This is a genomic window from Ensifer sp. (assembly GCF_035999135.1).
GTDB lineage: Bacteria > Pseudomonadota > Alphaproteobacteria > Rhizobiales > Rhizobiaceae > Ensifer.
In genome coordinates, this window is record NZ_DASYGZ010000192.1 from 1 (window position 1) to 51,638 (window position 51,638).

General features: G+C 63.4%; 50 protein-coding genes and 1 pseudogene. 25 read left to right on the forward strand and 26 right to left on the reverse strand.

The window, feature by feature from the left end:
* The 5 genes and pseudogenes from VGO12_RS25055 to VGO12_RS25075 form a co-directional block, all read right to left on the reverse strand.
* A pseudogene (locus tag VGO12_RS25055) lies at positions 1-123 on the reverse strand (ArsR family transcriptional regulator); the annotation flags it as partial.
* Between the two features lie 119 nt (positions 124-242).
* On the reverse strand, positions 243-986 hold the full coding sequence (locus tag VGO12_RS25060) for a HugZ family protein (RefSeq protein WP_327515434.1): 744 nt from the start codon (positions 984-986) through the stop codon (positions 243-245).
* 96 nt (positions 987-1,082) lie between these two features.
* Positions 1,083-2,132 (reverse strand): choline ABC transporter ATP-binding protein, encoded by a 1,050-nt coding sequence (gene choV, locus VGO12_RS25065; RefSeq protein WP_327515435.1) that lies wholly within the window; start codon positions 2,130-2,132, stop codon positions 1,083-1,085.
* Entirely contained in the window at positions 2,129-2,974 is an 846-nt protein-coding gene (choW, locus tag VGO12_RS25070; RefSeq protein WP_192446943.1) for a choline ABC transporter permease subunit, read from the reverse strand. Before choW ends, choV begins: the two co-directional genes overlap by 4 nt.
* A gap of 82 nt (positions 2,975-3,056) precedes the next feature.
* Positions 3,057-4,013, reverse strand: coding sequence for a choline ABC transporter substrate-binding protein (locus tag VGO12_RS25075; RefSeq protein WP_327515436.1), 957 nt, complete (start codon positions 4,011-4,013; stop codon positions 3,057-3,059).
* A 247-nt stretch (positions 4,014-4,260) separates the two neighbouring features.
* Between VGO12_RS25075 and VGO12_RS25080 the strand changes: the two genes are divergently transcribed.
* The 8 genes from VGO12_RS25080 (at position 4,261) to VGO12_RS25115 (ending at position 14,116) form a co-directional block, all read left to right on the forward strand.
* Positions 4,261-4,848 (forward strand): thymidine kinase, encoded by a 588-nt coding sequence (locus VGO12_RS25080; RefSeq protein WP_327515437.1) that lies wholly within the window; start codon positions 4,261-4,263, stop codon positions 4,846-4,848.
* 83 nt (positions 4,849-4,931) lie between these two features.
* On the forward strand, positions 4,932-5,318 hold the full coding sequence (locus tag VGO12_RS25085; RefSeq protein WP_327515438.1) for a cytochrome c family protein: 387 nt from the start codon (positions 4,932-4,934) through the stop codon (positions 5,316-5,318).
* Between the two features lie 205 nt (positions 5,319-5,523).
* Positions 5,524-6,612, forward strand: coding sequence for a hypothetical protein (locus tag VGO12_RS25090; RefSeq protein WP_327515439.1), 1,089 nt, complete (start codon positions 5,524-5,526; stop codon positions 6,610-6,612).
* 58 nt (positions 6,613-6,670) lie between these two features.
* On the forward strand, positions 6,671-7,819 hold the full coding sequence (locus VGO12_RS25095) for a hypothetical protein (RefSeq protein ID WP_327515440.1): 1,149 nt from the start codon (positions 6,671-6,673) through the stop codon (positions 7,817-7,819).
* A 2-nt stretch (positions 7,820-7,821) separates the two neighbouring features.
* Complete coding sequence (locus VGO12_RS25100) at positions 7,822-9,738, forward strand: AAA family ATPase (RefSeq protein ID WP_327515441.1); 1,917 nt, start codon at positions 7,822-7,824, stop codon at positions 9,736-9,738.
* Between the two features lie 16 nt (positions 9,739-9,754).
* Positions 9,755-11,044: a DUF6638 family protein gene (locus tag VGO12_RS25105; RefSeq protein WP_327515442.1), complete on the forward strand. Its 1,290-nt coding sequence runs from the start codon at positions 9,755-9,757 to the stop codon at positions 11,042-11,044.
* A 3-nt stretch (positions 11,045-11,047) separates the two neighbouring features.
* On the forward strand, positions 11,048-12,274 hold the full coding sequence (locus VGO12_RS25110) for a DUF2333 family protein (protein ID WP_327515443.1): 1,227 nt from the start codon (positions 11,048-11,050) through the stop codon (positions 12,272-12,274).
* Positions 12,275-12,436: 162 nt separating this feature from the next.
* The gene (locus tag VGO12_RS25115) at positions 12,437-14,116 is read left to right on the forward strand and encodes a formate--tetrahydrofolate ligase (protein WP_327515444.1); all 1,680 of its coding nucleotides are present in this window, start codon (positions 12,437-12,439) and stop codon (positions 14,114-14,116) included.
* Positions 14,117-14,199: 83 nt separating this feature from the next.
* Here VGO12_RS25115 and VGO12_RS25120 read toward each other — a convergent pair whose 3' ends face one another.
* Entirely contained in the window at positions 14,200-14,706 is a 507-nt protein-coding gene (locus VGO12_RS25120; protein WP_327515445.1) for a DUF1993 domain-containing protein, read from the reverse strand.
* A gap of 312 nt (positions 14,707-15,018) precedes the next feature.
* Here VGO12_RS25120 and VGO12_RS25125 point away from each other — a divergent pair, with 312 nt between their 5' ends.
* A complete protein-coding gene (locus VGO12_RS25125; RefSeq protein ID WP_327515446.1) occupies positions 15,019-15,471 on the forward strand; it encodes a YiiD C-terminal domain-containing protein in 453 nt (150 codons plus the stop codon).
* 12 nt (positions 15,472-15,483) lie between these two features.
* On the opposite strand, the gene VGO12_RS25130 is transcribed toward VGO12_RS25125, so the two are convergent.
* Positions 15,484-16,401 (reverse strand): extensin family protein, encoded by a 918-nt coding sequence (locus tag VGO12_RS25130; RefSeq protein WP_327515447.1) that lies wholly within the window; start codon positions 16,399-16,401, stop codon positions 15,484-15,486.
* 295 nt (positions 16,402-16,696) lie between these two features.
* On the opposite strand from VGO12_RS25130, the gene VGO12_RS25135 reads away from it, so the two are divergent.
* From VGO12_RS25135 to VGO12_RS25145, 3 genes are all read left to right on the forward strand, one after another.
* A complete protein-coding gene (locus VGO12_RS25135; RefSeq protein ID WP_327515448.1) occupies positions 16,697-18,802 on the forward strand; it encodes a TonB-dependent receptor domain-containing protein in 2,106 nt (701 codons plus the stop codon).
* A 119-nt stretch (positions 18,803-18,921) separates the two neighbouring features.
* The gene (trpLE, locus tag VGO12_RS25140) at positions 18,922-18,966 is read left to right on the forward strand and encodes a trpE operon leader peptide TrpLE (RefSeq protein WP_178385070.1); all 45 of its coding nucleotides are present in this window, start codon (positions 18,922-18,924) and stop codon (positions 18,964-18,966) included.
* A 112-nt stretch (positions 18,967-19,078) separates the two neighbouring features.
* Complete coding sequence (locus VGO12_RS25145; RefSeq protein ID WP_327515449.1) at positions 19,079-21,268, forward strand: anthranilate synthase; 2,190 nt, start codon at positions 19,079-19,081, stop codon at positions 21,266-21,268.
* Positions 21,269-21,356: 88 nt separating this feature from the next.
* Here VGO12_RS25145 and VGO12_RS25150 read toward each other — a convergent pair whose 3' ends face one another.
* A complete protein-coding gene (locus tag VGO12_RS25150) occupies positions 21,357-22,283 on the reverse strand; it encodes a LysR substrate-binding domain-containing protein (protein WP_327515451.1) in 927 nt (308 codons plus the stop codon).
* 178 nt (positions 22,284-22,461) lie between these two features.
* Between VGO12_RS25150 and VGO12_RS25155 the strand changes: the two genes are divergently transcribed.
* The 3 genes from VGO12_RS25155 (at position 22,462) to queF (ending at position 25,680) form a co-directional block, all read left to right on the forward strand.
* Positions 22,462-24,036, forward strand: a complete 1,575-nt coding sequence (locus VGO12_RS25155) for an MFS transporter (RefSeq protein ID WP_327515452.1) — start codon at positions 22,462-22,464, stop codon at positions 24,034-24,036.
* Between the two features lie 125 nt (positions 24,037-24,161).
* Positions 24,162-25,079, forward strand: a complete 918-nt coding sequence (locus VGO12_RS25160; protein WP_327515453.1) for a cation diffusion facilitator family transporter — start codon at positions 24,162-24,164, stop codon at positions 25,077-25,079.
* A gap of 136 nt (positions 25,080-25,215) precedes the next feature.
* Positions 25,216-25,680, forward strand: coding sequence for a preQ(1) synthase (gene queF, locus VGO12_RS25165; RefSeq protein WP_327515454.1), 465 nt, complete (start codon positions 25,216-25,218; stop codon positions 25,678-25,680).
* Positions 25,681-25,694: 14 nt separating this feature from the next.
* On the opposite strand, the gene VGO12_RS25170 is transcribed toward queF, so the two are convergent.
* Positions 25,695-26,216, reverse strand: a complete 522-nt coding sequence (locus VGO12_RS25170) for a chloramphenicol phosphotransferase CPT family protein (RefSeq protein ID WP_327515455.1) — start codon at positions 26,214-26,216, stop codon at positions 25,695-25,697.
* An 11-nt stretch (positions 26,217-26,227) separates the two neighbouring features.
* Positions 26,228-26,806 (reverse strand): HupE/UreJ family protein, encoded by a 579-nt coding sequence (locus VGO12_RS25175; protein WP_327515456.1) that lies wholly within the window; start codon positions 26,804-26,806, stop codon positions 26,228-26,230.
* Positions 26,807-27,045: 239 nt separating this feature from the next.
* Here VGO12_RS25175 and VGO12_RS25180 point away from each other — a divergent pair, with 239 nt between their 5' ends.
* Positions 27,046-27,633 (forward strand): ATP-dependent Clp protease proteolytic subunit, encoded by a 588-nt coding sequence (locus VGO12_RS25180; protein ID WP_327515457.1) that lies wholly within the window; start codon positions 27,046-27,048, stop codon positions 27,631-27,633.
* A 430-nt stretch (positions 27,634-28,063) separates the two neighbouring features.
* Positions 28,064-29,770 (forward strand): 2-isopropylmalate synthase, encoded by a 1,707-nt coding sequence (gene leuA, locus VGO12_RS25185; protein ID WP_327515458.1) that lies wholly within the window; start codon positions 28,064-28,066, stop codon positions 29,768-29,770.
* A gap of 79 nt (positions 29,771-29,849) precedes the next feature.
* Here the strand turns inward: leuA and VGO12_RS25190 are convergent, their stop codons facing one another.
* Together VGO12_RS25190 and VGO12_RS25195 are read right to left on the reverse strand one after the other, a co-directional pair.
* Positions 29,850-30,677 carry an anti-sigma factor gene (locus VGO12_RS25190; RefSeq protein ID WP_327515459.1) on the reverse strand — a complete coding sequence of 276 codons (828 nt, stop codon included), beginning with the start codon at positions 30,675-30,677 and terminating at the stop codon, positions 29,850-29,852.
* Between the two features lie 3 nt (positions 30,678-30,680).
* Positions 30,681-31,199 carry an RNA polymerase sigma factor gene (locus VGO12_RS25195; protein ID WP_327515481.1) on the reverse strand — a complete coding sequence of 173 codons (519 nt, stop codon included), beginning with the start codon at positions 31,197-31,199 and terminating at the stop codon, positions 30,681-30,683.
* Positions 31,200-31,515: 316 nt separating this feature from the next.
* On the opposite strand from VGO12_RS25195, the gene VGO12_RS25200 reads away from it, so the two are divergent.
* Positions 31,516-32,436 (forward strand): DUF3313 domain-containing protein, encoded by a 921-nt coding sequence (locus tag VGO12_RS25200; protein WP_327515460.1) that lies wholly within the window; start codon positions 31,516-31,518, stop codon positions 32,434-32,436.
* A gap of 82 nt (positions 32,437-32,518) precedes the next feature.
* On the opposite strand, the gene VGO12_RS25205 is transcribed toward VGO12_RS25200, so the two are convergent.
* Both VGO12_RS25205 and VGO12_RS25210 read right to left on the reverse strand, forming a co-directional pair.
* Entirely contained in the window at positions 32,519-33,067 is a 549-nt protein-coding gene (locus VGO12_RS25205; RefSeq protein WP_414650773.1) for a tetratricopeptide repeat protein, read from the reverse strand.
* A 210-nt stretch (positions 33,068-33,277) separates the two neighbouring features.
* The gene (locus tag VGO12_RS25210) at positions 33,278-34,180 is read right to left on the reverse strand and encodes a metallophosphoesterase (RefSeq protein ID WP_327515461.1); all 903 of its coding nucleotides are present in this window, start codon (positions 34,178-34,180) and stop codon (positions 33,278-33,280) included.
* Positions 34,181-34,259: 79 nt separating this feature from the next.
* Between VGO12_RS25210 and VGO12_RS25215 the strand changes: the two genes are divergently transcribed.
* The gene (locus VGO12_RS25215; protein ID WP_327515462.1) at positions 34,260-34,760 is read left to right on the forward strand and encodes an NUDIX domain-containing protein; all 501 of its coding nucleotides are present in this window, start codon (positions 34,260-34,262) and stop codon (positions 34,758-34,760) included.
* A gap of 29 nt (positions 34,761-34,789) precedes the next feature.
* On the opposite strand, the gene VGO12_RS25220 is transcribed toward VGO12_RS25215, so the two are convergent.
* Positions 34,790-35,779 (reverse strand): glutathione S-transferase family protein, encoded by a 990-nt coding sequence (locus VGO12_RS25220; protein ID WP_327515463.1) that lies wholly within the window; start codon positions 35,777-35,779, stop codon positions 34,790-34,792.
* Positions 35,780-36,038: 259 nt separating this feature from the next.
* Here VGO12_RS25220 and VGO12_RS25225 point away from each other — a divergent pair, with 259 nt between their 5' ends.
* On the forward strand, positions 36,039-36,584 hold the full coding sequence (locus VGO12_RS25225; RefSeq protein WP_327515464.1) for an N-acetyltransferase: 546 nt from the start codon (positions 36,039-36,041) through the stop codon (positions 36,582-36,584).
* Between the two features lie 45 nt (positions 36,585-36,629).
* Here VGO12_RS25225 and VGO12_RS25230 read toward each other — a convergent pair whose 3' ends face one another.
* From VGO12_RS25230 to VGO12_RS25255, 6 genes are read right to left on the reverse strand one after another with little or no spacing between them, the layout of a single operon-like run.
* Positions 36,630-37,064, reverse strand: coding sequence for a GNAT family N-acetyltransferase (locus tag VGO12_RS25230; RefSeq protein ID WP_327515465.1), 435 nt, complete (start codon positions 37,062-37,064; stop codon positions 36,630-36,632).
* On the reverse strand, positions 37,061-37,534 hold the full coding sequence (locus tag VGO12_RS25235; protein WP_327515466.1) for a GNAT family N-acetyltransferase: 474 nt from the start codon (positions 37,532-37,534) through the stop codon (positions 37,061-37,063). Before VGO12_RS25235 ends, VGO12_RS25230 begins: the two co-directional genes overlap by 4 nt.
* Positions 37,531-39,600: a hypothetical protein gene (locus VGO12_RS25240; RefSeq protein ID WP_327515467.1), complete on the reverse strand. Its 2,070-nt coding sequence runs from the start codon at positions 39,598-39,600 to the stop codon at positions 37,531-37,533. The genes VGO12_RS25235 and VGO12_RS25240 overlap by 4 nt, the downstream gene beginning before the upstream one ends.
* Before the next feature lie 10 nt (positions 39,601-39,610).
* The gene (locus VGO12_RS25245) at positions 39,611-42,439 is read right to left on the reverse strand and encodes a DUF4159 domain-containing protein (RefSeq protein WP_327515468.1); all 2,829 of its coding nucleotides are present in this window, start codon (positions 42,437-42,439) and stop codon (positions 39,611-39,613) included.
* Entirely contained in the window at positions 42,436-43,356 is a 921-nt protein-coding gene (locus VGO12_RS25250; RefSeq protein WP_327515469.1) for a DUF58 domain-containing protein, read from the reverse strand. The genes VGO12_RS25245 and VGO12_RS25250 overlap by 4 nt, the downstream gene beginning before the upstream one ends.
* A 3-nt stretch (positions 43,357-43,359) precedes the next feature.
* Positions 43,360-44,373: a MoxR family ATPase gene (locus tag VGO12_RS25255; RefSeq protein ID WP_327515470.1), complete on the reverse strand. Its 1,014-nt coding sequence runs from the start codon at positions 44,371-44,373 to the stop codon at positions 43,360-43,362.
* A gap of 170 nt (positions 44,374-44,543) precedes the next feature.
* On the opposite strand from VGO12_RS25255, the gene VGO12_RS25260 reads away from it, so the two are divergent.
* The 3 genes from VGO12_RS25260 to VGO12_RS25270 are packed head-to-tail and all read left to right on the forward strand — an operon-like array spanning position 44,544 to position 47,049.
* A complete protein-coding gene (locus tag VGO12_RS25260) occupies positions 44,544-45,167 on the forward strand; it encodes a DUF1285 domain-containing protein (RefSeq protein ID WP_327515471.1) in 624 nt (207 codons plus the stop codon).
* Positions 45,164-45,796 (forward strand): CoA pyrophosphatase, encoded by a 633-nt coding sequence (locus VGO12_RS25265; RefSeq protein ID WP_327515472.1) that lies wholly within the window; start codon positions 45,164-45,166, stop codon positions 45,794-45,796. The genes VGO12_RS25260 and VGO12_RS25265 overlap by 4 nt, the downstream gene beginning before the upstream one ends.
* A complete protein-coding gene (locus tag VGO12_RS25270; RefSeq protein WP_327515473.1) occupies positions 45,793-47,049 on the forward strand; it encodes a CCA tRNA nucleotidyltransferase in 1,257 nt (418 codons plus the stop codon). The genes VGO12_RS25265 and VGO12_RS25270 overlap by 4 nt, the downstream gene beginning before the upstream one ends.
* Positions 47,050-47,082: 33 nt before the next feature.
* Here the strand turns inward: VGO12_RS25270 and VGO12_RS25275 are convergent, their stop codons facing one another.
* Positions 47,083-47,268 carry a DUF1059 domain-containing protein gene (locus VGO12_RS25275; protein WP_327515474.1) on the reverse strand — a complete coding sequence of 62 codons (186 nt, stop codon included), beginning with the start codon at positions 47,266-47,268 and terminating at the stop codon, positions 47,083-47,085.
* 193 nt (positions 47,269-47,461) lie between these two features.
* On the opposite strand from VGO12_RS25275, the gene VGO12_RS25280 reads away from it, so the two are divergent.
* Positions 47,462-48,004 carry an adenine phosphoribosyltransferase gene (locus VGO12_RS25280; protein WP_327515475.1) on the forward strand — a complete coding sequence of 181 codons (543 nt, stop codon included), beginning with the start codon at positions 47,462-47,464 and terminating at the stop codon, positions 48,002-48,004.
* A gap of 55 nt (positions 48,005-48,059) precedes the next feature.
* On the opposite strand, the gene VGO12_RS25285 is transcribed toward VGO12_RS25280, so the two are convergent.
* The 3 genes from VGO12_RS25285 to VGO12_RS25295 all read right to left on the reverse strand — a co-directional run bounded on the left by VGO12_RS25285 (position 48,060) and on the right by VGO12_RS25295 (position 49,334).
* On the reverse strand, positions 48,060-48,272 hold the full coding sequence (locus VGO12_RS25285) for a hypothetical protein (protein ID WP_327515476.1): 213 nt from the start codon (positions 48,270-48,272) through the stop codon (positions 48,060-48,062).
* Positions 48,273-48,411: 139 nt separating this feature from the next.
* On the reverse strand, positions 48,412-48,882 hold the full coding sequence (locus VGO12_RS25290; protein ID WP_327515477.1) for a MaoC family dehydratase: 471 nt from the start codon (positions 48,880-48,882) through the stop codon (positions 48,412-48,414).
* A complete protein-coding gene (locus tag VGO12_RS25295) occupies positions 48,882-49,334 on the reverse strand; it encodes a MaoC family dehydratase (protein ID WP_327515478.1) in 453 nt (150 codons plus the stop codon). The genes VGO12_RS25290 and VGO12_RS25295 overlap by 1 nt, the downstream gene beginning before the upstream one ends.
* 186 nt (positions 49,335-49,520) lie before the next feature.
* Here VGO12_RS25295 and VGO12_RS25300 point away from each other — a divergent pair, with 186 nt between their 5' ends.
* Positions 49,521-50,627, forward strand: coding sequence for a hypothetical protein (locus tag VGO12_RS25300; RefSeq protein WP_327515479.1), 1,107 nt, complete (start codon positions 49,521-49,523; stop codon positions 50,625-50,627).
* A 59-nt stretch (positions 50,628-50,686) separates the two neighbouring features.
* Here VGO12_RS25300 and ychF read toward each other — a convergent pair.
* Positions 50,687-51,638 (reverse strand): redox-regulated ATPase YchF (ychF, locus tag VGO12_RS25305; RefSeq protein WP_327515480.1); only part of this gene is annotated, 952 nt, incomplete at its 5' end.

The following is a 51,638-nucleotide window of genomic DNA, read 5'->3' on the forward strand; positions in this document are numbered from 1 at the left end:
GACTGCCATCTCTTCCTTGACAAGGGAATCGAGGATGAGGAGGCGCTTAGGATTTGCCATGGCCGAGAGGAAACCGGCTGCTACCTCGGCTTCATCGTGTTTTTCAGGCGAAAGTGGCTGCATTGCGTGCTCCATGCGAAAATTACATCACACGTAGTTATGGTTGACGAAGCAAGATAATTAGTCGTGATGCATAAAAGGGCAACTACCTACTGCAAGAAATGGGGGTATCTCTCCAGCGATTAACCGTTAAGTTCACGCAAAATTGCCCGTAAACTGGAACTATCTTCGATAGGTGCCGGGAATTCCAAGCGTTTCAGGCGATCGCCATCGGCAAGATCGAGGCCGGCAGCGTCGATGCCGACGATCTTCCAGTTGCCCTCCGGCGCATTCAGGAGCTTGACCGCATAGCGCTGGACTGCCTCGGAATGATCCATGTTCATGTGTTCGATCGCACTTGCCTCGGTGGCGGCCAGCGAAGCGATCGCGGGCGTGTCGATCAGGAGATCGGCAGCCGTCAGAACATAGGCGCGGCCGAAGCCGCCATTGAGGCTCGCGCGTACGGGCGTCAGCCGGAAAAAGCCGAAATCGGGGAAATCGACGTAAAGTTTCGACTTGGGGTGGCGGCGAACGAATCGCTCGCGGATACGGATATGCGCTTCGCTGTCGCGGGCGACCTGTTCGGCGGTGCATTGCACGGTAAGGCGCGGATGGGCCAGCGGATCGCCCTTGCCGGGCTCGCCAGTCAGCAGCGAAGCGCGGTTATCGGCAACGAGCGCCTGGGTGTGGGTCGACAGTTTCGAAATCAGAATGACAGGCACGCCGTCGACATCCATGCCGACGAGCACGCGGCTGACGAAGGGAAAGCCGCCGCTGTCCGGTTCGATCGCCCCGAGCGAGGCGCTGCGGGCGCCGCGCAAGAGCGTGCGGGCGAGCGTGCGGGCCTCGTCGTCGGTGTCGCGCAATACGTTCGGCTTGTCGCTCATGTCCTTGAAACCTTTCCTGCCATGCTATCACCACTCCGAAACGAAAAAAGCCCGGAGCGTTCCTCCGGGCTTTTATTGGCTTGTTGAGCGGTTTCGTCAACTTTTGTTGCGGTGGCGGGTCAGTCCTTGCACGATATCCTGCGCGTCGATCGTGCCGACGACCGAACCATTGTCGACGACGCCGATGCTGCCCGGCTGGCGCGACATGGCGTCGAGAATGTCGACGAGCGGTGTCGTCGGCTTTGCCGTTGCGGTCACGCCGGCAACGGTGACGCCGCGCTGAACGCCGGTCTGCATCACGTCTTTCGCCGTCAGCATGGTGATCGGGTTCATGTGCTGGACGAAGTCGGCGACATACTGGTTGGCCGGATTCTTGACGATATCCTGCGGCGTACCGCACTGGATGATGCGCCCGCCCTCCATGATGGCGATGCGGTTGCCGATGCGGAAGGCCTCGTCGAGATCGTGGCTGACGAAGATGATCGTCTTCTTCAACCGCCGCTGGAACTCGAGCAGTTCGTCCTGAAGACGGGTGCGGATCAGCGGATCGAGCGCCGAGAACGGCTCGTCCATCAGCAGGATCGGCGCACCGGTCGCAAAGGCGCGGGCAAGGCCGACGCGCTGCTGCATGCCGCCCGACAGCTCGTTGACCTTGCGGCCCGCCCATTTCGACAGGTTCACGAGTTCGAGCTGCTCGCCGACCCGCGCCTTGCGCTCGGCGTCCGGCATGCCGGCAAGCTCGAGCCCGAAGCCGACGTTGTCGGCGACGGTGCGCCACGGCAGAAGCGCGAACTGCTGGAACACCATCGATACCGTATGCATGCGGAAGTCGCGCAGCGACTTGGCATTGGTGCGGTAGGGATTGAGCGCGCCGTTTGCGGTCTTGACCTCGACGTCGCCGCGCACGACGGGTGCAAGACCGTTGACGGCGCGAAGCAGGGTAGATTTGCCGGAGCCCGAGAGGCCCATCAGCACAAGGATTTCGCCCTCGGTGATTTCGAGCGAGGCGCCGGCGACGCCGAGCACCAGGCCGGTTTCGGCGCCGATCTCGTCGCGGGTCTTGCCCTGGTCGACCATCTGCAGCGCGACCTGCGGATTGTTGCCGAAGATGATGTCGACGTTCTTGAATACGACGGCGTTGGTCATGCGCCTTCTCCTTCGTCGGACGAGCGGAAAAGGCGGTCGAGGATAATCGCCAGGATGACGATGCACAGGCCCGCTTCGAAGCCCTTGGCGACGTTGACGGAGTTCAGCGCGCGCAGCACCGGAACGCCGAGGCCGTTGGCGCCGACCAGCGCTGCGATCACCACCATCGACAAGGACAGCATGATCGTCTGGGTGAGGCCGGCCATGATCTGTGGCATGGCGAAGGGAAGCTCGACCTTGCGCAGCACCTGGCCGGGCGTGGCGCCGAAGGCCTGGGCGGCCTCGACCAGCGATGGCGGCGTCGAGATGATGCCAAGACGGGTGAGCCGGATCGGCGCGGGAATGGCGAAGATCACGGTTGCGATCAGGCCCGGAACCATGCCGAGGCCGAAGAGGATCAGCGCCGGGATCAGGTAGACGAAAGTCGGGATCGTCTGCATCAGGTCGAGGATCGGCCGCATGATGGCGTAGACCCAGGCTCGACGTGCGGCGGCAATGCCGAGCGGCACGCCAACGGCCATGCTAACGAAGCTGGCAGCGAGCACCAGCGCCAGCGTTTCCGTCGTTTCCTTCCAGTAGCCCTGGTTGATGATCAGAAGCAGACCGAGGCCGGTGAAAAGCGTGACGCCGAGCGAGCGGCGGAACCACCAGGCGGCCGCCGTGATCACGGCGACGACGATCAGCGGGTGAGGGGTCTGCAGGATCCACAGGAGGACGGCCACGACGCCGGAGAGGAAGCGGGCGAGCTGGTCGAAGAACAGCTCGAAATTCGTCGTCAGCCAGTCGACGAACGCCTTGGCCCAGCCCCCGATAGGGATGCGGTTCTCGGTCAGATATTCCACGAAGGTAATCCGTCTCGTCAGGTCAAAAAGGAGCGCATGACGCGGTGAAAAAAGGCGGGGTCATTCCCCGCCTTGATGCCGATCAGAGGCCGAGCGCGGCCTTGACCGCGGCCGGGCCATCGCCGCCATCCTTGGCGGTGACACCGGCAAGCCACGGATCGACAGCCGTCGGGTTGGCCTTCAGCCATTCCGTCGCGGCGGCATCCGGTTCCTTGCCGTCGTTCAGGATCTTGCCCATGATCTCGTTTTCCATCTGCAGCGAAAACTTCAGATTGGTGAGCAGCTTGCCGACGTTCGGGCACTCGGTGGTGTAGCCGGCGCGCACGTTGGTGAAGACTTCCGCGCCGCCGAAGTTGGCGCCGAAGATGTCGTCGCCACCCGACAGATAGGTGAGCTTGAAGTTGGCGTTCATCGGATGCGGTTCCCAGCCGAGGAAGACGACCGGCGTACCATCCTTTTCGGCGCGGGCGACCTGCGCCAGCATGCCCTGTTCGGAGGATTCGACCACTTCGAAGCCCTTGAGGCCGAAAGTGTCCTTGTCGACCATGTCGATGATCAGGCGATTGCCGTCATTGCCGGGCTCGATGCCGTAGATCTTGTTTTGAAGCTCGTCCTTCTTGGTGGCGATGTCCTTGAAGTCCTTGATGCCAAGTTCAGCGCCCTTGGCATTGGTGGCGAGCGTATACTTGGCGCCGACCAGATTGGGGCCGAACGATTCGACCGACTTGTCGTCGAGGTAGGGGCGCACGTCGTTTTCCTGGGTCGGCATCCAGTTGCCGAGGAAGACGTCGATGTCCTTGTTCTTGAGCGAGGTGTAGGTCACCGGAACCGAGAGGACCTTGATGTCCGTCTCGTAGCCGAGGCCCTTCAGCACCGTCGAGATCGTCGCCGTGGTTGCAGTGATGTCCGTCCATCCGACGTCGGAGAAGCGGACGGTGCCACAGCTTTCCGGCTCGGCAGCTGCAGCCTGCCCGGCCGACATCGCAAGCACCGAAACCGCGCCTGCCAACATCAGTTTGAGAGAGAGTCCTTTTTTCATCGTTGTCGTTCCCCTGCCTCTATTATTGTTTTAGCCAAACACCATTGGATAGCGAATTCAAGCGCTTTGATGTCGAAGGAAGTGTATTGCGTCAATACGCTGACGGGGTGCACGATGCGACGCTGAATGTCGCATTGTCCACGAAATGGTCTAGTCCGGCGAAAATCTGTGGGCGCCGCAAACGCGCTCTGGCCTTCCGGCGCAAGGCTCGTCATTACCCGGAAAGGCAAATGCGGACGTGGTAAAGATGGCCAAACTCTATTTCAGCTATGCGACGATGAACGCGGGCAAGAGCACGATGCTGCTGCAGGCCTCCTACAACTACGAGGAGCGCGGCATGCGCGTGGTGATGCTGATCGCCGCCCATGACGACCGGGGCGGGGTTGGCCGCATCTCGTCACGCATCGGCCTTGCGGCAGACGCCATACCGTTTCATGGCGACGACGATCTCTACACGCTGGTCGAAACCCTCCATTCCGACGGCGCAGGCGCGATCGCCTGTGTTTTCGTCGACGAGGCGCAGTTCCTCAACGAGGCACAGGTCTGGCAGCTTGCCCGCGTCGCCGACCGCATCGGCATTCCGGTGATGGCCTACGGCCTGCGCACGGATTTCCAGGGCAAGCTTTTCCCGGGTTCGATGGCGCTGCTGGCCATTGCCGACGAACTGCGCGAAGTGCGCACGATCTGCGACTGTGGCCGCAAGGCGACGATGGTGGTCCGGCTCGACGGCAGGGGCAATGTCGTGCGCGAAGGGGCCCAGGTCGAGGTCGGCGGCAACGAGAAATATGTTTCCTATTGCCGGCGCCATTGGGAAGACAAGATGCGCTGCGAGTGAGTGCGCCTGCGACCGACTGACCGCTTGCGAGCAGGCTGGTCGCGATGCCAATCTGGTTCGATCCAGTCACGAAGAGGTCCTCGATGCGGCGCCTGCTTTCCAGTCTTCTTCTCTCGCTTTGTCTTGGTGCGCCGGCAGCCCATGCCGGTGGCGACGCGACGGCCGGCGCTCAGGTGTTCCGTAAATGCGCCGCCTGTCATACGGCGAGCGAACCGGTCAACAGGGTCGGGCCGAGCCTCCTGGGGGTCGTCGGCCGTCCGGCCGCGTCCGTCGCCGACTACAGCTATTCCGATGCGATGAAGGCCTTCGGCGCTGCCGGCCACGTCTGGGACGAGGCGACGCTCGCTGAATATCTCTTGAGCCCCAAGGCCATGGTCGGTGCGACCAAGATGACCTTTGCCGGATTGAAGAAGCCCCAGGATATCGCCGACGTGATCGCCTACCTGAAGGCGCCGCCGACGGCCAAGTAGGGTCGGCGCAATTCCGGACTGAATGCGGTTTCGCGCGTTGGTCGCAATTGCGCCCGCCAATCCGCGTCGGGGAAGGGTAGCTCGTCAAAAAGCTGCCGGGAAAGGCTTGTTCTCTTTCGATAAACACCCTTTATATAACTGCAATCGAAGGCTGAATAATTCGGCCGTGCTGGCAGATCCTGCCGCGGTGGATCGAGGGGATGAGATGGCGACTCTTCAGAATTTTGATGCTGAGATCGAGAAGACCAGAAGCGTTGTCGAGCAGATGCGCGGCAAGCTCGAACAGTCAGGCGTCGTGCTGGAGCAGTTCGCAAAGTCCGAGACCAAGCTCGGCGACGTCAATTTCGACATCGAGAACGCCCGGATCCAGGACGTTCTCAATCAGCAGAAGGTGATGGAGGCCAACATCGCCGACCTGATCATCGGGCTCGAGGATGCGACCAATGTCTTCGGCTCCGAGTTCGAGAGCATGAAGAACTATACCGGCTACGAGAAGTTCATCGGCATGTTCTCCAAGCAGAAGATGCAGCGCATGCGCACCGACCGCGTGCGCAACATGTCGCTGGCCGGCAACCTGCAGGAACTGTTGTCGAAGTCCGACATGATCGTCGGCATCCTCAAGGAACAGAAGGCGATCCTCGACCAGCGCTACAAGACCTCGGAGCAGAGCCTGATCCAGGTGATCGAGCGCCGCAAGGGTACGATGGCGAACCTCGAAACGGTGCAGAAGCGGATCGAAGAGCTGAACCCGCTGTTGCTCGACATCGAAAACCGCATCGCCGCCTCGACCGAGCAGAAGGTGCGCACGGAGCTCGAAGGCGGGCGCTCGGCGCTTGCAACGGAGTACAACGAGAAGCAGGCGAAAGAGCAGGAGTTGCTGGCCGAGAGCCAGACGCTCGAGCGCTACACCTCGATGTTCCAGACCTTCGTCGATTCGCTCAACAACCAGATCGCCGCGCAGAACACGCTGATCAACAAGCTGACGATCGATACCGAGCAGCGCATCGTGCTCTACAAGGCACTGGAGGACTCGCTGAAGACGGCTGCCCAGCAGGACGTCGCCCATAAGATCAACACGCTCGGCAGCCAGGTCGACACGGCAGCCGAGGAGACCATGGCCGGCATCGGTGCCGCCGCCCAGCGCCATATCGGCGATCTCCTCGAAATGCATGAAAAGAACATGCTTTCGACCCAGGATATCCAGCGCCGCAAGAAGCTCGCAGACGATGCCTTTGCCCGCCGCTTCCAGTCGGTGATGGATAAACACAACACTGCCAACTACGTGAAGCAGTGATCGGCCGGCGCATGGTCCGATCCGAGTCTGCCTTTCGGCGCGCGCCACGGGGATTTGCATGAAGGTCGCAGCTTCATCCGCTGTCGCACAGTATTTCGCGTCGATCCACGCCGCACTCGCCGGGCTCGAACTGTTTCTCGGTGACCGCAATTCACCGCTCTATCGCAACACCGTCGTCGGCGAAGTGATCGTTCCCTATCTCGGTCGGCTTAAAGCGTCGATCGACTGCTGGGAAAACCGGATCGGGTTCGTCGACCAGTTCCGGATTTCCAGGGCGGAGAGCGGCTTTCCCGTGTTCCAGAACGTGCTGGAACTGGAGAACGATCGCCAGACGGCGGACAAACGGCTGGCCGACATTCCCTCGGCCGATGCCTTGCGGGATGAAATGGTCGATTTCATCCTGAGGCAGAAGGCGTTTCCCGAGGCGTTGCAGGCGCGCATGGCCGAAAGGCTCTATCTGGAGCAGATCGGCAAGGGCGAGATCTTCTCGCCGTTCATCCTGCCCGAGACGATCCGCGTCGCCGTCAATTCCAAGACGATGCGGCCCTATTACGTGGTCAGCTGGGGTGCCTTTGACGGCACCAGCACGCTTCCCATGGTCTACATGGCGACGATCGAGGATTCGTCCGAAAAGATCGTCGAGATGCTGGTGACCGAGGACGGCAAGCTCAACCCGCAGGTCGAGATTCCCTTGCCTGTGGGCGGCCTGCTCAATCCCGAGCTTGCCAGTCGCTTCGACGACTTTGCCGCCAAGAACAGCAGCTATTCGCTGACGCCGGTGACGATCGCCGGCAATCTCGACAAGGATTTCGAGGAGCTGCACCCGAAGCAGTTGCGCCGCATCGTGCTCGGCCCCTTCTATTCGGCCGGGATTACCGAGAACAATGCGCGCATCAACGACATCCTCTCCAAGGTGCGCAAGACCGAGAACGCCTGGCTGTTGACCTGGACGGTGCAGGAGGTGTTTTCCAAGGCGGAGCGGCCGGCCAAGCGCGGCTTCTGGTCGACGACGCCGGCGCAGGAAGAGTTCCACATCGACACTGCCAATCTGGAGGCAACGCGCATGGGTGTCTCCTCCTACGAGAAGCATGCGCTGGTGCCGCACGACGCCTATCAGGCGCTCTATGCCGCCGGCGAAGCGGAACAGGTGTTCGGCGACTACAAGGTCCATGTCATTTCGGGCAATCAGGTCGTGAGCGAGGTTTGACGATGACACTCAACACAGGCCTGACGACGCTGCACGAGGACGAGATCGCCAAACATCAGGCGGTTGCGCAGGGCTTCGTGACCAAGCTCATCATCCTGGAGCGGGACGAGGCCACCGCCGGCGCGCCGATCGCCGGCACCGGCCGCCGCTTCGTCTCCACCGTCTCGACCGGCGGGCAGCGCCGCACGCGCGAAGTCGAACTCGTCAGGACGATCCAGGCCGTACGCCAGGGCGATCCGATGCTCTCGCCGGCCCAGCACGCGGTGCTCTATCGCACCCGCCGCGGCATCCAGGTCGCGCTTGCCGTTTCGGACGTCTTTGCCCGCCAGACGAACCTTGAGCAGCTGCAGGCGAAGAACACGACGTCGCCGCTTGCCGGCGACGAGGCGACCCAGTTCAAGGCGCTGCTTTCGGCGTCGGCCTACGTCGCCGCGTTCACGCTTGCTGCCTATCTCGGCGCGACGCTTGCAGGCGAAGGCGAGCCGGTCGACGATGCGGTCGAGCCCGACTTCCTGTTCGACACGCCGCAGGATGCGCTGAAGAGCCTGGTCGCCGCGCTCGACCGCAGCCTTTCAGGCGCGCCTGACGATCTGGGGCTGACCGCCCGGGCGCGGGCGTTTTCGCGCGTGGCGATCGAAGGGCTGATCGCCCGCAAGGGCCGCTTCACCGGGCTGCAGAGTCTCGAAAACATCCATATCCGTCTCGACCAGGACGATTTTACCCTCAACGGTTTCGACGTGGCGCCGGGCCAGAAGCGCAAGCCTCTGGTGATGACCTTCAAGAAGCCCGAGGAAATCATCGGCAACCATATCGCCAAGTATCAGGCGCTGAAGCTTGCCAAGATGCTGATGGCCTATGACTTCGACCGGCAGATGAACCCCTTCGTCGAGCTCGGCGGTTTCCTGTTTACCTTCATCGGCGACGGCATGCCGGGCACCGGCAAGACGATCCTGATCCAGATGCTGGCCGGCATGCTCAACGATTATTGCGAGATCGCCGGCTACGCCTTCCACTACGAGAATTTCGGCGTCGACCAGATCTCCTCCTACCAGGGCAAGTCCGGCCAGAACTGCAAGGAGTTCGTCAACAACGTCATCAATCCGCGGGCGATCGGCTTCGGCACGATCGACGATGTCGACCAGGTGGCCGCCAAGCGCTCCGACGACCGCGCGTCGGCCGGCCAGCACGAGGTGACGGCGGTGCTGATGGAAAGCTTCGCCGGCGCTTCGACGGTGGTACGCGGCAATTGCACCTTCGGCATGTTCTCCAACTACCCTGAAAATGTCGACGATGCGCTGCGCCAGCGCGCCGGCGCCCGCTGGCTGGTCGACGGGCCACAGACGGAAGACGACTACATCGACATCTTCGCGCTGCTCGTCGGCAAGAACCACAAGATCCCGCTCGGCGAGCATCAGCTGTTCGAGGGCCAGGAGATCAAGCGCGCGGTCGCCCAATCCTATGCCGAGCATGCGCGGCCGAAGGAAGAGGGTCTCGTTGCCGTCTGGGAACGCTATGAGAAGGAAAAGGGCGCGATCGCCTCGCTCGCCGATGTCGGCGCCTATCTGCACATGATCAAGGAGGCGGAACCGCGCTTTACCGGCCGGGCGATCAAGAACATCACCGACGCGATCAAGCTGCGTGCCATGGATGTCGAGCTGCCGGATGACTGGTTCAAGGATGCCGGCTCGTTCATGCACAAGGGCTACGACGAGAAGAAAGCAATGATCGAGGCACTGCGCGGCCCGATCACCATCGACATGGTGCTGCAGGAGATCAACCGCTACGCCGACAGCGAGTTCCGCTACACCGACAAGTCGGACGACGCCGCTGTCACCGACATCATCCGCCGCGAACGCCAGCGCGAAAAGGCGATCCGCGAGATCGAGGCGATGAAACGCGACGGCCGGTGGCAGGGGTGATGGAAAGAACTGACCGATGAAACGCTTGCTTGAAGCGGAACTGATCTATGGGCGGCTGCTCGAAATTTCCGAGCCGCATCTGATCGCGCGCTACAACAAGGCGCTCGAAGGCTTCGGGCTCAGGCCGACGGCGCTGACCCAGTTCAGCATCGACATGACCGGATTTTCGCCCGAGATCGCTGAAGAGCTCGGAGACCGGGACTATCTCGACCCGAACCGGGTCAACCGTCGCTTCATCATCATGACGCCGGACCAGGCGGAACTGCCCTGCGTGCACACGAGCTTTTCCAACACCGCGGCGCTGATGCACGAGTTCTTCAACGCCAACAGCCGTGCGATCAACGCGGTGACGATCAAGGATGCGCTCTACGGCGAGATCGAGGATTCGGTTGCCGTGGTCGACGACATCGACGATTTGCTGTCAATCAACGAAGTGCGCTTCCGGGTCCTGTCGGCCGAAGACATGCTCGGCAAGGCGGCCGAACTGCGCGGCCTGATCGACCGGTTGAAGAAGGTGCCGACCGCCTGGGCCGATGATGGGATGCTCAACCGCATGGTCGAGCTCGCCAAGCTGACCGGCGACATCCGCCAGAACGCGCTGGTGCCGGATCAGCTCGTCTTTCGCCACGAGGCCTTTTGGGCCAATCACTTCGGCGGCGTCTACGTCTTCCTCGACGGCAAGACGACGACGGTCATCTGCGACCCGTCCGTTCCCGGGTTCCGCCGTTCGCGCCCCTGGCAGGTGAGCTACATCGCCATCAACGACCATTCACGCATCTACGACTTTCTTGCGTCGACCAAGCGGCTGCAATTGCCGCAGGCCTCCTGGGTCGAGGAGTCGGGGCTTTATCAGCACCGTGCCGACATGATGGTGCGCGGCCTGATCCACGAGACCGACCCTCAGGCCGACCTCGCCAAGGCCGACCGGATCTGGCTGCAGACCTGGATGCACCGCAATGCGGCTGCCGTCGCCAAGGACGGGGCTTATCCGTTCCTGCAGGAGATGATCCGCACGATTGCCGCGACCGGCACGATCAAGATGCAGGACGTGGCGCCCGCCAACCGCTTCATGCTGGTGCGCGCGGCACCCGCGCATCCCGACCAATGGCTGGTCAACAGGCTGATATCGCAGCTTGTTCCCCGCGATTTCGTCTCGCGCTTCGTCTTCGACAAGCAGGGATTTTATGACGCATACGAGCGCTACAGCGAAAGCTACAAGGAATATGTTGTGGCGACGCTGACCGGCACATATCTGAAAGACAAGGCGGCCTTCCGCCACAAGCTCTATGGGCTCAGAGAGGAATAGGACATGTTCGACCCGATCGTTGCGTTTTTCCAACGCGTCTTTACCGCGATCGGCCGGGGCATCGGGCTCGTCGTCGCCTGGCTGCTCTGGCCCTTCGTCGCGGCGGGCAACTGGTACCGGCAGCGCAGCTGGATCATCAAGGGACCGATCGGCATCATTCTGCTCGGCCTGATCCTGTTTTACGGCTACTTCATCTGGCAGACCCAGGCCTGGACGAACTTCAACGAAGACTATGTCGATCGCTACAAGCTGGCCGAGCGCAAGGTGCCTGCCGGCTCGCCGATGAACGCGCCCGGTGCAACGTCGACAGGTCAGTCGACGACGGGCGGCACGGCCAACAACCTCGCGGGCGTGGCGACGCAGCCGATGGAATCGACGCCGGAGGCGCTGGCGGCCGTTCAGCTGCCAGCCGGCACGGTCTGCCAGACCTCGGCGATCGTCGACGTCACCGCCGATCTCATCGATTTCAACGTCAACGAGAACGCCTGGATCTCGTCGATGCTGCTCTACAAGCTGGGCTTCTTCGGCCTCGACTGGGATGACACGCCCTGGCTCGACAACAAGGCGTCGTTCCAGCGCGGGGTCAACCAGGCGATCCGCCGCACCTCGGTGGAGCTCGTCGATTCGCTCGGCCGCATGCGCGGTACCTCGGGCATCAACAACGCGCTCCAGAGCGCGCGCGGCAACATGCAGTTCGACGAGGAGACCTGGTATTTCGGCATCAATCCGTTCGGCCCGAAGACGCCGACACCGAGCTTTTATCGGGCGGCGATGAAGGACCTGAGGTCCTTCAACACCACGCTCAGCAAGTGCGAGGCGATCTTCGACGGCCGCTCGGACAACCTGGTCGAGTTCCTCGACCGTGTCGCCAACGACCTCGGCAATACCTCGGCGATCCTGCGCGAGCGCTCCGAAAACCACAATGGCGGCTGGTTCGACACGCGCGCCGACGACCGATTCTGGTTCGCCTATGGCCAGCTCTATGGCTATTACGGCATCCTGTCGGCGGCCGGCGCAGACTTCGACAATGTCGTTGCCCAGCGCGGTCTGCTGCCGATCTGGACGGAAACGATCAAGCAGCTGCGCGCAGCGCTGCGCATCCAGCCGTGGATCATTTCCAATGGCGAGGAGGCCGGCTGGATCATGCCGACGCATCTCGCAACCATGGGCTTCTATACGCTGCGGGTGCGCTCCAACATTGTGGAAATGCGCGACATTCTCGCCCGTTAAGGCAGACGACGAGGTGCCGGCCGCCAATGCGCGGCCGCCGCCGATCTTGAGTTAGCGGGATGTGGCGGAAGCCGCAGACACGTCTTCTCCTCCCGCTTCGGCATTGCGAACCGCGCCTTGGAAGGCGTGGACGAAAACGAGACCCTGGGGAGGGGACATGTCATGACGGAGGTCAAGTCCGATATCGAGATTGCGCGTGCCGCGAAGAAGAAGCCGATCCTTGAGATCGGCGCGGCACTCGGCATACCGGCAGACGATCTGCTGCCCTACGGCCACGACAAGGCAAAGATCGGCGCCGATTTCATCGCAAGGCAGCGCGAGAAGAAGAATGGCCGGCTGATCCTGGTGACCGCGATCAATCCGACACCGGCAGGCGAAGGCAAGACGACGACCACGGTCGGTCTCGGCGACGGTCTCAACCGCATCGGCAAGAAGGCGATCGTCTGCATCCGCGAGGCGTCGCTCGGACCCTGCTTCGGCGTCAAGGGTGGCGCTGCGGGCGGCGGCTACGCGCAGGTCGTGCCGATGGAAGACATGAACCTTCACTTCACCGGCGATTTCCATGCGATCACCTCGGCGCATAATCTGCTGGCGGCGCTGATCGACAACCACATCTACTGGGGCAACGAGCAGAACATCGACATTCGGCGCATCGCCTGGCGACGGGTGATGGACATGAACGACCGGGCGCTGCGCAGCATCGTCGGTTCGCTCGGCGGCGTCGCCAACGGCTATCCGCGCGAGACCGGTTTCGACATCACGGTTGCCTCCGAAGTGATGGCGATCCTCTGCCTTTCGATGGATCTGAAGGATCTCGAACAGCGGCTCGGCAACATCATCATCGGCTATCGCCGCGACAAGAGCCCGGTCTTTGCCCGCGACATCAAGGCGGATGGCGCAATGACGGTACTGCTCAAGGACGCGATGCAGCCGAACCTCGTCCAGACGCTCGAAAACAATCCGGCTTTCGTCCATGGCGGCCCCTTCGCCAACATCGCCCATGGCTGCAATTCGGTGGTCGCAACGACGACGGCGCTGAAGCTTGCCGACTATGTGGTGACCGAGGCCGGCTTCGGTGCCGATCTCGGCGCGGAAAAGTTCTTCGACATCAAGTGCCGCAAGGCCGGCCTGAAGCCCGATGCCGCAGTGCTCGTCGCGACCGTCCGGGCGATCAAGATGAACGGCGGCGTCAAGAAGGACGACCTTGGCCGCGAGAACCTGGAGGCGCTGCGCAAGGGCTGCGCCAACCTTGGAAGGCATGTGCAGAACGTCAAGAAGTTCGGCGTTCCCGTCATCGTCGCGATCAACCATTTCACCTCGGACACCGAGGCCGAAGTGCAGGCGATCAAGGACTATGTGGCCACACTTGGTGCTGAAGCCGTGCTCTGCCGCCATTGGGCCGAGGGCTCGGCCGGTATCGAGGAACTGGCGCTGAAGGTGTCAGCCCTTGCGGAAGGCGGGCATTCGCAGTTCTCGCCGCTTTACCCCGACGACATGTCGCTGTTTCACAAGATCGAGACGATCGCCAAGGACATCTACCATGCAAGCGAGGTGATCGCCGACAAGTCGGTGCGTGACCAGTTGCGCAGCTGGGAAGAGCAGGGCTACGGCCGCCTGCCGATCTGCATGGCGAAGACCCAGTATTCCTTCTCGACCGACCCGAACCTGCGCGGCGCGCCGAGTGGCCACACGGTGCCGATCCGCGAGGTTAGGCTGGCGGCTGGCGCCGGCTTCATCGTCGTCATCACCGGCGAGATCATGACCATGCCCGGGCTGCCGAAAGTACCGTCGTCGGAAAAGATCTTCCTGAACGAGCAGGGCTATATCGAAGGGTTGTTCTAGAGTGTTCCGCTACCCCCGTCCTCAAAACGAAAAGCGCGCCATTCGCGGCGCGCTTTTGTCGTTGTCGGACCGTGCCGGCGCGATCAGGCGAAGCTGAGGAAATCGGCCTTTCCGACCGGGACGCCCTTGTGACGCAGGATGTCGTAGGCGGTCGTCAGGTGGAAGTAGAAATTCGGCAGCACGAACTTCTGCAGGTACTCCTCGCCGGTGAACGTCACCTTCAGGTTCGGGAAGTTGAGGACGACTTCGCGGCTGCCGCTGTCTTCGAGGTCGGTAGAGCCGATCGTTTCGAGGAACGCGACGGTGTTGGCGATGCGCTGGCGCAGTTCGTCCAGGGTCTTTTCCTCATCCGGGAAGCGGGGCACCTCAATCGACGTCAGGCGACCGACCAGGCCCTTGCTGGTATCGCTGACGCGCTGTACCTGGCCGGCAAGCGTCAGCATATCCGGCGCCAGCCGAGCGTTGACGAGGTCGTCGGCGGGGATGCCGTTTTCGCGCGCGAAAGCCTCGGCCTTGTCGAGCAGTCTGGTGAGGACGCCGAGGCCGCGAACAAACGCGGGAATGGAGAGCTGGTACATCGTCAAAGCCATGATCGTATCCTTTTGGGCCGGCGACAGTTCAGGCAAAAGCTGGAAACGCTCGTGCCCGGAAATGCGTGATTTCAAAGCGTTGCACCATCCTACCACTTGAATGAAACAATGGAGCGATCCGCATTTGAAACGGGTGGTTTTTTCTCGGGCTGATATTTGGGAGCCGCATGGCGTTCAGGCAAGGCGGGCAGTCGGGTATCTTTGCGCCGGCAAGGGCGAATAACGGATGACGGATGGCTCTCGTTTTCGCTCTGGCGAGCACGCGGCGTCTCAGGCATTCATAATGTGCACAGAAATGCCCAGGACACCGCGATGACGCCACTGGAACTAGAGACCTATCTCCACGCCCACATTCCGCTTTCAGCCGCCATGCAGGTTCACGTCGATGAGGTGAACCTCGAACATGTGCAGCTCAGCGCGCCGCTCGCGCCCAACATCAATCATCGCGAAACGGTCTTCGGCGGCAGCGCGTCCGCGCTCACGATCCTTTCCGCCTGGTCGCTGTTGCATGTGCGGTTGCGGGCCGCCAGTATCGCGGCGCGCCTGGTGATCCAGAGCAACCGGATGGACTATCTGAAGCCGGTCGCCGGCGCCTTTGTAGCGCGGTCCTCTCTGGCGGATGCCGAGCGGTGGCCGGGCTTTCTGCAGATGCTGGAAAGGCGGGGCAGGGCGCGCGCCGTCGTCGTTGCCGATCTGCTTGACGGCAGTGACACTGCCGGCCGCTTCGAGGGCGTGTTCGTAGCCCTCGGTCACGACAGACACTGAACCCGGTCTGGGCTAGCGGCAATAGCGGTAGTCGTTGCGACGTTCGATCACGTCGAGATGCAGGTGGTTTTCGTGAGCGGCGTCGCTGCCGGGGTCGAGCACGGTCTTGAAGTAGAGGCAGGCCGACGCGGTGACCGCGCGCTGAAAGGCGCCGCCCATCGTGCCGTCCTCGTCGCGCGGCTGGATCGTGATCGTCGTGCCGTTGCTTAACGTGAAGGACGCGATGTCGACGGCGTTACCGTGTGCGTGTTCCGAGATCTTGCCGGTGCTTGCGTTGTTGCGTAGGCGGCAGACATAGGTCGAGGCCTGGTTCAACGCCTTGATCTTCACGGTCTTGTCGAAGGCGACTTCGGCTGCGGGCTGGGCCGTTTCCTTCGTCCAGCGCGCCAGCGCCAGAGCCGTCTCGCATCGCATCAGTCCCTTCGGGGCGAGTGCGACGTCGGTCAGGATGTTGGTGACCTCGAGTGGCCTGTCGATGCCGCAGCCCTTGCCGTCGTCAACGCGCTTTGCCTCGCTAAAGGTTGCGCCAAGGGTCCTGAGGTCGGAGAGGCATTTTGCGTATTCGGCGGGTTTCTCGTTTTCCACAGGCGGATAGACGACGGGCTTGCTCTCCTCGCCGGCCTTTTCGTCCGCCTTCTTGTCTGTTTCGGCCGGCTTATCCTGGGCCTTGCCGTCCTTCTCCGCTGGCTCCCCGGCATTGTCCGGTTTCGGCTGCGGCACCGGTTTTTCGTCGCCTTGCTTGGTGTCGACAGAACCTTCCTGGTTGTTCTTCTGGTCACCCTCCGCCGGTTTCTCGTCGGGTGTCGGGACCGCTTCTTCCAACTGAGGGTCGGCCGGCGGCTTCTTGAGCGGCACGGGGCCGGATTTGGGAAGGCCTGCGCCCGCGAGGATCACGACCGACAGGAAAATCAGGGGGAGGTAGCGCTGCATCCGCTTCCTTTCTCGTTGCGAACGAGGCGGGGTTCGAGCGGGAGGAACGCACGGGAGCGGATCTGGTTTCATCCGGCCGCACGCAAAAGCGTTGCAGTTCGGCAACGCTTCGAATTGGTGCGCCCCCACAAATTGTGGGGAGGATGTTTGTTAGTTGACAATCATACTCATGTTTTTTATCCGGCATAAATGAGGCGACGTCATGTCGCAACGCTCTCGAACCTACCGCCCAGCCAGCCCCTTGAGTTCGCCGCTCAACAGCAAGCCCGGCCTCCGAAAATCAAAGGATTGGTCTATGCTCACCCGGCATCGTCGCCTGGCTCTCTTGGCCTGCACGACAACTCTTGCACTTTCCGCCGCAACGCTCGCATTCGCGCAGAGTGCGACAACCCAGACGAAGCCGGAAGAGAAAAAGGCCGAGGAGACCAAGGCAGGCGAGACCTACCTCTCTCCGATCGTGGCGAAGGGCTCGCGCACGAGCGATCCTTATGCCAAGGCCGGCCCGGTCAGCGTCGTCACATCGGACCAGATCGATCTGCAGTCCGGTCAGGAAACCGACGACCTGCTTCGCGGCGTTCCGGGAACGTCGACGGCGAACAATCCCCAGAACCCGGGCGTTGCCGTCAACATCCGTGGCTTTGAAGGGTCCGGCCGCGTCAACATGATGATCGACGGCGTTCGCCAGAACTTCCGCTTCACCGGTCACGAAGCCCAGGGCTTTGCCTATTTCGATCCGGCGTTCCTGTCCGAGATCGACGTGACCCGCGGCGCCGTCACCGGCGTCGGCGGTGGCGCGCTCGCCGGCTCGGTCAACTTCAAGACCTATGACGTCGAAGACCTGATCCAGGACGGCAAGAACTATGGCGGTATCGCTTCGGCGACCTACGGCACGAACGGCGCAGGATGGTCGGAATCGCTGATCGGCGCCTATCGTTTCAACGACGTCTTCTCGGTGCTTGGCGGTATCAGCAAGGCCGATCCCGGCAACTACGACAACGGTAATGGCGTCGAGGTTCCCTTCACCGAGGAAGACCTTCTTTCGGGTCTGTTGAAGTTTGAAGTGACGCCGGACAAGGACCACTCGTTCAAGCTCACCGGCATCACCTACGACAACGACTTCTTCGCAAACTCCTACTTCCAGAACGTGAAGAACCAGACGGTTTCGGCGAGCTACGCCTATACGCCGGACAACGAACTCATCGACTTCCGCGCCAATGCCTATTGGAACCGGCTGAAGATGAAGTACGACACCGACATTCGCGGCGGCGGCACGGCGGCCGGTCGTCAGATCACCGACACCGGCAAGGGCTTTGACATCTCGAACACCTCGCTGTTCGACCTTGGCGACGTTGCCGTGAAGGCGAATTACGGCGTCGAGTACTTCCGCGACGACTACGACGTCATCAACAGCACGGCCCGTCCGGGCGCCGGCGTCAACGGCAGCGGCACCAATGCCACCACCGGCGTCTTCAGCAACACGACCTTCACCTATGGCATGCTGGATCTGACGGCTGGCCTCCGGTGGGATCACTTCAGCCTCGATGGCTCCGGCGCTGTGGTTGCCGGCAACCCGATCGGTCTTCCGGCTGGCCCTTATACGGTCGACAAGTCCGACGGCCGCCTCAACCCGAGCGTCACGGTCGCGCTCAACCCGACGGAATGGTTCCAGCCTTACGTAACCTATGCGGAAACGTCGCGTTCGCCGACGGTCAACGAGACCTTTGCCGGAGGCACGCATCCGGGTCCTTCGGGCCAGTCGTTCTTCCCCAATCCGTTCCTCGAGCCGGAAACCTCCAAGGGCTGGGAAATCGGTGCGAACTTCGCCTTCGACGGCCTGCTTGACCCCAGCGACAACCTGCGGGTGAAGGCCAACTACTTCCATAACCGCATCGACAACTACATCACCGCCGCCCTGCTCAACGGCGGTCGCCAGATCTTCTTCGTCAACAATCCGGGCACCTCGACTGTCCAGGGCTTCGAACTTCAGGCGGCCTACGATGCCGGCTACGTCTTCGGTGACCTTGCCTACACTTACACCGACAGCAAGCTGCCGAGCCAGGTCAACGGTTTCGGCGTCCAGAGCTACCTGCCTGAGAACATCATCAGCGCAACGCTCGGCGCACGCTTCCTTGAAGACCAGCGCCTTGCAGTCGGCACCCGCATCTATGCGGTTTCGAACGCCTTTGTCGGCGAAATCAATCGTACGCCGCCGAACGTCCCGGGCTACGGCCTCGTCGACCTCTTCGCCAACTACAAGTTCGAAAACGGCTTTGAAGTCACGGCCCAGGTCACCAACCTGTTCGACAAGACCTACACGCCGTCTTCGAGCACCATTGCCGGCAGCACGATCGACACCGGCCGCGGCCGAACCTTCCTGGTCACGGCGAAGGCCAAGTTCTGATCGGTTTCAATCCAGCTCCAGTCGGAAAGGCGGCCCTTCGTGGCCGCCTTTTCTTTTGCCGTCGCGCGGTCGTTTTTCCCGCTTGCGCAAGTCCGAAACCCAAGCTAACACTTTGGCCCATGGAAAATGCACGCAACATTTCGATCTGGTGGTGGGCTCGCTGAAGCGGCCTTGACCAGTCATGCGTGATTGAGAGATGAAGCCGCCCGGAGATTTCGAGGCGGCTTTTTTGATGTTTTGGCCGCTCAAGGACCGGGCTTTTACGGAGCGAGGCGAATGGCAACGGTAATTCTCGAGGACGGCTCGGAGAGCTACACCACAAAAGGCGGCATCGTGGTAACGCGCAGGCGGCGCGAAGCCTCCTATCAGGACGCGATCGCCAGCTATGTCGACAGGCTCGACGAGCGCCGCGGCGCGGTGTTTTCCTCCAACTACGAATATCCAGGCCGCTACACCCGCTGGGACACGGCCGTCGTCGATCCGCCGCTCGGGATCTCGTCCTTCGGTCGCTCGCTCTGGATCGAAGCCTATAACGGCCGCGGCGAAGTGCTGCTTGCGATCATCGCCGAGCATTTGAAGACGGTAGCGGATATCACGCTTGGCGCCTCGACAAGCCGCCGCCTCGACCTGACGATCAACCAGCCCGACCGTGTCTTCACCGAGGAAGAACGCTCGAAGATGCCGACGGTCTTCAGCGTCCTGCGCGCTGTCACCAACCTCTTCCATTCGGCCGAGGATGCGAGCCTCGGGCTCTATGGCGCCTTCGGTTACGATCTTGCCTTCCAGTTCGACGCGATCGAGCTGAAGCTCAAGCGCCCGGACGACCAGCGCGACATGGTGCTGTTCCTGCCCGACGAAATCCTCGTCGTCGACCACTATGCCGCCAAGGCCTGGATCGACCGCTACGACTTTGCCAAGGACGGCGCCTCGACCGAAGGCAAGGCGGAGGATATCGCGTCCGAGCCGTTCCAGACCGTCGACAGCATTCCGCCGCATGGCGACCATCGTCCCGGCGAATATGCCGAGCTCGTCGTCAAGGCGAAGGAAAGCTTCCGCCGCGGCGACCTCTTCGAAGTGGTGCCAGGCCAGAAATTCTTCGAGCGCTGCGACAGCAAGCCGTCGGAGATCTCCAACCGGCTGAAGGCGATCAATCCGTCGCCCTATTCGTTCTTCATCAACCTCGGAAACCAGGAATACCTGGTCGGCGCCTCGCCGGAAATGTTCGTGCGCGTGTCCGGCCGCCGCATCGAGACCTGCCCGATCTCGGGCACGATCAAGCGCGGCGACGATCCGATCGCCGACAGCGAGCAGATCCTCAAACTGCTCAACTCCAAGAAGGACGAGTCCGAGCTGACCATGTGCTCGGACGTCGACCGCAACGACAAGAGCCGCGTCTGCGTGCCGGGCTCGGTCAAGGTCATCGGCCGCCGGCAGATCGAGATGTATTCGCGCCTGATCCACACGGTCGACCATATCGAAGGGCGCCTGCGCGACGACATGGACGCCTTCGACGGGTTCCTCAGCCACGCCTGGGCAGTCACCGTCACCGGCGCGCCAAAGCTCTGGGCCATGCGCTTTATCGAGAGCCATGAGAAGAGCCCGCGCGCATGGTATGGTGGCGCGATCGGCATGGTCGGCTTCAACGGCGACATGAACACGGGCCTGACGCTGCGCACCATCCGCATCAAGGACGGGATCGCCGAGGTCAGGGCGGGGGCGACGCTGCTCTACGATTCAAACCCGGAAGAAGAAGAAGCCGAAACCGAACTGAAGGCCTCCGCCATGATCGCAGCCATTCGCGACGCGAAATCCGCCAATGCCGGCAAGGCCGGCCGCGACGTGGCCGCCGTCGGTGCCGGCGTCAACATCCTGCTCGTCGATCACGAGGACAGCTTCGTCCATACGCTCGCCAACTATTTCCGCCAGACGGGGGCGACGGTGACGACCGTGCGCACGCCGGTCGCCGAGGAGATCTTCGATCGGGTGAAGCCGGATCTGGTCGTGCTTTCGCCCGGTCCCGGCAATCCGAAAGACTTCGATTGCAAGGCGACAATCAAGAAGGCGCGGGCGCGCGACCTGCCGATCTTCGGCGTCTGCCTCGGGCTTCAGGCGCTCGCCGAAGCCTATGGCGGCGACCTTCGCCAGCTGGCGATCCCGATGCACGGCAAACCGTCGCGCATCCGGGTGCTCGAGCCCGGTATCGTTTTCTCCGGTCTCGGCAAGGAAGTGACGGTCGGGCGCTACCACTCGATCTTTGCCGATCCGTCGAGCCTGCCGCCGGAATTCATGATCACGGCCGAAAGCGAAGACGGTACGATCATGGGCATCGAGCACACGAAGGAGCCGGTGGCTGCCGTGCAGTTCCACCCGGAATCGATCATGACGCTCGGTGGCGACGCCGGCATGCGAATGATCGAGAACGTCGTGGCGCATCTGGCCAAGCGCGCCAAGATCAAGGCCGCCTGATTGGACCGGCAATCCCGCATTGCGGGGCGCCGAAGACATGCATGACGACAAGGTGCCGCTTCCATCGTGGAGGCGGCACTTTTCGTTTCTATTGTGCCGCGTGACCAGCCGGAACGATCTCGCAACGGTCGGCGAAAAGCCGCGCGCTGAGGAAATCGACGAAGACGCGCACCTTGGGCGACAGATGCCGGTTCGACGGCCACAGCAGGTGGAACTGCCCGGGCGCGTCGAGATGGGCATCGAGCACGGTGCGAAGCCTTCCGTCGCTAAGATGGCGGCGCGCGAGGAAATCGGGCAGGCAGCCGATGCCGAGGCCTGAAAGCACGGCGCCGCTGAGCGCTTCCATGTTGTTGCAGGTGAGCACCGTCCTGAGGCGTGGCTCCCCCCCCTCGGGCGGCAGAGTGATCGGCCATTCCTGTAGCTTGCGGCTGTTGGGAAAGCGGAAACGCACCGCCTGGTGACCGTCGAGATCGCGGGGGCATTCGGGCGTGCCATGCTCTTCAAGGTAGGATGGACAAGCGCAAAGCAGCAGCTGGAACGGTCTCAGCGCCCGGGTCATCAACCGTGAATCCGGCAGCACGCCGCTGCGGATCGCGACGTCCACTTCCTCGTCGATCAGGTCGACGATGCGGTCGTTGAAGTCGAGGTCGAGTTCGATTTCGGGATAGCGCCGCACGAATTCCGGCAGTACCGGCAGGAGCAGGTGGTAGCTGACGATAGGCACGCTAACGCGCAGCCGGCCGCGCGGCATGGACACGGCGTCCGCCAGCGAAGCCTCCGCGTCGTCGAGATCGTCGAGGATGCGGCGGCAGCGCTCGTGAAAGAGGCGACCCTCTTCCGTCAACCGGATGCTGCGGGTGGAGCGTTGCAGCAGGCGGACCCCGAGCTGTTTCTCAAGAGCGGTCACGGCCTTGCCGACCGCCGAAGCCGAAAGCCCGAGGACACGCCCGGCCGCGACGAAGCTGCCGAGATCGGCGGTGCGCACGAAGGCGGTCAATCCGCTCAGGCGATCCATCGTCACTCCATTCGAGCGTTTATTTCCGGTAAATGCGGAAACATGCGTCTATTTTCATATCATTGTGTCGAAAATATCCTGCATTCGTCAATCGATACCCGGTCTTTGCCGAGACGTGGGCGCAGACCTCCCGGGCCTGCGTGGGTATCTCCTTTGCTCGAACGAACGGATGCGAAGCATGAGAGAAGAGATCAAGGACGGGCGCGAGCGTTGGTTCGTGCTCATCGCGGTTTGTCTGGCGGCGGCCGCGATGCCGCTCACCTTCACCGGCCCGGCCGTGGCGCTGCCGGCGATCAGCCGCAGCCTCGGCGCCGATCCGATGGCCCTCAACTGGGTGACCAATGCCTTCATGCTGACCTTCGGCAGCTCGCTGATGGCGGCCGGCGCGCTTGCCGACAGCTATGGTCGCAAGCGCATCTTCCTCGGCGGCCTCACGGCCTTCCTGCTGTTTTCGGCAGGCCTTGCCTTTGCCGGCGAGATCGTCTGGTTCGACGTTCTGCGCGCCCTTCAGGGCATCGGGGCGGCGGCCGCCTTTTCCGGCGGCATGGCCTCGCTGGCGCAGGAATTCGAAGAGAACGAGCGGCTGCGCGCCTTCAGCCTCGTCGGCACCAGTTTTGGCGTCGGCCTTGCCTTCGGACCGATTGCCTCGGGCCTGATGGTCGAGGCCTTCGGCTGGCCGGCGATCTTTGTGCTTGTCGTCGCCCTGGCAGCGCTGTCTCTCCTGCTTGGAGCCATTTTCCTCAGCGAGACACGTGATCCGGATGCGGCCGGTCTCGACTGGAAGGGGGCGGCAAGTTTCACCGCAGCGCTGACGTCGCTGACGTCAGGCATCCTGCGAGCGCCCGAAAGCGGCTGGAGCGATCCGTTGACGATCGCCATGTTCGTCGCCTCCGCATTGTTCCTCCTGGCGTTCTGGCGGATCGAGCGCGTCGTTGCGCGGCCGATGCTGGACCTGACGCTTTTTCGTTATCCGCGTTTCGTCGGCGTGCAGCTGCTGGCGGCGGCACCTGCCTATGGCTTCGTCGTGCTGCTGATCCTGCTACCCGTGCGCTTCATCGGCATCGAAGGCATGGGTGCTGTCGACGGCGGGCGCATGATGATCGCCATGTCTGCGCCGCTCCTGGTCCTGCCGATCGCGGCGGGTCTGTTGACCCGATGGTTTTCGCCGGCGGCGATCTGTGGGGCGGGATTGCTGCTTTCTGCTGCCGGTCTCTTCTGGCTGAGCCGATTTCCGGTTGGATCTGAACCGTTGGCACTGATTGCGCCGTTGCTGCTGATCGGCCTCGGCATCAGCCTGCCCTGGGGTCTGATGGACGGCCTTGCCGTCAGCGTCGTGCCCAGGGAGCGCGCCGGCATGGCGACCGGGATCTTCAGCACCACGCGTGTGGCAGGGGAGGGCGTAGCCCTGGCGATCGTGACGGCGGTGCTGTCGGCGCTCACCGCCTCAAACCTTGGCGCATATGGCGATTTGAATACTGGAGCGATGGCGCAACGCATCGTGACCGGCAATCTTAAGGGCGCCGTACTTCAATCGCCCGAGATCTCGCCGGCCGTGTTGCTGCAAGCCTATGGCGATGCATTCAGCGTGTTGCTCCTTATCTTGAGCGGCATCACGGTTGCGACCGCGACCGTCGTGTTCGTCTTCATCGGCCGGGGCGACAAGGCTGCCGATGACGCGGAAAGCGAAGCCGGCGTTCAGCCTTTCGAGGCGATTGTCTGCGCAGAAAGTGGAACCGGCCGATCCAGTCTTTGACAAGCGCCGCTTAATCCAGCATATGCTTGCTCATCAACCGCCTGCGCGAAATTCGCGCGGGCGGTTTTGCGTTTCAATGGGCTTGCGTTTGCAACTCGTTTGCATCTGCATAGGGAATGATCAAAATGTCTGGATCCGACAACAGAACCGTCCTGCGACTTGCCTTCTGGGGCATCCCGCTCTCCCTGGCCGTGCTGGGGCTGAAGCTTCTCGCCTGGTGGTTTACCGGGTCGGTCGCGCTTCTGTCCGATGGCCTCGAATCCACGGTCAACGTGATTGCGGCCGTCATCGCCTATCTGATGATCGGCTATGCCTCGAAGCCCGCGGATGCCGGCCATCCCTTCGGCCACCACAAGGCGGAGTATTTTTCTGCCGTCATCGAGGGCGTACTGATCGTCGTCGCAGCCCTGCTGATCGTCTGGGAAGCGGTGCCGGCGATGATGGCGCCCGCGGTGATCGAAGCGCCGGCGCTCGGCCTTGCGATCAACTTCGCAGCCGGTGTCGTCAACGCCATCTGGGCCTATGTGCTGATCACTGCCGGACGCAAGCACCGCTCGCCGGCGTTGAGCGCCGACGGTCACCACATCCTGTCTGACGTCGTTACCTCGATCGGCGTTCTGGTCGGCCTCGTTCTCGCGATCGCCACCGGCTACGCGATCCTCGACCCGCTGCTCGCCGTCATCGTTGCGTGCAACATCCTTTACCAGGGCTGGATGGTGATCTCGCGCTCGATCGACGGGCTGATGGACCGCGCCGTGCCGGCGGAAGAGGAAGAGGCGATCAAGCAGGCGATCGCCGCGAATGCCGCGGGTTCGCTCGGCGTGCATGACCTGAAAACCCGCCAGGCCGGTCCGGCCATCTTCGTCGACTTCCACATGGTGGTGCCGGAGGCGATGCCGGTTGGCGAGGCACACGACATCTGCGACCGGATCGAGGATGCCATCCGGGTGGTGCATCCGGGTGCAAAAATTGCGATCCATGTGGAGCCCGAAGGTGAGAAGGCGCACGGCGTGCGCGTCAAGACCACGGTCGGGCGCCAATGATGAAAGTCGGCGGCGCTTCAACCGTGACAAGGTTTCCTTCTTGAGGCGGTTCTGATTTAAGGGCCGAAACTGAGCGTGGCCGGCGCATGAGCCATGGCGAGCGGCCACACGCAGATGGACCGACGGAGTATACGAAATGAGCAAGACAGACGTATCCGGCCTTTCGCAGTTGGGCGCGAAGGTCGACCTGCCGCAAAATCCGGAAGACGCAGTGCTGGAGCGGGTGCCGAGCGGCAACCGGGACAAGGACTATCTTGTCCGCTTCACAGCACCGGAGTTCACCTCGCTCTGCCCGATGACCGGGCAGCCGGACTTCGCCCATATCGTCATCGACTATGTGCCGGACGAATGGCTGGTGGAATCCAAGTCGCTGAAGCTCTTTCTCCACTCTTTCCGCAACCACGGTGCCTTTCACGAGGATTGCACGATCGAGATCGCCCAGAGGCTGGTGTCGCTGCTTTCGCCGCGCTGGCTGCGCATCGGCGCCTACTGGTATCCGCGCGGCGGCATTCCGATCGACGTGTTCTGGCAGACCGGCAAGCCGCCGGAGAGCCTGTGGCTGCCCGACCAGGGCGTGCCGACCTATCGTGGTCGTGGCTAAGGAAAGAGCTTCCTCTAAGCCGTGAGTGACGGGCGCTTCAGCCACGCTTCGACGATGCGCGCGGCGACGTCGGCGGTTGGGTCGCGCGTGTCCACTTCGAGGTCGTAGGCGCAGTAGTCATGTGTCTTCAGGTGAAAGCGGGCTTCGCCGATGGTGCGATCGCCGCGCTCGCGCTCGCGCCGTTCGAGGTCTTCGATCGGCGCATGCACGCCGATCCAGAAGATATCGAGATGGGCGGTGCGGTTCCTGAGGTCCTCTGCCCAGCTCTTCTCCTCGACGATGTGCTCGACGATCAGGTCGTTGCCGGCCTCGGCAAAAGCCGCGATCGAGCGGTGAAATCCGTCGAAGAACCTTGAGCGCTCGCCGCGCATGGCAGGGTGCATGCCGCGCTTGAGAACCCGGAAACCTGCGTCCGCAAGCTGGTCTGACGCATAGTAGCAGAAAGGCTCCGGGAGGGTCTCCCGGAGCGCTTTTGCCAGTGTGGATTTTCCCGCACTCGACGTGCCATTGAGAAGGATGATCCGTCCGTGCTGCACGCTTCGCGATCTCAACCGAAGATCAGCGCGGCGCCGGCAAGCGCCGTTGCGCCGCCGAGGATGCGGGCAAGCAGGCCGCCACCCGAGAGGCGCTGAAGCGCGATGCCGAGGCCGATGCCGGCCGCGTGAAGGGCCGCGGTGGCGAGGATGAAGCCGACCGAGAACGAAAGCGCCCCGGCGCTGCCGAGTTCGCCGCCGTGGGCGTGGCCATGGAAGAGAGCGAAGATGCCGACGATGGCCGCGGACGCCGCCGTGTCGAGACGCACCGCCATGGCGACCAGCAGGCCGAGCGCGACGACGGAGGCAAGGATCGCCGGCTCGACGAAGGGCAGGCCGACGCCGGCGACCGCGAGCGCGAAGCCCACCGCCATCATCGAGACGAAGGCCGTCGGGACGATCCAGAGTGCCCGGCCGCCGATCTGGGCGGCCCAGAGGCCGACGGCGACCATGACGAGGATATGGTCGAGCCCGAAGAGCGGGTGCGAGAAGCCGGCGGCGAACGAGCCGTGTTCTTCCGGGTTGAGATGGGCAAAGGCGGGTGCGGCGGAAGCGACGAGCGCTGCGGCGGCGATCAGGATGCGTCTGTTCATGCGTGTCCCCATGGATCGGCGGGGCCTTGGGAGGATGACCCCACTCTCGAGTGTTTGACGCCTTGATCTTATTGGCCTTTGTCCACCTGTCTATACGGCATTTGGCGGTAGGTGTTTTTACCATAAGCGCACTGTGTCTTGCCGCTTTGTCGCCGCTTCCGTTTGTTGCATTGTCTTCGCGGTCGAGTCGCATTATCTGACATTGACTGAAGACTTCATGAGACGCCGGAGAAACACGGATGTACGACAACGACGACGAGGACGACAAGAAGACCGAATTGCCGCTCGGCAAGGAAACGGAGGCGAACCTTTTCAAGTCGCGTTCGATTTTCATCTACGGTTCGATCACGCAGGAGCTGGCGCAGAAGGTTTGCTCGCAGCTCGTGGCGCTGGCATCGGCCAGCGATGAAGATATCCGTATCTTCGTCAGCTCGCCCGGCGGTCACGTCGAATCCGGCGACAGCATTCACGACATGATCAAGTTCGTGAAGCCGAAGGTCTGGACGATCGGCACCGGCTGGGTCGCGTCCGCCGGCGCGCTGATCTATGTCGGCGTTCCCAAGGAACGTCGTCTTTGCCTGCCGAACACCCGCTTCCTGCTGCACCAACCGTCGGGCGGCACCCGCGGCATGGCTTCGGACATCGAGATCCAAGCGCGCGAAATCATCAAGATGAACGAACGCCTGAACAAGATCTTTGCCGACGCGACCGGCCAGCCGGTCGAAAAGATCGCCAAGGACACGGATCGCGACTACTGGCTGTCGGCGGAAGAAGCCAAGAGCTACGGTCTCGTATCGCGCATCATCACGTCGGTTTCGGATATCTGAGTTCGCTCGAACCGAACGAAGCGACGGGGCATCGGCACATCGCCGGTGCCCTTTTTCGTTTGCGCGCCGCTGCTCTCCCGGCCGGGCATATCTCGCATGCGGCGGCTTGCCGCGCTCCGGCAAGCCGTGTATAGGCTTTGACCATGACCAAGGCTGACGCATATCGGATCGCCTCGATCCTCGCCGGACACGATGACAATCGTGCGCCGTCGCGCGCCTTCGCATCGCTTCTTCTTCTCGGCCTTACTCGCGGTTGCCGGGTTCGCTGAGGAGCGCCCGGCGGCCGAAAAGCCACGCCGGCGGATGCTCCTCGACCCCATCAAGAGTTCAAGAATAAAGGCGCGTTCCATCAGGCATTAGCCATCGCATTCCGATCCTCGATCGGTTATGGCAAGGCGGCCAGGACGCTCAGTGATGAAGAGAAGCTGCAATGATCCAGAAATCGCATCCCGTTAAGATTGGCATGCCCGACGCGGCCGTGAAGTACCAGGCCTATCCGCAGATCGCGCTCACCGAACGCACCTGGCCGTCGAAGACGATCACCAAGGCGCCGATCTGGTGCTCGGTCGACCTGCGCGACGGCAACCAGTCGCTGATCGACCCGATGGGCCACGATCGCAAGGCGCGCATGTTCCAGCTGCTGCTCGACATGGGCTTCAAGGAAATCGAGATCGGCTTCCCCTCGGCCTCGCAGACCGACTTCGATTTTGCCCGCTGGTGCATCGAGGAAGGCAATGTCGCGAGGGACGTATCCCTGCAGGTGCTGGTGCAGTGCCGGCCGGAACTGATCACCCGCACGTTCGAGGCGCTCGAAGGCGCGCACCAGCCGATCGTGCACTTCTACAATTCCACCAGTGAATTGCAGCGCCGCGTGGTGTTTTCCAAGGATGTCGCCGGCATCAAGCAGATCGCCACCGACGCCGCCAAGATGATCACCGACATGGCCGCCAAGGCCGGCGGGGGATATCGCTTCGAGTACTCGCCGGAAAGCTTCACCGGCACCGAGCTCGAGGTGGCGCTGGAGATCTGCAACGCGGTCACCGAGATCGTCAAGCCGACGGCTGACAACAAGCTGATCCTCAATCTGCCCTCGACCGTGGAGATGGCGACGCCGAACATCTATGCCGACCAGATCGAATGGATGTGCCGCAACCTCGACAACCGCGAGAACCTGATCATCTCGCTGCACCCGCACAACGACCGCGGCACCGGCATCGCCGCCACCGAACTCGGCCTGATGGCGGGCGCCGACCGCGTCGAAGGCACGCTGTTCGGCAACGGCGAGCGCACCGGCAATGTCGACGTCGTGACCCTGGCGCTGAACATGTTCACGCAAGGCGTCGACCCGCAGCTCGACTGCTCCGACATCGAGCGGATCAAGGAAGTCTACGAGTATTCCAACCAGATGGTGATCCCCGAGCGCCATCCTTATGTCGGCGAATTGGTCTACACGGCGTTTTCCGGCTCGCACCAGGATGCGATCAACAAGGGCATGAAGGCGATCAAGGTCGCCAACAAGCCGCTCTGGGAAGTGCCGTACCTGCCGATAGACCCGCGCGACGTCGGCCGCTCCTACGAGGCGATCATCCGCATCAACTCGCAATCGGGCAAGGGCGGCATCGCCTATATCCTGCAGGAAGACTACGGCATCAACCTGCCGCGCAACCTCCAGGTCGAGTTCCGCGAGGACATCCAGCGCATCACCGACGAAGAGGGCAAGGAGCTTCCCTCCAAGCGCATCTACGAGCGCTTCATCGAGCGCTACGTCGAGCAGCCGGGCGCGCGCATCAAGTTCGTCGATCACCACACCTATCCGGTGGGCGAGCACAAGGGCGTGCGCGTCGTGGCCGCCGAGATCACCGACAATGGCGAGCTCAAGCGCATCGAAGGCAAGGGCACCGGCCCGATCGATGGCTTCATCAATGCGCTGTCGATCTATCTGGGCGTCGATCTCTCGGTCGCCGACTATTCCGAGCATTCGCTGCAGCACGGCTCGAACGCGGCGGCGATCGCCTATGTCGAGATGGAGCATCCGGGCGGCAAGCTGTTCGGCGCCGGCATCAACACCAACATCGTCGCAGCGTCGCTCGAAGCCATCGTTTCGGCCGCCAACCGCGTGCTCGAGATCAAGAGCTAATCGCTTCACGCCGCAAACATAGATAAGCCGCACCGGGGCAGCCCGGTGCGGCTTTTTTCATGATCTGCCGTCTTCACCTTCAGATCGTCGCGGCGACGCTCTCGGCGATATCCTGCATGCCGACATGGGCGGATGGTCCGACGAGCACGAAGGACGCCCCGCCGCGCTGCCAGGTGACCATTCCGAGATCATCGCGGATGCTCTCTTCGAACTGGTCGGATTGCGGGCCGGAGGTATTTTTCAGGAAACAGATGGCAAAGATCTCGCCCTCGGCGCTGCGGTAGACGAGTTGCGCCACCGGCTTGCCGTTGGCGACCAGCAGGCGCGCACCCTCGAAGGCGAGGCCCTTGCCGCCGAGTTGCGGGATCTTGAACGGAACGCCGACGCTTGCGGCAAGCCAGGTTTCGATCTTCGGCGCCTCGGATGCGGGAACCTCGACCAGGTGGTCCTTCTGGCGCGAATAGATGCGGTGATAATCGGCGATATCGTCGAGCCACCCGCGCGCCGAGGCGACATTGGTCGGCTCGGCGGCGTTGTTGGCGGCGCCGATGACGTAGCCGGCGGCACCTCCAAGCAGCATCAGCGCCACCGATGCGGCAGCCACGCGCGGCCAGATACGCACGTTCCTGACCGTGGCGGCGACCGTTGCCACCCGTTCGGTCTTCGGGCTTGCGCCCGGTCCCTGCTTGATCTGGCGCACCAGCGCCAGCGGCACCGGATCGTGCAGGAAATCCTCGAAGGCCGTATCGCCGAAGCCGCTGCCGGCCTTCAGCCGTTCCAGAAGCGCCTTGGCATCATCGTCACGGGCCAGAAGCGCCTCAAGTTCGGTTCGTTCGCTTTCGCCGATCTCGCCGTCGATATAGGCAGACAGACGAATTTCGAGTGCTTGACCTTTTGTCTGTTGCAACGGTCAGGCCCTCCTTTCGGTATTCTCGGAGATCATCGCCGCGAGCCTCAGGCGCGCGGTCGACAGTCTGCTCATGACGGTGCCGATCGGGATGCCCAGGATATCGGCGGTCTCTCGGTAACTGTGGCCCTCGACGTTGACCAGCAGAAACACGCTCGCGAGCCCCTCGGGCATCGACAGGATCATCTTTTGCAACTGGCTGACGTAGATGGCCTTCTCGGCGGATGGTTCGATGCTGAGTTCGTCCTGGTCGTGCGCGTCAACCGTGCCACCGCCGGTGCGTACCTTGCGTTTGCGAATTTCGTCGACCCAGAGGTTGCGCGTCATGGCATAGACCCAGCTTTCCAGCCGGCCCTCGCCATTCCAGAGGTGGCTGCGCGTGATCGCACGCTCGCAGGCTTCCTGGACGAGGTCGTCGGCATCATGGGCATTGCGGGTCAGCGTCATTGCGAAACGGCGCAGCTTGGGCAGAAGGCTGACCAAGTCGCGTCTGAAGTCCTTCGTTTCTGCCGCTGGACGCATTGCTCTTCCAAATGAAACGTGCCGGATCGCGCATTTATTCGCCGTGCGGGGCACGGGACGAATGATATGAAACATTTGCTCCTTAGTCTGCAAGGGAAGTGCCGGAACGGAAAGCAAAATCTGCTGCTTCATCGCGTCTTTTCCCAAATGGCGTCTGCCGCGGCCGCGCCCGTTAACTATGCGCTTCGTTACCGTTAACTGCGATGTTGCGTCGGCATCGCGTCAAAGTTCGGCCCGAATCTCGCCTGACCTCGTTGCACAACTGCAGGTCGCTACCGGGGATCCGTCGATGAACAATCAAGATCGTAATGGCAGAATGAACGTATCCCGCCTCAGAGGCGATGGGCTCGAAAGGACCCGTGTCCGTCCTGTCGCCGCGGTGATCCGGATGGGCGCGATGGTTCCCTTGCTCGCGGGGCTTGCGGCATGCCAGAGCGCGGACCTCAGCGAGACCGGGTCACTGTCATCCTACAAGGACTTCGTTGCGAGCGACGGCCTCGTCACCAAGACGAAGTACCGGGTCGACGCCGCCTCGCTGAAAACCGTCAAGACGGTGCACGTCATTCCGACGACCTTCGCATCCAATGCCGGTCTCGACAAGCTCGGAGAGCCGCAGAAGAAGCTGGTGGCGACGGCGATTGATCGCCAGCTGTGCGAGGCGTTGAGCGCCAACTACGACATCGTGCCGGTGTCGAAACCGGCCGACATGGCGGTGCGCTCGGTTGTCAGCAAGGTCAAGGCTACGAACGCCGTGGTTGCGGGCGTGTCGACCGTCACCTCTGCCGTTGCACCCGTTCCTGTGCCGCGCATCCCGATCGGCCTCGGCAGTCTTGCGATGGAGGCGGAGGCCTTCGATCCGAAGGGCAAGCAGATCGCCGGTCTGACCTGGGCGAGGGGGGCCAACATCATCACCAACGGCTCGCGTGCATCGACGGCAGCCGACGCCTTCGAACTCTCCGGGGATTTCGCGGAGGATTTCAGCGCGCTGCTCGAAAAATCCGGTGACCCGATGACATCCGGTTTCGAACTGCCGTCGATGAAGAACGTCTCGAACAGCGTCGCCTATGCGGTGACGGGCAAGCCGACGGATCCGGATTGCGCCGTGTTCGGCAAGGGCTCCGGTCTCGGCGGCATCGCCGGCGGCGCACTTGGCCTGCCGCCCGAATGGTCGGAAAAAAAGAACGAGACCAAGCCCATTGCCAGCGGCACTGAGAAAGGCACCGGAAAGAAAAGCTAGCTTTCCGAGTTTGCGCCCTCATAGTTGAGCCTGTCAGAAAAGGGCGGCGCAAGCAGCGCCGTCCGTCTGGGCATCTGCAAGGTCAATACTGGCGAACGCCGCCCAGCGACTGCAACAGGGCGCGATAGGCCCAGGTGTTCTCGCCGCCGCGATCGCGGATCTCGACGAGCTGCACGCGCGCTTCATCGACGTGGCCCTGCTCGATCAGAGCCTGGCCCATGTAGGAGCGGGCGAGAATGTAGTTCTCGTCGGCCTGGAGCGCGCGCTTGTAGTACTGCATGCCGAGTTCCATGCGGCCGGCCTTGCGGTTGGCGTAGCCGAGATAGTTGAGCACGCGGGCGCTCTTCTGGTCCTTGACGGCGCCGAGCACCTTGATCGAATTTTCGTACTGGCCGGCATAGGCCAGTTCGCGAGCCGCCTGGAACAGGATGTCGTCGCTCAGATCGCTCTTCTTGGCGTTGACGCAGGCGCTCTTCTTGGCGTCCCAGACCTTGCCGTTGGTGCATTCGCTCGTCGTCTTGGTCTTCTTCGGAGGTTCGCTCGTGTCCTCGCCGGCCGCCATGACGGCCTGCGCCATGAAGGTGGTGGCGCCTGCGACGAGCAGTGCGCTGAGAATGTACTTGCCGTTCATCATGCCATCTCCCATTGCGCGCACGCGAAGGTCCGTGCGGTGTCTCAGATCATCGCCTGCCTTGCCCTCATCGGACGGCAGACTGCTGCCCGTCAAAACCTCATGCGAGGGTGGCGTACAACCGGCGCGACCGGCAGGACGCGGACGCACCGGTATATGACGCATGAGTGCGCGGGTTTATTCGTCGGGCGATGAAATTTCGACGGTTGCCTAGAAACGCGTGGTTTCGGCAAGCGAAACGGTGGTGGCGTCGCCGTTCAGCTGATAGCGCTCGCGGGTCAGGTGCCAGTTGCCGGGCTCGCCGGCAACTGTGAAGAGATTGTAGGCAGCAGGCGGCTTGTGTCCGCCCGGCCCTTGCGAGGCGGACGCGATGCCGACGACCGGAACGGGCGCCTCGTGGCCCTTCAGCCAATAGACGGTGTTGAGATGGGTGTGGCCGTGGATGACCAGTTCGGCGCCGCCCGACGAGATGGTGGCGGCGAAACGCCGGATGCCGATCATGCGCTTGTGCATCGAGGTGGCGCCGCGGATCGGCGGATGGTGGATCATCACGACGCGGAAAAGGCCGGCCTCGCCCGCCTGGCGCAAGAGGTTGACGGTCGCGCGCGCCTGCCGCTGGCCGAAATAGCCGCTTGCTGCAAAGGGGGGCGTGGCGACAGCGGTCGAGCAGCCGATCAAGGCAACCGGGCCGCGCACCCGCATATAGGGAAAGCAATGGTGCCGGTCATGCCAGCCTGCGGGCGCGTGGTCGCCGCGCATGTAGGGATACCAGGCCCGGGTGGTCTTCTCGTAGGCGCCCGGCACATAGGCGTCGTGATTGCCGGGTACGACGGAGATGTTTTCGGGCTTGCCGGCATCCTCGAGCCACTCGGTCACCGCCGTGATCTCGCGCGAGGAAGCGAGGTTGACGAGGTCGCCGGTGATCGCCAGGTGATCCGGGTCCTTTTTCTCGATATCCGCAAGCAGGGTGTCGAGTGTACCGGTGAAGAGATGCCGGCTACGGTTGCGATGCCAGTTGACGAAACCGGTGATGCGCTTCGACGCGAGTTCCCGCAAGGACAGTTCGGGCAGGGGCCCGAGATGGACATCGGAGATATGGGCAAATTTGAACATCGACCCCGTCTAGCGCATATTCCGGCCTAGGGGAATCAGGTTGCCCGATGAATCGCGTGCACCGGGTAACATGAGAGGAATGAGACGCTTGACCGACGATAGACCGCCGGAGATGCGGCGCTGGTATCTCCGATTGCTGATGCGTCTTGCGCATGGATATTACGCGCTCTCGCGCGGCATGACGATGGGGGTCCGGGCGGCCTGCTTCGATGCGGACGGCCGGGTGTTCCTGGTGCGCCATTCCTATCTGCCCGGCTGGCATTTGCCGGGCGGCGGGCTCGACCGCGGCGAAGCTTCGCTTGACGGTTTGCTCCGAGAAATGCGCGAGGAGGGCAACCTGGAAGCGACTGCACCGCCCGTGCTCATCCAGGTCTATTACAACAAGCGCACGAGCCGCCGCGATCACGTGGTCTTCTACCGTTGTGACGGGGTGAAGCAGACGGTGGCGAAAGCGCCCGATCTGGAAATAGCCGAAAGCGGCTTCTTCGCACTCGACGCGCTACCGGAAGGCACCACGCCCGCCACGCGCCGGCGGCTCACGGAGCTTGCCGGCGACATGGCTTTCGACCGCTACTGGTAGGTGCAGCCAGTCCTTGATGCTTCAGAGCGTCAGGCCGCGACCTGCAGCGCCTCGCGGCCGTGCGGCGCCGTGAGATCGAGCACCGGGCCGACCGGGACCACGCCTGTCGGGTTGATGGTCGTGTGGCTGCGGTAGTAGTGCTCCTTGATGTGGCGCATGTCGACCGTCTCGGCCACGCCCGGCACCTGATAAAGCTCGCGCAGATAGCCCTGAAGGTTCGGGTAGTCGGCGATCCGGCGGATGTTGCACTTGAAGTGGCCGACATAAACAGGATCGAAACGCACGAGCGTCGTAAACAGCCGCCAGTCGGCCTCGGTCAGGTGGTTGCCGGCGAGATAGCGGTTCGACGACAGGCGCTCTTCGAGCGTGTCGAGCCGGGCAAAGAGGGCGGTGACACTTTCCTCATAGGCGACCTGCGTGGTGGCGAAGCCCGCCTTGTAAACACCGTTGTTGACGTCGTTATAGACATCGGCGTTCAGCGCATCGATCTCGGCGCGAAGCGCCTGCGGATAGAAGTCGAGCGTCGAGCCGGTGAGGCGGTCGAAAGCCGAATTGAACATCCGGATGATTTCGGAGGATTCATTGGAAACGATCGTGTTCTGCTTCTTGTCCCACAGCACGGGCACCGTTACCCGGCCGGAGTAATTGGCGTCGGCGCGGGTGTAGACTTGCCAGAGCGCCTTTGCACCGAACAGATGATCCTTTGTGCCGATGCCGTCGTCCTTGAATTCCCAGCCTTGGGCGAGCATCAGCGGATCGACGACGGAGACGGAAATGAGGTCTTCCAGCTTCTTCAGCTTGCGAAAGATCAGGGTGCGATGCGCCCAGGGGCAGGCAAGCGAGACATAGAGGTGGTAGCGCCCGGCTTCAGCCTTGAAGCCGGCGTCGCCGCTCGGGCCGGCCGAGCCGTCCGCCGTCACCCAGTTGCGGAACTGCGAGGCGCTGCGCTTGAAGTGGCCGTTCGTCGCCACAGTGTCGTACCAGACGTCCTGCCAGACGCCGTCCACCAATCTGCCCATCGGACGATCTCCTTTGTGATCCTTGCCCTCATAGATAGCGTTTCCGCCCGCGTCCGATAGAGGGCGAATTCGGAACAGTGCGTTTTACGCTTTGACAGAGGGCAATTTTCTGCTATCGGCGATCTCACGACCTTTTTTCGTGCTGGAAGAAATCACACTGATGATGCTCTCGGGAAACCTGCGACGACGCTGATGCTGCCAACGCCCTCATCGGGCGAAGCCATCCCTATGTCTGTCTGCATGCCTGGTTCCCGATCCCATGAAAAAGCACGATCTCGTCTACCTGACTGAAGACGCGTCCCACGACGCCGCCATCGAAATCATCAACGAAGAAGCCTTTGGCCCCGGCCGGTTCGCCCGGGCGGCCGCGCGTATCCGCGAGCAGGGTACGCACGACCGGTCGCTCTCCTTCATCTGCGCCGACCATGGCGAGACCATCGCTTCGGTGCGGATGACACCGGTCTTTGCCGGTTCGGTGAAGGGCCATCTGCTCGGCCCGCTCGCCGTCCGGCCGTCGCACAAGAACATGGGTATCGGCCGGGAACTGGTGCGCATCGCCGTCGAGGCGGCGCGGCGCAACGGTTCCGAGGCGGTGATCCTCGTGGGCGACCCACCCTATTACCAGCCGCTCGGCTTCGAGAAGGTTCGCTACGCCGCACTCGAATTCCCGGGCCCGGTCGATCCGGCGCGGGTGCTGGTGGTGCCGATGGTGGCCGGCGTGCATGCCGGGCTTTCGGGCGTGATCGGCTGGCGGAACGACGCGGTGGAAGCTACGATCCCGCTCGACCTGCCGCTTGCCGTCTGACACCAAGCTCTAACACGGCCCCGGCGTCGCCGATCGACCGGTCGCCTATGGAAGCGACTTTCTAAGGAAAACACGGCTGCGGCCCGGCGGAAAATCCGGCAGCTCGCCGAAGGCTTCATAGCCCTGGCGTTCATAGGCGCGCCGGGCCTGCGGGTTGAAGGTGTCGATCCAGGCGCCGTGGCAGCCGCGGTTGCGTGCTTCCGCTTCGGCGGCCTGAAGCAATTGCCCGGCAAGCCCCTGGCCGCGGAGCTCTTCGGGTAGCCAGAGCCATTGCACGAACAGCCAGCCCCAGGCGGTGTAGCCGCTCAAGCCGCCGCGCTTGCCCGCGGCTTGCGGGCCGCCGACGAGAACGGCGAGCGGTCGTCGCTCGGAAGGTCCGACATCGGCGGCATTGAAGGCAGTGAGGCCGTTGCCGATCGCTTCGAGCGCCTCGGGCGACGGGGCATCGGTCACCACGAACAGTGCGGTCCCGTCCGTCACGGGCGACGCATGCTGAAGACGTCGAGGCGATCCTCGCCCACATCCATCTCGTCCAGCCGCCAGCCGAGCCGCTCATAGAAGGCGCGCTTGCCGGGAAGCGCACACAGGTGCACGGCGTCCGCTCCGCCGTCGAGCGCAGCGTGGGCAGCCTTCAGGACGATCTTGCCGCCGATGCCGCCGCCGCGAAAGGGCGGATCGACCCAGACGGCCGCGACCCAGGGCGTAAGCGCCGGCCGCTCTTCAAGGTCCGAGGCGATCACCGAGGCGGTGCCGATGAAGCGGTCGCCGTCATGGGCCACCAGGCACAACGGCTCTGCGTCTTCGGCAAGGCTGTCTTCGAGCAGGCCGGTAATGTGGCTGAGCGGAAACCCGTGCGGCTCCCACCACGCCCGCCAGATGCGGTCCGCGACGTCGTCGAAGAAATGCCGTGCGTCGCGAAGATCGCTGACGGTCACAGTCTGATCGCTCATCGTCCCTCGCGATACCAGGTGGCGGAAATCAGGAAGAGCAGGGCCGCCAGGCCGAGCAGGCCCGAAAAGAGCGGCAACGAATTGATGCCCTTCAGCACGGTCTCATCGGTCATGCGGATCGACAGCCGCTGGTCGTCGGCCGCGCGGATCGAGCCCCGGACCGGCAACACGGTCGGCAGGTCGAGCGGGCCTTCCGCGCTTGCAAGCCGCCGCACCAGCCCCTTGGTCTTTTCCGCCCAGGGCCGCAAGGTGTTCTCTGTCGAAATCGCCGCCTTGAATTCCGGCGCATTGGGATCGCCGACATGGGCGAGCGCCGTCAATTCGCCGTTCGCCATCTCGAACAGCCCCGTTTCCGTGGTGGCGAGCTCGGCCGAATAGAGGCCCGGTTGCTTTTCGGTGAGCGTTACCTGCTGCCTCTGGCCTGAGGGAGAAACGAGAGACACGGGGCCGGGATCGCCATCGATCGTCTGGCGGGTAATCTCCAGCGTACGGCCGCGGGCACGCGCGGTCAGCGCCTCCTCTTCCAGCGAGGGTTCCTGCATCAGCCAATGGGCGGTGCGACGATAGAGCGAGACATGCGGCCCGCCGCCTTCAAAGCCCCGGGCCCAAAGCCAGCCCTGATCGGACAAGAGCATGGCGACACGGCCCTTGCCGACGCGGTTGAGCACGAGCAGCGGCTTGCCGTCCGCCGCCTGCATCACGGTGTGGCCCTGCGGCCGATCGACGTCGACGGTGCGGAACCAGCGGCCCCAGTGCGGCGGTTCGCTGTCGGAGCCTTCAAGCCCGCGGGTCACCGGATGCTTCTTGCCCTCGTCCGAAAGGCGCGGGAAAAACGCCTTCTCGTTCATCACGCCGGTCGGCGCCGCCGGCAACACCGCCGACAGCGGCGTGGCGGCGATGGAATCGTCGCCGGCGTGTTCAGGACCGGCCGCGATCAGCAGCGCCCCGCCGTTTTCGACATATTGGGCGATGTTGTCGTAGTAGAGGATCGGCAGCAGGCCGCGGTGCTGGTAGCGGTCGAGAATGATCAGATCGAACTCGTTGATCTTGTCGACGAACAGTTCGCGGGTCGGGAAGGCGATCAGCGACAGCTCGTTGATCGGGGTGCCGTCCTGCTTTTCCTGCGGGCGCAAAATGGTGAAATGCACGAGATCGACGGCCGCGTCGGATTTCAAGAGATTGCGCCAGGCGCGTTCGCCTGCGTGCGGCTCGCCGGAAACCAGTAGCACGCGCAGGTTTTCGCGAATGCCATCGAGCACGTGCACCGCGCGGTTGTTGGCGGTGGTCACTTCACCGGGAACCGCGTCGACGGCGAACTCCAGAACGTTGTTGCCGCCACGCGGAACATTGAAACTGAAGGGGACGTCGGTGCCGGGCTCGGCCCGTTCGCGGGCGATCTCGTTGCCGTTGAGGCGGATCGTCACTTCCGCCGTGCCGCCCGGGGCGGCGCCGTCGTCGATGACCCGGAACGAGAGCTTCTGATCCTCGCCGACAATGCCGAAGCGCGGCGGATTGATGAGCTCGACCCTGCGGTCGAACTCATTGGGCTTGCCGGTGATCAGTCCGTGGATAGGTGCGTCGAAGCCAAGCTGCCGGCCGATCTCGGGCACATCGTGGATCTGGCCGTCGGTGATGAAGATGGCGCCGCCGACGCGTGCCGGCGGGACATCGGACAGGGACGAGGAAAGAGCCGAAAACAGGTCGGTCGACGGCGACACGCTGGCCGGGTCGGTCTTGGCCTCGACGATGCGCGGTTCGATGAGCGGTATGGCGGCCAGTCGGGCCCTCAGGTCCTCGACGGCACGGTCGGTCTGGGCGGTGCGATCGCCGTTCTGCTGGCTCTGGCTGCGGTCGACGACGATGGCGACGATGGTTGAAAGCGGGTCGCGCAGCTCCACGAAAATCGAGGGATTGGCGATCGCCAGTCCGAGGGCCGCAAGGGCCGCCAGGCGCAGCCAGGCGCCACGCACCTTCGCCCAGAGGCCATAGGCGATGAACAGCGCCGCAATCGCCAGCAGCGGCACGAAAACGATCCAGGGGATCAGCGGGGCAAAGCCATAGGTCATCGATCGGCCCTCACTGTCCAAGCCTCTGGAGAAGGTCGGGCACGTGAACCTGGTCGGCCTTGTAGTTGCCGGTCAGCATGTACATCATGATGTTGACGCCCGCGCGGTAGGCATATTCGCGTTGCATCTCGTCCGGCGGCACGGTCGGCAAGAGCGGCGCGCCGTTGACATCCACCGCCCAGGCGCCGGCAAAGTCGTTGCCGGTGATCATGATCGGCGTGACGCCGTCGCCGCCACGCACCGGGCGATTGCCGTCATCCTCGTCGCCGTTCGGCGCGGCCTCGACCCACAGCTGGCTCTCGGCATAGCGTCCGGGGAAGTTCGAAAGCAGGTAGAAGGCTTTCGTCAGCACATGATCGGAGGGCACGGGTTCGAGTGGCGGAATGTCGAGTCCGCTCAGCATGGATTGCAGGCGTTGGACATTCGGGCTGTCACCGGCCGCAGACGGGTTGAGCGAGGAGAACTGGTCGCGGGTGTCGAAGAGCACCGTTCCGCCGTTGCGCATATAGGCATCGATCCGGCTCATCACCCTCGAGCTCGGCATCGGCGCAGTCGCGGATACCGGCCAGTAGATGATCGGGTAAAACGCCAGCTCGTCCTGCTCGAGGTCGACGCCGACGGGCACGCCCGGCTCGAGCGCTGTTCGATAGGTGAGATAGTTGCTGAGCCCGATGAGCCCCTGTTCTGAAAGCCGGTCGACTTCGGCCTCGCCGGTGATGACATAGGCGAGGTGGGTGGTGTCGAGCCGCTCAAGCGTCTGCTCGTCGCTCGGCTGGCTGTCCTGGGCGTGTGCGCTCGTCGGCGTCAGGACCGCCGGGCCAAGCGTGGCAAGGCCAAGGGCCGAGAGCATCATGACGGCGGCGGCGCCAGCGGCACCGCGGCGGCGCAAGCCGGCCAGGCCGCCGACCATGTAGAGCACGATCATCGTGTCGATCAGGAAAAGCATAAGCGCAAGCCCGAAGAGATAGGGCCGGATCGAAAACGGTCGCGCCCCTTCCAGCCCTTCAGCCCGCTCGCCGACGAGGCTGCCGGCGGCAATCGCAACGATCTTGCCACCTTCGGGGATGAGGTTGTTGGCGACGTATCCTTCCTCCGAGCCGTAAAGGCCGGGCGGTGTGTCGGCCGAAACGGTCGGAGCTACGCCCGGTGCGATCTCGAGCGGACGGGCGCTGCCGGTCCCGCTTGTCAGCTCGCCCCGGGCATTGATCAGGCGGTAGGGCGGCAGCGACTGCGCCTTGTTTGCCTGATCACCGGTGACGCCGCCGGCGCGCGAAAGCTGGATCGACCGGCGCAACATGTCGACGAAGGAACCGGAAATCGGCAGGTTCGACCAGTTCGGGTCGGCGCTCACATGGAAAAGCACGATGCGCCCGCGTCCGCGTTCGGCGGTGGTTACCAGTGGAGTGCCATCGGCGAGGTTGGCCCAGGTCCGTTCCACGAGATCAGGCGTTGGCTGGGCCAGCACCTGGCGTTTCACCAGCACGTCGCGCGGTCGTTCCAGGCCGGCAAAGGGGCTTGCGGCGGGATAGTCGGCAAGCGGCTGCGGCTCGGACCAGGAGAGGGCGCCATCGAGGCTGCGTTCGCCCTGGCGCAGGACGACCGGCACCAGCGGGTCGTCGGCCGGGGCGCCTGCCAGGCGCGGACCGGCGAAGCGGATCAGCATGCCGCCATTCTCCAGCCAGCGGCTGACGAGCGGATAGCTTTCATCCGGCAGCCGACCAACATCGGCCATGACGAGGATCGACGGGTTTTGCGCGAGAAGCTCGGCGATCGCCTTGCCGATCGCTTCCTCGCGCGGCTCGATCAGGTCCGCATGCGGCTCCAGCGCCCGCTTGATGTAGTAGAGCGGCGAAAGCAGGGGCTGGGCCTGATGCACCTCGCCGCTCAGAAGGGCGACACGACGGCGGCGATTGCCGTCGTCGAGCAAATGAATGCTGCCGGCCGTCGCCTGGCCCTCGATCGTCAGGCGGGCGAAATCGTTGCGCAATTCGAACGGAGCCTTGAGCAGCGCGTCCGCCGACGTCGCGCCCGTGGCGAAGCGCAGTTCGCCTTCGGCAATCGCGGTGCCGCGGGCGTCGCGCGCCAGCACGTAATAGGCGCGCGGTTCGCCAAGCGGCAGCCGCGACGCGGTGACCCGCATGCCGTCGTTCTCGTTGGCGGCTGCGGTCAGCGCGATGGCGCTTTCGCCGCTGCCTTCGATCCGGCGGACATTGGCCGCCCCCAGATCCTGGATCAGCCGCATCGTGTCGCCGTCGCCAGCCTCGATCCCGTCGCTGAGGAAGGCAAGGGTGCCGGGCGGCGTGCCTGCAAGGGCCGTCTTCATGGCGGCAAGCGCCGGGCCGCGCTCGGCCGGCAGCGGTTGCGGCTGCGCCGCGCCCAGCCGATCACGCGCGGCGGTGGCGGAAGCGGGCGTCGCGTCGTGCTGACGGTCCGTGGTGAAGACGATCGAAACCGGCAGGTTCTTCGCCTCGGCATCGTCGATCAGCGCATTGGCGGTTTCGACCCGTCTGTCCCAGTCGGCGACCGCAGCCCAGCTGTTGTCGATGACGAGCGCCAGCGGGCCTGTGGCGGAAAGCGTGTTCTGCCGCGGGTTCATCACGGGATCGGCGATCGCCAGGATGATGGCGGCGGCCATCAGCATGCGCAGCAGCGTCAGCCACCAGGGGCTTTGCGCCGGTGTCTCCTCCCGCTTCATGACCGAGGCGAGGATGCGCAGCGGCGGGAACACTTCGGCCGCCGGCCTCGGCGGCGTCATGCGCAAGAGCCACCAGATCACCGGCAGGGCGACGAGGGCTGCAAGGATGGCCGGATTGCCGAAAAGGAAGGGCAGGCCGCTCATAGCTGCCCCCCGTGCGTCGCGCGTCCGGGCATGCCGGAGAGATAGGTGTGCACCGCGACCAGCGCCTCGGAGGCGGGCCTGTCGGTCCTGTGCGGGGTAAAGGTCCAGCCGAGATGGCGCAGCGTCACGCCGAGCGTGTCGCGGCGGCTGACATAGGCGCGCTGGTAATCTTCCCTGAGGATCTCGGCCCGACCGGCAGTGAGCTTCTCGCCGGTCTCCGGATCGGTGAACTCGGTGCGGCCGCTATAGGGAAACACCTCTTCGGCCGGGTCGGCCACTTCGACCACATGGCCGCGAAGGCCGCGCCGTGCGAGCGGCCCGAGCCGATCCATGATCTTGTCCGCCGGGTCGAGAAAATCGCCGATCAGCACGAGGTCGCTTGCACTGCGGACCATTCCGGTCTCGGGCAGGCCTTCTGAAAGCGGGCTCAGCATGATCGCGGTCGCCAGCCTTTCGGCGGCGTTGCGGGCCGAGATCGGCTCCATCACGCCGGGGCAGCCGATGCGCTCGCCGGAGCGTGCAAGGATTTCCGCGAGCGCCAGCATCAGCACGAGCGCACGGCTTTCCTTGGAGACCGAGCCGAGCTTCGACTTGTACATCATCGACGGCGACAGGTCCGCCCACAGCCAGATGGTGTGGGCAGCTTCCCATTCTCGGTCGCGCACATAGGTGTGGTCGTCGCGGGCAGAGCGGCGCCAGTCGATGCGCGACATGCTCTCGCCATCCGAATAGGGCCGGAACTGCCAGAAGTTCTCGCCGATGCCGCGCTTGCGTCGGCCGTGCCATCCGGAGATGACCGTATTGGCGATCCGGCGCGCCTCGACAAGGCAATCGGGAACGAGCATCGCGCGCTGCTGCGCGCGTGAGAGCACTTCACTGGCCGGTGTACGCGAGACGATGTGCCCGACGGTGGCCATGCGCTAGCCCCGGGCCTGCTTCACCAGGCCGGCGATGACGTCCCGCACGGTCATGCCCTCGGCGCGGGCGGCGAAGGTCAGCGCCATGCGGTGCTGAAGCACCGGCTCGGCAAGCGCGAGGATGTCGTCGATCGACGGCGCGAGGCGGCCGTCATAGAGCGCACGGGCGCGGGCGCAGAGCATCAGCGCCTGGCCGGCACGCGGACCCGGGCCCCAGGCGACGTTCTTGTCGGTCGCCGCATTGCCATTGCCGGGGCGAGCGGAGCGCACCAGCGACAGGATTGCATCGACGACGGTTTCGCCGACCGGCATCTGACGGATGAGGTTCTGGATCTGCTGCAGGCGTGCGGCATCGATGACCGCATGGGCCGTCGCTTCGCCGACACCGGTGGTTTCGAGCAGGATCTGCCGTTCGGCGGACAGCTCGGGATAGCCGACATCGACCTGCATCAGGAAGCGGTCGAGCTGCGCCTCGGGCAGCGGATAGGTGCCTTCCTGCTCCAGCGGGTTCTGGGTGGCGAGCACGTGGAAGGGGGCGGGCAGGTCCTTGCGCAGGCCGGCGACCGTGATGTGGTACTCCTGCATCGCCTGCAGCAGCGCCGACTGCGTGCGTGGCGAGGCGCGGTTGATTTCGTCGGCCATCAGCAATTGCGTGAAGATCGGCCCGGGTACGAAACGAAACGAGCGGTGGCCGCTCGCGTCCTGGTCCATGACCTCGGAGCCGAGAATGTCCGATGGCATCAGGTCGGGTGTGAACTGGACGCGGCTCGAATTCAGGCCGAGCACGGTGCCAAGCGTCGCGACGAGCTTGGTCTTGGCGAGACCCGGAACGCCGACAAGCAGCGCATGTCCGCCCGACAGCACAGCGAGCAGGGTCTGCTCGACCACGTTTTCCTGGCCGAAGATGACCTTGCCGACTTCCGCGCGGATCCGGGCAATCTCGCCGAGTGCACTTTCGGCCGCCGCAACAATCGCCTTTTCGTCGACCGCGTCTGCCGCGCCCTTCATCACACTCATGGTCATACTCCCGGTCGCCCGTTGTTGAACCGAATCGCCCCTAGCCGGGATTTCAGTTGCCTTATTCCAATTTAGACCCTGGCCGACGGCTGACAAGTCGCCGCGGACGCACTATCTCGTGAGATATCAAAGGTCTCGATACGAAAATCGAGGGCAAACGGGACGGAACGATGGCAGAGGCCGAAATTCAGCAAACCGGTGACGCAGCCGGGCTGGCGGCGCTGATTGCGCGCGCCGCCGGTCAAACCGGCGAGAAAGCACGCGGTCTGCCGCCGGTGGAGCGCTGGAATCCGCCGTTCTGCGGCGATATCGACATGGAAATCCGTGCGGATGGCACCTGGTTCTATCTGGGCACGCCGATCGGCCGGCAGCCGCTGGTGCGGCTGTTTTCCACGGTTCTGCGCAAGGACGAGGATGGGCGCACCTATCTGGTCACGCCTGTGGAAAAGGTCGGCATCCGCATCGTCGACGCGCCCTTCGTCGCCGTCGAGATGAGCGTGACCACCGACGACAGGGGCCAGGTGCTGACCTTTCGCACCAATGTCGGCGATGTGGTCGAGGCCGGCAGCGAGCATCCGCTGCGCTTCGTCGTCCACGGCGAAAACCGCGAGCTGAAACCCTACCTGCATGTTCGCGGGCGGCTGGAAGCGCTGGTTGCGCGACCGGTCATGTACGACATCGTCGCGCTCGGCGAGACCGTCGCCATCGATGGCGTCGAGATGTTCTCGGTCCGCTCCGGCGGCACCGTCTTCCCGATCATGCCGGCGGCCGAGCTGGAAGCGCTTTCCCGATGAATGCGCATCCGTTTTCCGCCGACGAGTTTCGCCGCCGGGCGCTGACCCAGATGGGCGGGCCGATCGACACGGCCTGGCGCGAACATGGCGATTTCCTGCTCAATCCCGGCATCGTGCCCTATCTGGAAACGCTGAAGCTGAAGGATGCGGCCGTTCTCGTGCCGGTCGTCGACGACGGCGACGACGCGACCGTCATCCTCACCCAGCGCACGACCACGCTTCGCAAGCATTCTGGTCAGGTGGCCTTTCCCGGCGGCGCCGTCGATCCCGAAGACCGGTCGGTCGAGGTCGCAGCGCTGCGCGAGGCGCAGGAAGAGATCGGGCTCGACCCGCGCTTCGTCGAAACCATCGGCCGGCTGCCGCATTACATGGCGATGTCCGGCTTTCGCATCACTCCGGTTCTGGCGGTGGTCAAACCCGGTTTCGAACTCGTTCCCAATCCGGAAGAGGTCGAAAGCGTCTTCGAGGTGCCGCTGTCGTTCTTGATGAACCCTGGCAACCATGACCGCGGCAGCGGCCATTGGCAGGGCGAAGAGCGGCATTTCTACCGAATGCCCTATGGCGATCGCAACATCTGGGGTATCACCGCGGGCATTCTGCGCATGCTCTACGAAAGGCTCTATGCATGACTTCGGTTGCCGGCGAAGGCTGGTTCTCTACGCCTTCACTCCGTCGCGTCTTCGAGATCCTCAACGTCGATGGCGGCGAAGTCAGGGTCGTCGGTGGCGCCGTGCGCAACAGCCTGATGGGTCTGCCGGCCGGCGATATCGACATGGCGACGACCTGGCGTCCGGACGAGGTCGCTGAGCGGGCCAAGGCGGCCGGCATCAAGGTCGTGCCGACGGGCATCGATCACGGCACGGTGACGCTCGTCATCGACGGCACCCCCTATGAGGTCACGACGCTGCGCCGCGACGTTGCGACCGACGGTCGCCGTGCGGAGGTCGCTTTCGGTAAGGACTGGAAGGCCGATGCCGAGCGGCGTGACTTCACCATCAACGCGCTCTACGCGAACGATCGCGGCGAGGTCTTCGACGATGTCGGCGGGCTTGCCGATATCGAGACGCGCACGCTGCGCTTCATCGGCGATGCCTCCGAACGCGTGACCGAGGATTATCTGCGCATCCTGCGCTTCTTCCGCTTCTTCGCGCATTACGGCCATGGCCGCCCGGACGCGGACGGCCTGCGCGCCTGCGCCAAGGCGCGCTCTAAGCTTTCGACGCTCTCGGCCGAACGGGTCTGGGCCGAAACCAAGAAGCTGCTTTCGGCCACGGATCCGGGGCGGGCGTTGCTCTGGATGCGCCAGGCCGGTGTGCTCACGGAAATCCTTCCGGAAACGGAAAAATGGGGCATCGACGCCATCCCCGAACTCGTCGCCGCGGAGCGGGCCTTCGGCTGGAAGCCGGATGCGTTGTTGCGTCTTGCGGCGATCGTGCCGCCGGACGAAGAGCGGCTGGAAGCGATGGCCGAGCGCCTGCGGCTGTCCAAGGCGGAAGCCGGTTTCTTTCATCACTGGGCGAAGGCACCGGTGATCGCGACCACCACCGTCGATACGGCGCTTGACCGCTTGCTCTATCGCCATGGTGCGGAGGGGATAACCACCCGGCTGCGGCTGGCGCTGGCCTCAGCACGGCGCAAATCAGAAGTGGATCCGGCGCTGCTTGCCGAGACCGCGTCGCTGCGCCGCCTTTTGGCGCGTGCGGAGGGCTGGCAACGGCCGAAGTTTCCGCTGACCGGTGCGGATGTGCTGAAAGCCGGGGTGCCGGCGGGGCCGAGGGTGGGGGGGATCCTCAGCGAACTGGAAACGCTCTGGGTCGAGCGCAACTTCACCCTGGACCGGGCAAATCTTCTTGCCCGGCTCGATGCCATGGCGCGTACCTAGGCCGGACGGCGTCGCCGCCTAGGCCGGACGGCCTCAGGCCGCCTTGGACTCGTCGACGATACGGGCCTTGATGTTGTCGACCATGTTTTCGCGGATGAGCGTTTCGCCGTGGGACTGGCGCATGTGGTCGACGACGCGGCGCACGATTTCCGCGTCGTTGTCGGCGCGTGTGTGCCATTCGCAACCGGGGACGAGTGAACCGCATTCAAACAGGCGCATGGCTGCTTCCTCCCTCGTTGAGTTTGATGCGAGAGCGCGGCGCGAAAGCGGTGCGACCGCACGGGTTAGAATAGCATGAACCCCCGGTGCGGCGAATTTGTTCCGACGCTGGTCGTCGGAAGAAAGGGTTATCGACATGCGCGCCGATGGTGTTATGGGTTTGCGGTAACAAGAGACGCAAAGGCTTTTGCCCATGACCACCGTTCAATCGGAACTGATCGCCGCCATCCGGAACATCCCTGATTATCCGAAGCCGGGCGTGATGTTTCGCGATATCACCACGCTGCTCGGCAATCCGCGCGCCTTTCGCCGTGCGATCGACGAGCTGGTCCATCCCTATGCCGGGACGAAGATCGACAAGATTGCCGGCATCGAGGCGCGTGGCTTCATTCTGGGCGGCGCCATCGCGCATCAGCTGTCCTCGGGCTTCGTGCCGATCCGCAAGAAGGGCAAGCTGCCGCACGATACCGTGCGTATCGCCTACAGCCTGGAATACGGCGTTGACGAAATGGAAATGCACAAGGACGCGATCCAGCCCGGCGAGAAGGTGATCCTCGTCGACGATCTGATCGCAACCGGCGGAACCGCGGAAGCCGCCACCAAGCTCCTGAAGCAGATGGGCGCCGACATCGTCGCGGCCTGTTTCGTCATCGATCTTCCCGAACTCGGAGGCCGCAAGAAGCTCGAAGCGCTCGGCGTCAACGTTCGCACGCTGATCGAATTCGACGGGCACTGAGCGATTTCGGCGCGGGTGCGCATGGTGGCTGCACCCGCCATCCTACCTGCCTTGCCTACATGCGGTTGATCGTCCGCAGCATCAGTTGCACCTCGCGCTGGGCTGCGGGTGACAGGCTCTCCACTTCATTGCGCCAAAAGGTCTCGGCCTCCGCCGGCTCCGCTTCCCAGCTCCTCACGGATGTTTCGTTGTCGTCGATGACAACGCGGCGGTGGCCGCCAAGGCGCAGGTATTCGTCTGCCAGTTCGCGAGCGTGGGTTCTTTCCATGGTCGGTCCTCCGCTGCTGACGGTCCGTCGACGCGAAGCCGCAGGGCTGCGGTCGCGCACGCACCTGTCTCCTTGCAGTCTGCAGTCGCCAGAAGGCGATTTTAAGAAACCGTCCCGCAGCCCGGAAGATTTGAGCAGGTCAGACGAACTCGATCACCTTGCTTTCGAAGCGGATGACCGCCTCGCCGTGCTGGTTCTCGCCCTCGCAGAGGATCGTGTTGATCCGCCAGCCTGGCTTTGACGCGAGCGAGCGGCTTTCGAGGAACGTCACGAAGTAGGTGACGGTGTCTTCGGCATAGACGGGCTTCAGCCATCTGAGATCGCGAAAGCCCGGCGAAGGGCCAAGGTTGGGCGCCCGCAGGCCTTCGGCGGCGAGACGGCGCTGTTCGTTGCGCCAGAATTTGACGAAGCACTGCATCCACCCGGCGCAGGTATGCCAGCCTGAGGCGCAGAGGCCGCCGAACAGCGAATGCCGTGCTTTTTCCGCGTCGAGATGGAACGGCTGGGGATCGAAATCGCTGGCGAAGCGGATGATGTCGTCGGCGGTAAAGGTCAGTGTGCCGATCATCGTCCGGCTTTTGGCCGCATAGAATTCTTCCATCGTCATCATCAGGCTTTGACCTTCTCGCGGCAGCGAAAGAGCACCGAACATTGCGAAACAGCCACGGGTTCGCCGTCCTGGTTGTTGATTTCGTTGCGGAATTTGACGATGCCGAGATCGGGCTTCGACTTCGAGCGGCGGGCTTCGACAACGAGACTGAAACCGGAGAGAACGTCGCCGGCGATGACAGGCTTGCGCCAATCCATGAAATCGATCCCGGGCGATCCTTGCGACGACGAATTGCCCATGAAGGCGTCGAGCATCATGCGCATGCCGACGGCGCTGGTGTGCCAGCCGGAGGCGGCAAGCCCCCCGAGGATGCTGCGCTTGCCGGCTTCCTCGTCCAAATGCATCGGCTGCTGGTCAAACTCGCTGGCAAAGGCGATCATCTCCTGAGGCTTCATCTCGACCGGCTTGTAGTCGAAGCGGCGCCCTTCGGAAAAATCCTCGAAATACAGCATGCTGGAAGTGTCCCGTCTGATGTTCTGCCGTCTACCTACTGCATAATCTCTCGCAGCGGAATCGATTTGAACGGGATGATGGCCGTCATGCATCTTGAAGCGGGCGTTTCCGGTTGCGCTTGAGGCATGTCCGTGTAACCACCTGATCCGTTGCCCAATTCGTCAACGTTTCAATAAGGATCGTTCGTGACCGAACTGAACAGAGCGCTCGCAGGCGCTGCAGACAAGGGGATCATCTCCGCCCACCAGGTGCGGGATCTCGAAGTCTATCTTGCCGATCGCGGCTTCCGGTTCGCCCCGGCGGCGTCGGATGTCGCCTTGGATCGTGCCGATGCCGCCCTCGATGCGCGAGCCGCCGAAGACAGCGAGCAACCCCGCTTCATCAGGGGCTTTCACGATATCCTGATCACCATCGGCGTCGTCGTTGTGCTTGTTGGGCTGTGGGGTTTGGGCGGCCCCGTTGTGACCTTGCCCGTCATTCTCGTGCTTGCAGAAATCCTCGTCCGGCGTCAGCGCCTCGCGTTGCCCTCGGTGGCGCTGACGCTTGCGCTTGTGCACTGGGTGGCTATGACGGCGATGTGGCTCGTGGACGACCATGCGGAGACCGTGCGCCCACTGGGCTTCATGCTCGGCTATTTCTCGGCCTTCACGGTGCCGCTTGGCCTGTTCTACCTGCGCTACCGGGTTCCGCTGGCCCTTGCCGGCTTCGTGTTGTCGATCGCGCTTGTCGGCGTTGTCGCGGTGCTGCTCGGCCTTGAGAAAATCCTTGGCATCGACTTTGCCAGCGGCGATCGCTTCATGTTCATGCCGCTCACCCTGCTTGTCGGCGCCCTGGCGGTGTTTGCCATTGCCATGCGCTATGACGTATCGGACCCGCGACGCATCACGGCGCGCTCGGACACGGCCTTCTGGCTGCATCTGGCTGCAGCACCCGCTCTGCTCTATTCGCTGATGGGCCTGGTGTTCCTGTCGAACAATGGCGGCACGTGGTGGGACGGGCAGGCGGGGCTCGGCCAGGCCGTTGCCGCCATCCTGATTGTCGCCGCCTTCATGCTGGTCGGCCTTGTCATCGATCGCCGCGCCTTTGTCACGTCGGGGCTGCTGTCGTTGGGTGGTGCGATCTGGACGATGCTGAGCCAGACGGGAGCCTCGTTCGACAACTACATCTTCGTCGCCTTTGCGGTCGTCGGGCTTACGGTGCTCGTCATCGGCATCTTCTGGCAGAAGCTGCGCCGCATCGTGCTCGATCTTCTGCCGGAAACGATGACGGCGCGGTTGCATGCCGCGCCGTAACATCAAGCCCTGAGGCCTTCTGGTCCCGCGCCTGAAGCGCGGGATCAAAGCACAGGCAATTACGTGTTGAAACGGAAGTGGATGACGTCTCCGTCCTGGACGACGTATTCCTTGCCTTCGTCGCGGGCCTTGCCGGCTTCCTTGGCACCCGTTTCGCCGCCGAGCGCGATGTAGTCCTCATAGGCGATGGTGTTGGCGCGGATGAAGCCGCGCTCGAAGTCGGTGTGGATGACGCCGGCCGCCTGTGGCGCCTTGGTACCGCGCTGGATCGTCCAGGCGCGGGTTTCCTTGGGGCCGACGGTGAAATAGGTGATGAGGTCGAGCAGCTTGTAGCCGGCGCGGATCAGGCGGTCGAGACCGGCTTCCGTCAGGCCAAGCGCGCTCAGGAACTCCTGGGCCTCTTCTTCCGGCAACTGCGCCACTTCGGATTCGATCGCCGCGGAGATCACGACGCTTTCAGCGCCCTGTGCCCTGGCCATTTCGGCCACCGCGCGGGTGTGCTCGTTGCCGTCGACCGCATCGCTTTCCGCCACGTTGCAGACGTAGAGAACCGGATGCGCGGTCAGGAGGTTGAGACCCTGGAGAATGCGCAGCTCTTCGGCGTCGAGCGTCGAAAGCAGGGTGCGGACCGGCTTGCCGTCCTGCAGCAGCTTCAGCGAGGCGTCCATGATCGGCAGCTGCGCCATGGAATCCTTGTCCTTGCCGCCAGCGCGCTTGCGGGTCTGCTCGGTGCGGCGTTCCAGGCTCTCGAGGTCGGCGAGCATCAGCTCGGTCTCGATCGTCTCGGCGTCGGCGACCGGGTTGATGCGGCCTTCGACGTGGGTGATGTCGTCATCCTCGAAGCAGCGCAGCACGTGCACGACGGCATCGACTTCGCGGATGTTGGCGAGGAACTGGTTGCCGAGGCCTTCGCCCTTCGACGCGCCGCGCACCAGGCCGGCGATGTCGACGAAGGAGATGCGCGTCGGGATGATTTCCTTCGACTTGGCAATGTCCGCCAGCTTGCGCATG

Excerpts from the sequence above, each read along its gene's own strand:
- VGO12_RS25115 (WP_327515444.1), top strand. The coding sequence starts at position 12,437 with ATGACGGAGGTCAAGTCCGATATCGAGATTGCGCGTGCCGCGAAGAAG.
- VGO12_RS25240 (WP_327515467.1), bottom strand. The coding sequence starts at position 39,600 with ATGACCTATGGCTTTGCCCCGCTGATCCCCTGGATCGTTTTCGTGCCG.
- VGO12_RS25155 (WP_327515452.1), top strand. The coding sequence starts at position 22,462 with ATGAGAGAAGAGATCAAGGACGGGCGCGAGCGTTGGTTCGTGCTCATC.
- VGO12_RS25100 (WP_327515441.1), top strand. The coding sequence starts at position 7,822 with ATGACACTCAACACAGGCCTGACGACGCTGCACGAGGACGAGATCGCC.
- VGO12_RS25095 (WP_327515440.1), top strand. The coding sequence starts at position 6,671 with ATGAAGGTCGCAGCTTCATCCGCTGTCGCACAGTATTTCGCGTCGATC.
- VGO12_RS25090 (WP_327515439.1), top strand. The coding sequence starts at position 5,524 with ATGGCGACTCTTCAGAATTTTGATGCTGAGATCGAGAAGACCAGAAGC.
- VGO12_RS25125 (WP_327515446.1), top strand. The coding sequence starts at position 15,019 with ATGACGCCACTGGAACTAGAGACCTATCTCCACGCCCACATTCCGCTT.
- VGO12_RS25085 (WP_327515438.1), top strand. The coding sequence starts at position 4,932 with ATGCGGCGCCTGCTTTCCAGTCTTCTTCTCTCGCTTTGTCTTGGTGCG.
- VGO12_RS25215 (WP_327515462.1), top strand. The coding sequence starts at position 34,260 with ATGAGACGCTTGACCGACGATAGACCGCCGGAGATGCGGCGCTGGTAT.
- VGO12_RS25235 (WP_327515466.1), bottom strand. The coding sequence starts at position 37,534 with ATGAGCGATCAGACTGTGACCGTCAGCGATCTTCGCGACGCACGGCAT.
- VGO12_RS25075 (WP_327515436.1), bottom strand. The coding sequence starts at position 4,013 with ATGAAAAAAGGACTCTCTCTCAAACTGATGTTGGCAGGCGCGGTTTCG.
- VGO12_RS25255 (WP_327515470.1), bottom strand. The coding sequence starts at position 44,373 with ATGAGTGTGATGAAGGGCGCGGCAGACGCGGTCGACGAAAAGGCGATT.
- VGO12_RS25180 (WP_327515457.1), top strand. The coding sequence starts at position 27,046 with ATGTACGACAACGACGACGAGGACGACAAGAAGACCGAATTGCCGCTC.
- VGO12_RS25265 (WP_327515472.1), top strand. The coding sequence starts at position 45,164 with ATGAATGCGCATCCGTTTTCCGCCGACGAGTTTCGCCGCCGGGCGCTG.
- VGO12_RS25260 (WP_327515471.1), top strand. The coding sequence starts at position 44,544 with ATGGCAGAGGCCGAAATTCAGCAAACCGGTGACGCAGCCGGGCTGGCG.
- VGO12_RS25245 (WP_327515468.1), bottom strand. The coding sequence starts at position 42,439 with ATGAGCGGCCTGCCCTTCCTTTTCGGCAATCCGGCCATCCTTGCAGCC.
- VGO12_RS25080 (WP_327515437.1), top strand. The coding sequence starts at position 4,261 with ATGGCCAAACTCTATTTCAGCTATGCGACGATGAACGCGGGCAAGAGC.
- VGO12_RS25225 (WP_327515464.1), top strand. The coding sequence starts at position 36,039 with ATGAAAAAGCACGATCTCGTCTACCTGACTGAAGACGCGTCCCACGAC.
- VGO12_RS25145 (WP_327515449.1), top strand. The coding sequence starts at position 19,079 with ATGGCAACGGTAATTCTCGAGGACGGCTCGGAGAGCTACACCACAAAA.
- leuA (WP_327515458.1), top strand. The coding sequence starts at position 28,064 with ATGATCCAGAAATCGCATCCCGTTAAGATTGGCATGCCCGACGCGGCC.
- VGO12_RS25135 (WP_327515448.1), top strand. The coding sequence starts at position 16,697 with ATGCTCACCCGGCATCGTCGCCTGGCTCTCTTGGCCTGCACGACAACT.
- VGO12_RS25250 (WP_327515469.1), bottom strand. The coding sequence starts at position 43,356 with ATGGCCACCGTCGGGCACATCGTCTCGCGTACACCGGCCAGTGAAGTG.
- VGO12_RS25220 (WP_327515463.1), bottom strand. The coding sequence starts at position 35,779 with ATGGGCAGATTGGTGGACGGCGTCTGGCAGGACGTCTGGTACGACACT.
- VGO12_RS25160 (WP_327515453.1), top strand. The coding sequence starts at position 24,162 with ATGTCTGGATCCGACAACAGAACCGTCCTGCGACTTGCCTTCTGGGGC.
- VGO12_RS25195 (WP_327515481.1), bottom strand. The coding sequence starts at position 31,199 with ATGCGTCCAGCGGCAGAAACGAAGGACTTCAGACGCGACTTGGTCAGC.
- VGO12_RS25120 (WP_327515445.1), bottom strand. The coding sequence starts at position 14,706 with ATGGCTTTGACGATGTACCAGCTCTCCATTCCCGCGTTTGTTCGCGGC.
- VGO12_RS25105 (WP_327515442.1), top strand. The coding sequence starts at position 9,755 with ATGAAACGCTTGCTTGAAGCGGAACTGATCTATGGGCGGCTGCTCGAA.
- VGO12_RS25290 (WP_327515477.1), bottom strand. The coding sequence starts at position 48,882 with ATGATGACGATGGAAGAATTCTATGCGGCCAAAAGCCGGACGATGATC.
- VGO12_RS25275 (WP_327515474.1), bottom strand. The coding sequence starts at position 47,268 with ATGCGCCTGTTTGAATGCGGTTCACTCGTCCCCGGTTGCGAATGGCAC.
- choV (WP_327515435.1), bottom strand. The coding sequence starts at position 2,132 with ATGACCAACGCCGTCGTATTCAAGAACGTCGACATCATCTTCGGCAAC.
- VGO12_RS25060 (WP_327515434.1), bottom strand. The coding sequence starts at position 986 with ATGAGCGACAAGCCGAACGTATTGCGCGACACCGACGACGAGGCCCGC.
- VGO12_RS25150 (WP_327515451.1), bottom strand. The coding sequence starts at position 22,283 with ATGGATCGCCTGAGCGGATTGACCGCCTTCGTGCGCACCGCCGATCTC.
- VGO12_RS25200 (WP_327515460.1), top strand. The coding sequence starts at position 31,516 with ATGAACGTATCCCGCCTCAGAGGCGATGGGCTCGAAAGGACCCGTGTC.
- VGO12_RS25285 (WP_327515476.1), bottom strand. The coding sequence starts at position 48,272 with ATGGAAAGAACCCACGCTCGCGAACTGGCAGACGAATACCTGCGCCTT.
- VGO12_RS25280 (WP_327515475.1), top strand. The coding sequence starts at position 47,462 with ATGACCACCGTTCAATCGGAACTGATCGCCGCCATCCGGAACATCCCT.
- VGO12_RS25130 (WP_327515447.1), bottom strand. The coding sequence starts at position 16,401 with ATGCAGCGCTACCTCCCCCTGATTTTCCTGTCGGTCGTGATCCTCGCG.
- queF (WP_327515454.1), top strand. The coding sequence starts at position 25,216 with ATGAGCAAGACAGACGTATCCGGCCTTTCGCAGTTGGGCGCGAAGGTC.
- VGO12_RS25205 (WP_414650773.1), bottom strand. The coding sequence starts at position 33,067 with ATGAACGGCAAGTACATTCTCAGCGCACTGCTCGTCGCAGGCGCCACC.
- VGO12_RS25210 (WP_327515461.1), bottom strand. The coding sequence starts at position 34,180 with ATGTTCAAATTTGCCCATATCTCCGATGTCCATCTCGGGCCCCTGCCC.
- VGO12_RS25270 (WP_327515473.1), top strand. The coding sequence starts at position 45,793 with ATGACTTCGGTTGCCGGCGAAGGCTGGTTCTCTACGCCTTCACTCCGT.
- VGO12_RS25175 (WP_327515456.1), bottom strand. The coding sequence starts at position 26,806 with ATGAACAGACGCATCCTGATCGCCGCCGCAGCGCTCGTCGCTTCCGCC.
- VGO12_RS25295 (WP_327515478.1), bottom strand. The coding sequence starts at position 49,334 with ATGCTGTATTTCGAGGATTTTTCCGAAGGGCGCCGCTTCGACTACAAG.
- VGO12_RS25110 (WP_327515443.1), top strand. The coding sequence starts at position 11,048 with ATGTTCGACCCGATCGTTGCGTTTTTCCAACGCGTCTTTACCGCGATC.